The sequence below is a fragment of the Deferribacter thermophilus genome (assembly GCF_049472675.1).
In the GTDB taxonomy this organism is placed as follows: domain Bacteria; phylum Chrysiogenota; class Deferribacteres; order Deferribacterales; family Deferribacteraceae; genus Deferribacter; species Deferribacter thermophilus.
Genome location: NZ_JAPNXM010000002.1, coordinates 1 through 57,472 on the forward strand (window position 1 = coordinate 1; position 57,472 = coordinate 57,472).

Below are 57,472 nucleotides of genomic sequence, written 5' to 3' on the forward strand. Positions count from 1 at the left end.
AATCTTGTCATAATGGAGATAAATATATGCATCAAATTAATAATACAAACTGTCAACAGTGTCACTATCATGGTGGAAGAAATTTCTAAATATTCTATTATAATAAAAGAGAGTGTTTAATAGTTTATATTGCCTTGCAATGAAGCACGACTCATTTATTGCGAAAGTGAGTTTTTTTGAGGTATAAGGGTAGTTATGCTCATGATGTAATAACTAGATGTTAAATAGTATAATTAAAAGAATTAATTTAATCGCTGTAATTTAATTTTTGGGGTGCAACATTAGTGAAAATATTTTGGTATTAAAAAAAGAGTTTTTTAGAAGGACTGTTTTGTTTACCATTTTATTTATTTTACTGTTTATGAGTACACTTCCGTTTATTGTATACTTTGTTGAACTGGTTCATTTTAAAAATCTTCTAAGGGAAAAAATTGAAATAGTTGTAAAACATGAGATCGAGACTACTACTAATTATACTGATTTGATAAAAGAGTTAGAAGATAAGATTTTTTATATTAATAAATACTTGGATATTATTGAACTTAAAGTTTGGAAGGACAATAAGGTAATCTATTCGTTAGTAAACAAAAAAATTTTAGGAAAAACTTTCGAAAATGAAGAGTTAGTGGAAGTAATTAAAAGTGGTAAACCTGTCATTAAAACAAATTTTATGAGTAAAGCTGAAAACGAATATCTAAATGATTTTAAAAGGTTCCTTTTCGAAATTTATTGGCCAATTAAGATGAACAGTGGGGAGAATATTGTTTTTGAATTTTATGCAAAGCCCCCAGTTTTTTACTTTTTAGGACCACAATCGATAATTGTTATGCTAATTGGTTTAACTATACCTGTGATAATTTATATAGTGCTTTATACACAGTTTAAAAAGGCATTAAGAGAATTAATAGAGTATGATAAGAATTTGAGGGAGTCTTATGAAGGCTTGTGGAGATCACATTTTGATAGTATTAGGACTTTGGCAAAGGTGCTGGAATTAAAGGATATAGAAACAGAGGGGCACGGAGAGAGGGTTGCTGTATTATCAATGTATCTGGCTGATAAGTTTAATTTGAACAGATATCAAAAGGGGCAGTTGATAATTGGTGCGTATTTGCATGATCTGGGTAAAGTTGGAATCCCTGATAAGATTATCTTTAAAAATAGTAGTTTAACTGAAGATGAAATAGATATTATTAGAAAGCATGTTGAATATGGATATAATGTAATAAAGGAAAATGAAATATTGGGGGTAGCAAAGGATGTAATACTGTATCATCATGAAAGATGGGATGGGAAAGGGTACCCTTTTGGGATGAAAGGTGATGAGATACCAATAGTTGCGAGAATATTTAGTGTTGTTGATGTTTTTGATGCGCTAATATCGCAAAGACCTTACAAACAAGCATATAGCTTTGATAAAGCAATGAATATAATAAAGAGTTATAGCGGCAATTATTTTGATCCAGAAATCGTTAATGTATTTACCGAGCTGAGTGAAGCTGATTATAAAGAACTTTTTGATAATTTAGATGAAGATTCCTTAAATTTGCTAATATTTGATGCTGTAGAATATATTTTAAGTGGTAGATACAAGAAAAACGGTTATTTTAAAGGGAATTAATAGTCTCTGTAAGACTTTAAAAATATCTATAATTAATCCATTGTTTTAAGTTAAATTTGAAAAAGAGAAAAGCGGGTGACGGGACTCGAACCCGCGACCTCAACCTTGGCAAGGTCACGCTCTACCAGCTGAGCTACACCCGCGTTTATGCGAGTGGAGGGACTCGAACCCCCACGCCTTGCGGCACTAGATCCTAAGTCTAGCGCGTCTACCAGTTCCGCCACACTCGCAAAACAAAAAAAGGGTGAGCGACGGGACTTGAACCCGCGACCACTGGGGCCACAACCCAGGGCTCTACCAACTGAGCTACGCCCACCATAAGAAATCTGAAACGCGCCCAGGAGGACTCGAACCTCCAACCTACGGATTAGAAGTCCGTTGCTCTATCCTGTTGAGCTATGGGCGCAACCGCTTAGGAATTGTATCAATAGCAAAACAGATAACAGTTGTCAATAAAATTTTATATTAAACTACTAATATTACTTACAAGTTGGATCTACTCCGGTGACGCTAACTAAAGTATTTATTATCTCTTTTATTGCTTCATCTACTACATAATAGCAAACAGTGTTCCCTTCCCTTTTAGATTCTAAAATCCCTTTATTTTTTAATGCAATAAGATGCTGGCTTGTGGTACCTTGAGGTATTTTAAGCCCTTCACATATTTTGGTTACATTACACTCATTATTTAATAAACCTATTACTATCTGAAGTCTAATTGGATGTCCCAAAGCTTTGAATTTATCCGCATATTTTTCCAACCACTCTTTATCCATTACTTCCCCCGATAAAAATATAACTATACAATTATATGAATATATTTAAGATAATCAAGCTAAAATTTACAAAAAAGGTAGTTGTAATGCGCCTTACAACTACCTTATGCTAAATGATTAAAGATCTGCAATTTTTAGGACGATTTTTCCAAAATGTTTGTCTTCTTCCATAGTTTGATGAGCTTTTTTTACTTCATCTAAAGGAAATATTGCATGTATAATAGGTATTATTGTTCTGTCGGCAAATTTTGGCATTACCTGCTCATTAAAGGCTTTGATAATTTCTGCTTTTTCTTCTATAGGTCTTGAACGCAAAACTGAACCGATAATTTTATGCCTTTTTACCATAACAAGTCCAAGGTTAATTTCAGCTTTTATCCCGCTTGTAACACCAATAATTACAAGTCTTCCACCGTAAGCTAATGATTTTATATTTGGTTCTAAATAAGCAGCTCCTATATGATCTAAAATAACATCAGCACCTCTTTTATTTGTAAATTCTCTAACAATTTTGGAGAAATCGGGATGCTCTTTATAGTTGATTAATAAATCTACTCCTAAATCTTTAACTCTTTCCATTTTTTCAGGAGAAACTGTTACTATGATTTTAACATTATTTCTGATTGCTCTTGTTATCTGGATAGCAGCAGTATTTACTCCACCTCCACCACCATGAAAAATAGCATAGTTGTCATCTTTCAATTCACCTAACAATATTACATTTAAAAAGGCTGTAATATATGATTCACAAATACAAGCAGCTTCTTCAAAGGTCATACTCTCTGGTATTGGTATTAAATGGTCTGCATAGGCAACGGCATATTCTGCATACCCCCCACCACCAACAAGTGCCGCAACCCTATCACCTTTTTTCCACCCTTTTACATTTGATCCTACCTCTTCAATTATCCCTGCAACCTCTAATCCCAAAATCTCTGATTCTCCAGGTGGTGGTGGATACTTACCCTCTCTTTGTACTAAATCAGGTCTATTAATGGATGTCGCAGCAACTTTTATTAAAACCTGGTTTTCTTTTGGTTTTGGGATTTCAGTATCGATAATTTTCAATACATCAATACCACCAAAACCGTCACAAATTACAGCTTTCATCATAACCCCCCACAAGTTTTTTGTTATTATATAACTGCAATTGGAAAAATCAAAGGGTATTTATTTGTTGTTTTTAACGCTGTTGTTTAATTTGTAAATCTCAATCAATATATCTGCAACAGCTTGATATAAATATTCTGGGATTTCTTCGTAAAGATCTAATGTAGAAAGCACTTCTACTAAGTCTGGATCTTCTTTTATAAAAACGCCATGCTCTTGTGCTTTTTTTATTATTTTTTCTGCAATCAGCCCTTTACCTTTAGCAGATAGTTTAGGTGCTTTGTCTTTACCTTGCTCATATTTTAGTGCAGCAGCTTTTTTAAATTTTTTCATTTTCGTTTATTATGTCGTAAAATTGCTTTGCGTTTTTACAGGCTTTAGCATCTATAACATTGCAAAAACTGATAAAAACTTTTTTACTTGTAAGTGATAATACTTTGATATCATTATAAATCTGATTTAATTCCTCTAAGCTGTAGTCATAATCTAAGATTTTATCTTCCGGTGTAAGCCAGTATTTACTCTTTCCATAAAGCCTGAAATAAGTGAAATTGTTAGATGAAAATGGGTAATAAGGTGCTAAACCTTTTATTTGAGGCATATCTACAACAACTAACCCTATCCTCTTTTCCTGAAATAGCTCAAGGAATCTGCTTTTATACCATGTCCTGTTTGGAAGCTCAAAAAAAATTGGGAAACCTTTAAAATCATTGGATAATTTTTCAATAAGTTCGAAATTCTCTTTTGATGCTGAAAAAGCATAATTAAAATCAGCAAAAAAAGCAGCTAACCTATCTTTTTCAATAATAGGGGTTAAACCGTGTAAAAAATCTTTTACATCTTGTTGATTGTATCTACCTTTAAGAAATCTTTTATTTAATCTCACTGAAAATGTTAAATCTCCTGATCTATCTAAAATGCTTTTTATAGTTTTTAAGTAAGGTATATTATAAAAAGTGAAAGTCATCTCTAAAAAATTTAGATAATCTTTTTGCGCATAAAAGGGGAGCATGTGAAAATTTGATGTACCCTTAGGATAAAATTTGCCAATCCAATCTCTAAATTTATAACCACTTGTCCCTATAAAAACAGGTGTCTCATCAATACTTATCTGTTTCATTCTATTATTACCGCTAAAAAGGTTATTGGTTCGTTTGTTTTGTTTTCAATGGAGTGACTTTCCCCTTTTGGGGTTATAAGCATATCCCCTGGCGATAATAGCTCTTCAACACCGTTATCATTTACAATGGCTTTTCCATCAAGCATAAGATATATTTCCATATCATTTTCGTGTGTATGATAACCTACTTTTGAATCAGGTTTTAACTCTATTACAGAAAACATTTTTATTTTACCACCAAATTTAGTTACTACCTCATAAGCAAAATTTATAAGTGAACCGCGCCCCTCTTTTGGCTTTAAAACCTCTTTTGGCTCAATATCCTTTAATCTGACTATCATCCTTACCTCCATATTTTAAGCTTTTATGAAGTATAACAATTTGGGAAAAAAAGCAATATTTCACTTTAATTAAGTTGGGAAAGATAAGAATTTATTATATTTTTTAGACCATCTGCAGATAGTTCGCTGATGTAGATGAGGTTGTTATCCGTGTTTTCATCTAAAAACATTAAAGCCTTTTCAAAAGCTTTTTTGGCTTCATCTCTTTCATTTAACTTTAACAATGCTAAACCGTAGTAAAACCATGCTGGTGAAGAATCGGTTTTGAGGTAGATAGATTTTCTAAGTTCGTTTTTAGAGTTTTCATAATCACCTTTATAAAAATTTAGAATCCCTTTGATAAGGAATAGCTCGTAGGATAGGATATTGTTATCAATAGAGTAATTTAAAAAGTTTTCTGCATCATCAATTAGATTTTGCTTAATTAGACAAATTAGGTAGAATATTTTTGCTCGATTATTTGTAGGGTTAAGATTCTCAAAAATCTTTCTAAAAATTGCAGCAGCTTCATCGTAATTATTATTTGTAAAATGTGCCAGTGCTTTATCAAAAAGCTCTGTTTCTGACTTTTCGGTATTTTTACGAGTTCTTATTTTTATATCTGTAATAATAGGTTGCTTTTTTATAATTGTTTCTGATTTAATTTTATCATTATTAGCTTTCTCTGATGTCTCATCTGTAGATGTTTTTTTCTTAAATACAGTTACTCCATCGATTTCATATCTTTCAAAAGTGTTTATTGGGACTGATAGAATATCAGAGTTGCCAAAGATTATTGTGGCATGCTTATTTGTTATCTCATCTATTTTTTTTATAGTGTTTTCAGTATCCTCTTTGTCAAAATAGATTAGGATATTTCTACAATAAACAATATCGAAATTTTTTTCATCAAACTCAAAGAGGTTTTTATGAAGAAATGTTATATTCTTTTTGACAAAATCTTTAATTTTATAATTATTTTCATCGATTTTATCAAAATATCTATCAACTATTGATAAAGGTGTATTTCTTAGATACCATTTTTGATAGATACCTGTTTTGGCATGTTCTATCTGTTCTTTGCTGATATCTATACCGACTATTGATGTTGGATGATTTATGCCAAAGTTTTCAATTAATTCGATAGCTATTGTGTAAGGCTCACATCCATTTGAACAACCTATTGATAAGATTTTGATATTTTTGTTTTGTAAATTGTTTATTATAGTTTTTAAAATTGTAAAGTGGCTTTTATTTCTATAAAAAAAGGATTCATTGATAGTTATTTCTGATAAGAAATTAAAAAGTGCAGTGCGATCATTTCTCAGTAATTCGTAAACATTTTTTGAAGATTTGTAGTAATCAATCCATTTGGATAAGGTCTTATTAAAATTATCTTTAATGGAGCCAACAATGTTTAACCCAGAAAAAGATTTGACTAATGATATTATGTTATCAGTACAATCAATAGTCATTACGCACCTTATCCAAAATCTTTTTCCTCTCCTCCTCAGAAAAGAATAAATAATCTGGTAGATGGATATATGTGAGAGACCTTTTTATATTTAACATTTTAAAATCAATGTCAAGGTTTTTGTACATACCAAAATAAGAATTATTACAAAAAATTAAATCGGATGATTCACTATTAACAAGTGGCATATTATTTGTTGCACTAAAGAGAAGTTTATCGTTTTCGATTTTTATTACTGAAAGAGGTGTTGGGAAAAATTTTAACAAGTTTTTAAGAATAAAGATATTTAAGTGATTTAGTATTTCTGAAAAGTCAGATAAACTGCTTGTTAGATGATAAAAGTAAATTGTAATAATAGAGTGATTGTACAAAGAGGTATGAGTTGATATTATGTAATGTGAGTCATCTTTTTTGAAAGACGAAGTATGTGATCTTGTATTTATTATTTTAATACTATCAGGCAAAGGTTCGTTGAAAATCGTATTTAGAATTATCTTTATTTTGTCTAAATCAACACATTTGTTTCTAAAAGCTTCTTTATGCAAAGTTGTTGATAGGAAATAGTAGAATTTCTTTAAAATATTTAAAAGAGCTGGGGTTAGTTCGAAAAGGGTATCATCAACTTCTTGCTGTCTGTAAAAAATATGAAATTTACCTTTTTGATCACCATTTATGTTAATAGGGAAATAGTGATGGATATCTTCGTGATGTAATTCTACTGTATTTTCTGGATTAAAGATTTTGTAATTTTCTAACGATTTATAAATTAAATTTAAACTATCCTTTTGCAGTGTGGTAAAAATGTAAGTACCATAATCTGTTTTAAACTCGATTAATAATTTATCAATATCGAATATTAGATTGAATAAATATATTAATTCATTAAAGTAAGTATTTAGATCTAATAAGTTATCAAGGATGTTATTTGAATAAACTTCTAAAAATTTTTGATATAAATAGTATCTGTAAGTTTTAAAATTTAAGACATTGTATTGATTGTTTATCGCAAAATCTATAGAGCAAAACTCTAATCTTTCAAAAGAAATTTTTATATTTTCATTGGATGATACAATAATGTTTGGTAGTGTTATAGAGTATAATGTTATTAGTTTTGGATTTGAAGTTATTAAAAGTATAGATTTGTTTAAATTGTTATTTTTCTCTGATAATGCCATTAAATATCCAGGGTTTATTTCGTATAAAAAGGCGTTTTCTACAATAAAGACTGCATTTTCGATATTACCCAGTCTAAATAATTCATCGATAGATGATATTTCTATTATGTTATCATTTATGAATGTTTCTTTAATCAAAGTTTTTATCAAAAGACTATTTACAGCTACAACAATGTTTTTCTTCATAGGTAATCTATAATCTCTTCAGGTTTTATGATATGATCAGCATAAGATAAAGCACATTTTGGCATACTAGGGGCAACAGCAGTCTCAGGATCTTGAACAATGATTTTGGCACCAACATCTTTTGCATATTTAATACCATCTAAACCGTCATACCCCATACCAGTTATCTGAAAAATTATACATTTATTTTTATAAGCTGATGCAATAGATTTATAAACATTATTTATTGATGGGTAATATGCTTGCTGTTTATCAATTGGTGTTAGCTTAAACATATTTTTTTCAATAACGAAATTGTAAGCTGTGGGGGCTATATAAACTTTGTCTTCAACTGGTAGACAATCAGTTATTAAAGCAGTCTGTTTATTAGATAAACCTGATAACCAGTCTTTTAGTTGAACCTCGAATCCAAATTCATAATGATTTGCTACAATTACTGGTAAATTCTTAATATTTGATATTAATGGTATAATTGATTTTAAGACTTTTGGCCCACCTGTTGACCCCCCTATAACAAGGATTGACTCAAGTGCCTCTTTTTTAGGGTAATTGTCTAATTGTTTTTTATGTAAGCCAAGTTGAGTGTTGGTATTTTTTATTTGTATTTTAGATGAATTTTTAATCCTTATATATACTTTTTGTAAAAACTCATCATCAATTTCTAAAGGTTTTTTTATAATATCAACGAAGTAATCTATATTTAGTATGAAGCTTTTTTCTATTTCGAAATCTGATAAAGAGGTCATTAGAATGATAGGTGTAGGATTAATACTCATAATTGATTCTGCGACAGCGTCTCCATTCATTTTGGGTAGCATTAAATCTAAAAGTACAACATCAGGCCTTAATTCTGCAAACATTCTAACAGCAGAAATCCCATCTGCCGCATAACCTAATATATTGATATCTTTGTAATGGCTTAATCTTTCTATGAGAGATGTCCTAAAATATGGGGAATCTTCTACAATTAAAATATTTTTTTTCATATCAACTCTTTAATTTTTTTTAAAAGAGCCTGATTATCAAAATCCTTTTTTATAAAATAACCGTTTGCACCTAAGTTCATACCGTTTTGTATATCTTTCTGATCACCTCTTGAGGTTAACACAATTATCGGTAGATGGTCATCCTTTTCTCTAATTTTTTGGATTAAAGTAAAACCGTCCATTTCTGGCATCTCTATATCAGTTAATACTAAATTTACTTCGTTAGATTTTAGTATATTGATAGCTTCAATGCCATTTTTAGCTTTTATAATTTTGTAATTATTCTCGAGGATATTTTCCAGTGTATTCAGTATTATTTTATTATCATCAACAATTAGTACAGTTTTCTTAGCACTTGGTTTGGTAGAAAAAGAATCTTCAGTTGTTTGAGGAACAATTAAAGGTTTTCCATCAAGTTCTGATGGTGAAAGGATACCTATAGGAGCATTGTTATAAGTAGAAAAACCGATATAATGTTTATAAGCTCCATTAAAACCTTTTAATTTTATTATATCTAAAAGGATATTCTCTTTTGCCGATTCAAATATTAAAGCGGTAGCGGAATTTTTGAAAAACATTATCAATTTTTCCTTAACATTTGTGATGTTAAGAAGATTTGCTAAGCTAATAGTTGAGTATAGTTTGTTTTTATGTTGATAGTATTTTTTATTATCTTTTGAAATCAGCTTATTTTCGTCATATTTTTCAATTGAGTCTATAAAAGTTAGTGGGATAGCTAAATCAAGTCCTGCTGAATAGATAATTTTTGTCATAATACTTTGGAATGTAAAAGGGACATTTAATAGAAATCTTGTATATCTATGCTTTTCCGTTTCCACTTCAATTATTCCACCGATACTTTCTATTTTCTCTTTAACAATTTGCATACCCACGCCTCTGCCACTTACTTCATCGATAGTTTCAGAAGTGGAAATTTTATCGGAAAAAATGAGGTTTATTACACTTTCTTCATTTAAATCTTTTAACTCTTCTTTTGAAATTAGTTTTGCTTCAATTGCTTTTGCAATAACTTTTTCTATATCTATACCTTGTCCATCATCTTCAACGGTGATAAGTATACGATCATTAAGTTTGTGATATGAAATTTTTATAGTTCCAGTCTCACTTTTATTTGACTTTTTCCTTTCAGCAGGTGATTCTACCCCATGATATACTGCGTTTCTTACAATGTGGACTAAAGCTTCATTTATTACATTTATAATTGTTTCGTCAGCTTCGACATCAGAATTTTCTATAACAACTTTTATCTTTTTGTTAAATTTTGATGCTGTGGAAAAGGCAATATTTTTGATTTTTTCATCAAGTATGGAAAAAGATTTTAGATTTAATCTGTTAAGTTTGTAACCTAATGACTCTAATTTTGCATAAATTTTCTTTTTTAGATATTTTTCAATATTAATTTTTTCTAAAATGTTGTGAATTTCGTTTTGGATTTCAAAATAATCTTTTTTTATTTCTACTATTTTATTTTGGTCAACTTTATTTGAATGATGAACACTTTTATCTAATGTGGGTGAACTTGAAACAGTTTTTCCTGAAAGTATATTATTAATATTTGTGCAAATGTCTTCAGGATTGTCTAAATTGTTTGGTATTTTTTCCAATTGGTCAATAAGTTCTACTATTTTAACTTTATCACTTTCATTTAGATTCGTTTTTATCTTGTTGAAATAATTTTCAAGGTTGTGAAAGATATCCGTTAATCTTTTAAAACCTATGATTGCAGAAGAGCCTTTTAATGTGTGTAATTCTTTGATAATTTGATTAAAAACTGCTACATCATCAGTTTCAAAAAAACTATTGATATGGGTTCTAATGTTTTGTAAGTGTTCCTGTAATTCTTCAATAAAGACATCGAATAACTTTTTATCGATATTCATAGTTTTATCAATGTTATAATTTTTTTATTACTTCCATAGTTTCTTTTAATGTTTTTGTTACAGCTTTAATATCTTGGGCAGTTTGTAAAGAGTTGTTTGCAGCGTTTAGGGCATCTTTCATAGCCATAGTAATTTCATTTGAGCTGTTTGAGATATCGTTTGTTGCTTGTTTTAAATCTTTAACAGAATTTATTATTTCATATAAATTTGTATTTAAATCTTTTAAAGAATTGAAAATCTGTTCAAAGTTTTCTGATAGTGATTTTATGTCGTTGTAGCCTTCATTTATATTTTTTATTGTTTCTTCAGCAATCATTACTGCTGTTGTGCTAAAGTTATTAATTTGTTCTATATTGTTTTCAATTTCGGAGGTAAAATTATATGTTTTTTCAGCTAAATCCCTTATTTCTTCAGCGATTATTTTAAAGCTTTCATTTGTAGAAGACTCTCTAACAGCTTCTATTGAAGCATTTAGGGATAAAATATTTGTTTGCTCTGAAATTTCATAAATTGTTTTTAATATCTTTTTGATTTCATTTGTTTTGTTGTTTAGGTTATTTATTATCTCAAATACTTCCTTTACTTTGTTTGTTAACTCTTTCATCCCTTCGTTTGATTCACTAAGTGAGTTTTCGGTTTGAAGAGTGATTTCGTTTATTGTATCACTTTTTTGTGCGATATTATTAAGAGTGGTTAAAATCTGCTCCGTTGAGGTATTTAACTCCATTATTGAAGTATTCGATTCGGCTACAGTGGCATTTTGTTGTGCTAACATAGCACTTAATGAATTGGCGTTTGTCTCAAGCTCTGATGAGGAGCTTGTGAGATGTGAAACGGCTTCTTCTATATTTAATAAAATTTTTTCAAGTTTATTAGCTCTTTCTTCTTGAGCTTTTTGCTCAATTTTTTGACTTGTGATGTCATGAAATGTAATCAAGTACCCCAACAGCTTATTTTCTGTATCAAACAGTTTGGTCAGTCTTACTATAAAGTAGGCATTATTTTTTACATCAAATAACTCAAATTTTGTTTTTTGTTTAATTGAATTTACAAATTTGTCTAAGTTTTCTTCAAGAATTTTTAAGCTTTCAGGTATGATATTATAAAAATTATAATCTGTATCTTTATCAAGATTAAATAATTCATCAAAAAATCTATTTTTAAAAATAATATTTAGACTTTTATCTAACATGGCTACGGGGATAGGTAATCTTGATAAAATGGTAAGTACTTTTAGTTCATTAGATTTTAGCTCTGTCAGGGTTTCTTCGGCAGCTTTTGCGATTAGATCGTATTCAATTATATTAAAATCTTTAAATGTGACCTCTTTTTCCCCTTTTTTTATCGCTTTAAAGTTTGTGAATAGATTGAAAAGCGGTTTGGTTGAAAATCTTATGAAAAGTAGCTCAGTGATTAGCCAGATGATATAAAGAAAGATTGTTAAGATAATTATAGATACCACCTTGTTTGAAGATAAGAAATGGTTGTATTTTGGAATAAAATAGATATCAAAATTTAAGTCTGCAAAGTTTAAAAGCAGTGAATTATTTGAGTTATCAATTATTATATCTGAAATAACCTTTTTATTTTCTGAGTTAAAAACAGTGGAATTATATTTAATTATTATATTAGCTATTGAATTGTTAATATCAAGTTTTGCTTTATATATCAGTTGATGAATATTATTACCAATTAATAGGTATCTGTTGATAACCAGTTTGCTGTTATCTAAGTAAACAAATTTGATTTGTTTATTTTTCACTATTAAACTAATTAAATCTTTTGGTAGTGAGCTACTTTCTAATTTATAAGTTTTTACATCGTAGAGTTTTGATTTTAGGGTTGGTAATTTTTCTAAATTTTCTAAAGCTAAATTATCAAATGCATTTTCTTCGGTATTAATTTCAGAGTATATTAACCATTTGATATTGTGGGCGTATTGTTTTAATAATCGGTTGCCTGTTTCTTTTATTTGATTATTGATTACTGAATAAAAAATGTATGCAAAAATTGCAAACAATAAAGTAAGAGCAAAAATTCTTAAAATGAGAATATTTTTTAAGCTTATTTTTTTCATTGTGCCTCCTTTGAGAGTGTTTGGGCTATTAGTTTTTTTATATTTTCCAAGTTAAGATTATATACTAATTGTTCATCTTTTTTAAAAATATTTGTAATAAATTCATTGTTGTTTGAATTTTCAATCTTCTCACCTAAATCGCTTTCTATCTTTATCTTTCCATCACTTGTAAGTATAAAATTGTATTCATTATGCAAAAGTATCAGTTTCCTTGATATGGAAACATTTGGAAATTTAAACAAATAATTTATATTAAAAATTGGGTATAAATCACCTTTTATATTTGAAACCCCTACCAGAATATTTTCAAAAAAAGGTAGTGGGTATATTTTTTTGGTCAAAAAGATACTCTTAACATCATTTATATCTACTGCAAATAAGTTTTGGTTATTTTCAAATAATAAAAACATTTTAAATATTCTTTATAAATTTTTTCTTCTATGTTATAATTTTAGCATGGATTTTATGAAAATTGAATTAAATTTTAAAAATTTTTTGATTATTTTATTTCTTGTATGTTTTATATTTATTATTTTTAAGATAAAAAGCTTACTTACACCCTTTGCCCTTGCATTTTTTATCTCTTATCTTTTAGATCCAATTGTTGATAAATTGGAAAATTTGAAAATTAACAGAACAATTGCTGTTATAATTGTTTTTATATTTTTCAGTTTAATTTTTACTATGACATTTATTTTTGTAGTTCCAATAATGGTTAACGAAATAAATAGTTTACTTAAAAAGATCCCTGAATACTTACAAAGGCTGGATTTGAAGCTAAAGGAGTATAACTATTATTTACTTATACAACCTTATATAAATGAGATCAAAGGTGCAATAATTAAAAATCTGGGGAAGATTTCTAATGTATTATCGGATGTTGTTGGTACTTTAAGCGGTTATCTGGGCAGTTTTGTAAATTTTATTATTCTTTATTCTATTGTCCCCATTTTGGTTTTTTATTTTTTAAAAGATTTCGATGTGTTGATTGATAAAGGACGAACCATATTAAAAAATAAAGGGTTGGAAGATGTTATAATCAAAGCAGAAAAGTTCAATGATATTTTGAGAAGATACTTTAGGGGTCAGTTTATTGTTTCAATATTTTTGGGGGTTATGTATAGCATAACATTGTTAATTATTGGTGTTGATGGTGCTGTTTTTGTTGGCGTAATTTCTGGATTATTAAGTATGGTGCCATATCTGGGTTTTATAGTTGGGTTTGTTACCTCTATTTTGTTAGTAATTATTCAGTTTCAAGATTTTATACATATCTTGTATGTAATAATTGGATTTGCTGTGGTTCAGGTAATAGAGAGTAATTTTGTTACGCCTAAGGTTGTTGGTGAAAGTTTGGGGTTGCACCCTGTTGCAGTTATTTTTGCCATAATGGTTGGAGGATCGCTTTTTGGTATCGCTGGTATGATCTTTTCTCTTCCTGTTGCAGCTCTTATAAAGGTATCCTTTTTTGATAACCTTTTGAAAGAGTAATCATATTTAAGGTAGATGATATTTTATAGAGTAAATGCATTTTCAATATGTGTAATTTTTTCCTTATCGATTGATATTACATCAAAGCGGATGAGCTTATCTAAAAAATTGTTTTTTGTTATAAAAAAGTTTGCAGTTTTAATTATTTTTTCTATTTTGCGATTGTCAACTGCTTCAAAACCTGCTCCAAATTTTTTGTTATTTCTTGTTTTTACCTCAATAAAAATAATCTGGTTATCTTTTTGGGCGATTATATCTATTTCACCATATTTTGATTTAAAATTTTTTTCTAAAATTTGATACCCCTGTTTTTCTAAATATTTAGCAGCTTTGTTTTCCCCAAATTTTCCAAGATTAAACATAGTTTTTTAAAAAGCTTTTTCTATGTAATTCACAAATTCCAAACTTTCTTATAGCCTCTATATGCTCTTTTGTGCCATAACCTTTGTTTTTATACCAGTTATATTCTGGATATTTTATATGAAGTTTTTTCATAAGATTGTCTCTATAAACTTTTGCTATTATTGATGCTGCAGCAATATTTTGAAATATTGACTCCCCTTTGTTCACTGAGGTGATTTCACATCCATAATAATTTTTTAATTTCACAGCATCTATCGCTATAAAATCATATTTTGATTTTAATTTAGATAAGGCTATATGCATTGCTTGTTTTGTAGCTTGTAAAATGTTTATTTTATCAATTACTTTGTTACAAACAACTGCAAAACTATAATCTAATGCAATCTCTTTTATATATTGAGCTAACTTTTCCCTTTGCCTTTCTGAAATCTTTTTTGAGTCAATAATTCTTTCATCTTTAAAGTCAGAAGGCAAGATGACTGCAGCAACTACTAAAGGCCCTGCAAAGCAACCTCTGCCTACCTCATCAAGACCTGCATAAACCTGTTTTTTCATAGTATTTTTCTTCAATCCAGTTGATTACATTATCAATGCCACTTTTTGTTTTGCATGAAGTTTCAAATATTTCTAAACTGCTATTTATCCCTCTAGCGTAAGCTTTACATTTTTCCACATCAAAATCTAATACTGGAATTAAGTCTGTTTTGTTTATTATCAATGCAGAAGAGTTCCTAATTACAGTTGGATACTTGATTGGTTTGTCTTCTCCTTCGGTAGTACTTATAAGTGCTATTTTATAATCTTCTCCAAGATCAAACTCAGCTGGGCAGACTAAATTACCAACATTTTCTATTATTAAAATATTTAACTCTTTTAATGAAAATGATGATAATGCTTTCTCGATACCACTTGATTCTAAATGGCAAGCTCCATGAGTATTAATTTGATAGCAGGTTACTCCTATTTTTCTTATCCTTTCTGCATCATTCTCTGTGGCAAGATCCCCTTCTATTACTCCAACATTATATTTTTCTTTTAAAATGGGCAGGATAGATTCTAATAGTGATGTTTTCCCGCTGCCAGGTGATGATAAAAAGTTTAAAACAAGAATATTGTTTTCCTTAAAGAGCATTCGCAAATATTTTGCTTTTTGTTCATTTTTTGTCAAAATTTTTGTCTCTACTTTTATATTTCCCATCATTCTACCTCTATTTCTGTTATATTTAATTCTTCCCCTTCGATTATTTTCACATTTAAAGAGTTGCAATTTTTACAGCTAAAAAAATAACCATCATAGTTGTTTATAAAGCCGCACTCCTCACATTCCCCTTTTATTAAAACTTCTTCAACTTCTAATGTGCTGTTTTCTGCTATGGTTCCTTCTTTTAGTGCGTCAAAGGCAAATAACAAAGAGTTTATATCTACAGCGGCTAACTTTCCTATTTTAACAAAAACTTTTTTTATTATTTTAGCATCATTTTGTTTTGCTGTATCAATTGCAATATCCAAGATGTTTTGAGCTATACTTGCTTCATGCATGTTTTTTTGATAGCACAATGTCTTCTTATTTGCAATATGAATAAAAATTTGTTATTTTATTTTTAGTATTGAGAGGAAAAGATGCTGGAGATACTACTTTTTATAGTGGGAGTTGTTTCGGGTTTTATAAATGTTTTGGCTGGTGGCGGCTCTTTTTTGACAATCCCCCTTTTAATATTTATGGGGCTTCCGCCCACAGTTGCTAATGGCACAAACAGGCTTGGTGTTTTTTTACAGTCACTTTTTGCTGTAAGAAAATTTCATCAATATAAAGTGTTTAATGCTAAATTTGCTTTAGCTGTATCAATTCCTGCTACTATGGGTGCGATTTTTGGGGCATATCTTGCTACAATTATTAGCGATGCTGCATTTAAAAAATATCTTGCAATAATTATGATTGTAATAACATTTATTTCGATTTTAAATCCTGTAAAAAATATACAATCAAAAGATATGGAATATTCTTTTAAAAGAAAAGTAGTGTTGTTTTTAGTGTTTTTTCTTATAGGGATTTATGGTGGGTTTGTGCAGGCTGGTGTAGGTTTTTTGATCCTTGCAGGTATAACTTTGACAGGATTTAATTTAGTTGAAGGTAATGCTATTAAAACCTTTGTTATTATGGTATTTACTATCTTTGCACTGATAATTTTTATTGCAAATAATAAAGTGGATTTTGTTTTAGGGCTTATTCTTGGGGTTGGTAATATTATAGGTGCTCTACTTGGGACAAAGGTTACTGTGGAGAAAGGGCATAATTTTATACAAAAAGTTGTGATTGTTTGTATTATTATCTTTGCAATAAAACTTTTAGTAAGTTAAAAAAATAGGGCTCTTAATGAGCCCCTATTTTTTTAATCAGAAAGCTATAAGCTTTATACCAACAGCAACTAACAATAAAAGAAAGATCATACCAGCTGCTTTTGATATAATCCTCTCAAGTTTCTGTTTCATAGGTCACCTCCAATCAATCTATGGATGTTTACACACCCAAAGTTATTAATAAACCTTAAAAAAAAATATGCAATAACTATTAAAAAAGTAGGAATTTAATAATTATGTTTTTATTTAAAAATCATTTAAAAATGTAATAATATCAAGATATTGTCTGTAAAATGATGGTTATTTTATACAGAAAAAAGTTAATTAGAATATAAGCAAAACAGTGTTATTTTTCGGTTTTAGTTATAAAATTAACTTTGTCAGGGTTATCAAATATCTCTTTTAGTTTTTTCATTACAAATTCATAGCTGTTTTCGTCGTGATTTTTTGTACAATCTGAGCAATCTTTATAACCGTTTGTAAATTTGTAATCTCCGCCACAGTCAGAGATAAAATAAAGAGGACAAAAACAAAATAAACAATTTTGATTTTCCAATTTATGACAGGGATAAAATTCACAAGATTTATTACTATAATGTTTATAGCTCATTTTTCCCCTCGTCAGATAAGTTTTCCAAAATTGCATAAATATCATCTATATTTATAGGTTTTTTGAGAGCTGCTGCAAAACCATAAATTTGATAATTTGAGAGTAAATCATCATCAGAATAACCACTCATAACAACAGTTTTGACATCTATCTTATTTTTGATGAGATATTTTATTAAATCTTTTGCACCCATACCACCTTTAACTGTAACGTCAGCAAATATTATATCAAATTTTTCTGTTTGTAGCATTTCGATTGCTTCTTCACCTGTTGCAACCGATTTTACACTACACCCTATTGATTTCATTAGAAGATTCATAGAATCTCTTATATAAAAATCGTCATCAACTACTAAAATACGCTTTCTTATCCGTCCTAAATGCATGATATTTTCATTTTGAGCTTTTTCATCTTGCTTTCTTACCAATGGAAGATAAATAATAAACTCTGTTCCTTCACCTTTTATTGATTTAACACTTATATGGCCATTATGGTTTTTAATGATGTTGTATGTTATGAAAAGGCCTAGTCCGCTTCCTCTTTCTTTTGTTGAAAAATATGGGTCGAAGATTTTATCTATAATACCTTCTTCAATTCCTGGCCCATTATCTTTTACTCTTATAAGTGCATAGTCCCCTTTTGTTAATCCCATTAAGTTCTTACTTATATATTTGGTTTCTATAAAAACTGTTATCTTACCTTTATTTTTCATCGCTTCTTTAGCGTTTATGAAAAGGTTTTGAAATACCTGAAAAATTTGGGTTTCATCCCCTTTGATGTAAACATTATCTAACTGGGAATTCAAATCTAAAGTTATATTACTCCCAGCAAGTGAAAGTTCTTTTGCTGTATTAATTATCTCTTTTAGATTTATAATATCGTTTTTAACTATGTCGCCAGATGATAAGGTAAAAAGTTTGTTTGAAATATTTTTCCCCTGATCTACAATTTCGTCAATTTTATATATTACATCGATACTATCTGCACCAGATAGTTTTACCAAAGATATATAATTTTTTATAGATGCTAGTATATTGTTAAAGTCGTGAGCAATCCCTCCAGCTAACAATCCGATTGATTCTAATTTGTTTTTTCTTAATTCTTCCATTTCACGATGAACTTCATCAGTTATGTTGTAAAGAACAATTAAAAAACCTTCACCTTTTGTATTGAAAAAGAGAGGAGCTTTGAAAATATTTAAAATATAAGTTTGGTTTTTATTGTTAGTAAAGTAGTATCTGTTTGATGTATCTGGTAAATTTAGTAAATTATATTTTTCACCGTTTGATTCCAGAATTAATTCATTGATTAAATTTGTATTTTTATCAAAACATGTGATATTATAAAATGCTTGATTAGCTATATCTATTGAACCATCAAAGTTTATTAATGCAATCCCTTCTTTTACATGGTTAATGACAGTTTCCAATTTTTCTTTTTCATATTGTATTTTTTTATTTAATTGCATAGTTATTGTATAATCGTGTATTGCTATTAAGAAATTATCGGAAATTTTATAACTTTTTATAACTGCATATTTTCTTGGGTCATTATTGTTTCTAAGTTTTGCTATATTGATAAAATCACTTAAAGTAGCTTCTATTTTACTTAAATAGTTACACCCTTCACACGGGGTGTTTCTGTTTGCAAAGACTTGATAACATTTTTTATTAATTACTTCATTATTGGTATTGATAAAATGTTTTTCTGCTTCATTCATAAATTTTAGATTGTAATCTTTATCTATAATGTAGATACCCATTTCCAGTGTATTTAAAATCTTTAATAAATTTTGCTCTGATTCCTTGATAGTTGCTAATTTTTCGTAGTATTTTTTCAAAAAATCATTAAATTCTATAATTTCTGTATATGTTATCTCTTTTATCCCTTTTCCTTCTTCAATATCTTTTATTGAGTTTGAAAACTTATTGAGTGGAGCTATTAAATATTTTTTCAGTGTGTTTGTGATAAGAATAATTATAACAACTAAGGCTATAATTATAGCAATAGCAAATTTTAAGTTGTTGTAAATATAAGGTGTGAAATAAGATTTATTTTTCTTTAAAACTATGAATACATTAAAATCAGGTAAGTATTTTGTATAAAAATAAAAGTTTTTATGTGAAACTATTTTATCAACATTAGATTTATTAAATGGGATTATTTCTGGAGTATAAAATGTTAAAAGTATATTGTTTTTGGAATACAGATGAATATCTGCCTCTATTTCTTTTTTCAAGTCAAATAATAGTTGATTGATGTTAAATATTGAAATGATCTTTGAATCATCTAATTTTGTCACAAGAATATAGGAAAGAATACCTTTTTCCAATGAAATTTCATTTTTATTAAATTTTAAAATTTCTTCTGGGCTTAATATCCTTACTTTACCAAAATTAAAGATTACTTCGTCTTTTTTTATTATAAAGAAATGTTTGAGATTCTTTAGTTTGTAAAGTTGATATTTAAAAAGATTTATATCTAAACTGTTTGGTTCTTTTAAGTAAATTTCTACAATGTTTTTTAGGTTTTTATGTTCACTTACAAATTTTGTTTTTGTTATTGTTTCTATTTTACTAATACTGTCTGCGAAATAATTTTTGATGAACTTATTGTAGTCAGTTTTTAGTATGAAAAGTAAATAAGTTATAAAAAATATTATAAAAATTAAAGCTATTAGTAAAAATCTTTTAAAAAGAAATGTTGAAAAGTGCTCACTTCTCTTCATTTACAACCTTTTCTGATAGTAAATTACAAAGTGGATTTATCTGCAAATTATATTTTTTAATTCTGTAATTGTTTATGTAAAGTGATATTTCTTGGGGTTGTTGATAGGGGATAAGATTTATATCGACTCCATTTAAAATTGCACTTATAATTAATGCAGTTTGTTTACCTATGTTGTAAAAATCAGGTGAATAGCTAAGTGTGGCACCTTTGTATATAAAAGAATTGTCCATTGGGATAACAGGTATGTTATATTTATCTGCTATAACTAAAATATTTTTGAAATTTTTCGCTAATTCTGGTATAGGTGCTATAATTATTATTGATTTATTTTTAAAGTCATTTTTTTTTGAGTAACTCATCATAACTTAGAATAGTTGAGGGAGTTTTTATATTTAAGTAATTCACTTTATTGAAATATTTAATATGTGATTTAAAAATAGGGTTATCGTGAGTTATGTAATAGATATGTTTGATTTTTGGAAAGCAGTATAAAGCCATTTCAACCCTTTTTGGAGTCAATTCAAATGCTTCGTGGGAAACTCCTGTGATATTTCTTCCTAAAACATCTAATTCTTTCGGGTCTGCAACTTCATTGAAAACTATTTTGAAATTGTAATTGTTATTATATTTTTTTACTTCTTTAAGAACAGGTGTAGTTGTTGTAAAAACAATATCAACATTATTTTTTTTGAACGATTCTAATATACCTTTTATCAATGACAAGTTACCGTTTATATTTTCTATAAGAAATTTTGGGTTGTAACCCAATTCAGTCAATCCATCTTTTAATCCTAAATAGGCAGTTTCAAATTGCTTTGAAAAAAGGATGACGCCTATACGGGTATAGTTATCTTTGGCTAATGTAGATGAGCATACTATAAAAAGAATAATTATAATTTTTATAAATTGCATAATGTTTTTTATATTAACAGTGTAAAATTTGCAATAATAAAATAAAAGATATTGCATAAGAAATATTTTGATAAAATATCAAATCATTAGATTAGTTCAGCGACTTGACCTCAAAATGCTTTCATTGCGAGCGTCAGCAACTCAATCAGTGAACTTGAGCATTTATTACAGTGCAATACCTAGCTTTATATTAGATTATTTCATCGATTGCATGTCTTGCAGGGGTTATTTTTGTTATTTTATTAGTTCATTATTAAATTTTATTCTTTAAGTTGATTTAAAAATCATTTATTGTTATACAACTGTTATGAATACTGATAAAATTAATGAACTAAAAAATTTGATAAATTTATCTAACAATATAGTGTTTTTTACTGGAGCTGGGATTAGTACTGAGAGCGGTATCCCAGATTTTAGGTCTCCGGAATCTGGGTTATGGAACAAATACTCAGATTTGGATTTTATTTCGATTGATGGTTTCAAGAGAAATCCTGATAAGTTTTATAATTTTGCTATAAATACCTTTGATATTATATTTAAAGCTGAGCCTAATATCGCTCACTATTATATTGCAGAACTTGAAAAAGAAGGGAAAGTGTCAGCAGTTATTACTCAAAATATTGACGGTTTACATCAGAAAGCAGGCTCTCAGAATGTGTTGCAATTGCATGGTGATTTGACTCATTCTATATGTTTAAAATGCAATGAAAAGTTTTCGACAAGAAGGATGTTTAAGATTGCAAAGGATACTGGCAAAGCTCCAGTTTGCCCTCAATGTGGTGGTATAATAAAACCTGATGTGGTATTCTTTGGAGAATCATTACCTGCCGATACATTGGAAAAATCTGTGGAATATTCAAAAAATTGTGATTTGTTTATAGTAATGGGTTCTTCTCTTGTTGTTATGCCTGCTGCTTTATTGCCAGGATATGCAAAAGAGGCTGGTGCAAAGGTTGTAATTTTAAATAAAACTCCTACACCTTATGATTCTTTAGCCGATATAGTTATTCACGACAAATTGAGTAATGTGGTCAATAAGTTAAAAGATGGGGTGTTAGATGGATAGATTATGGGCTCCTTGGAGAATGACTTATATTTCTGGAGAGCATAAAGATGAAGGGTGTATTTTTTGTAATAAACCTAAAGAGGATAGGGATAGGGAAAATCTAATATTATATAGAGGAAATTATAACTTTATAATAATGAATTTATTCCCTTATAACAACGGGCACTTAATGATAGCACCTTATAGGCATATAGGGGATTTAGAAGATTTAAACGAAGATGAGATGTTGGAGATGATGAAGTTAATACAAAAAAGTATAAGGGCTTTTAAAAAATGTATGAGACCAGATGGTTTTAACGCAGGTTTTAATATTGGTAGAGCTGCTGGAGCTGGTATTGTGGATCATGTACATTTTCATGTGGTGCCTCGATGGGTTGGGGATACAAATTTTATGCCCACTTTAACAGGGACTAAAGTTATTTCTGAGCATATTTTAAATACCTATGATAAATTATATAAAGAATTACATTCGGAGGAATTATGAAAATAATTGGTACTTTAATCAAAACTTTAATTATTGCAATTATAGTATTGTTTGCAGCATTTAATATGCAACCAGTTGATATAAAATATTTTTTTAACAAACCACCTATTCAAGTGCCACTCTTTGTTGTTATTTTGGCATCATTTATATTGGGGATATTAATTACAGCTTTTATAGCTTTCGTTGAAAAGCTTAAAACTAATAGAGAGATTAGTAAATTAAGAAAAGAGAAGAAAGAGTTGGAAAGTGAAATTGTTAGACTTAAAAATCTTCCATTGACAAAAGAGTTGGATAAAAAGGGTTAATGTTTTTCTTGAGAAAATTATTGGATAAATTGAGGAACAAGGTGGACGATAAAAGTAAAAAATATTTTTTAAAAGGTTTTGGTTACTTAATTAATCAGGATTATGACAGGGCTCTCGATGAGCTAAAAGAAGTTGTTATGCAAAATACGCATATTATAGAGATGTATATTGCCTTGGGGACTTTATACCGTAAAAAAGGTGAATATCTCAAGGCGATACATATCCATGAAAGTGCTGTTGGTGAAAAAAATATTAGAGATGATTTGAAAAAGCAGGTTTTGCATGAACTTGTATTAGATTATAAATTATCTGGGCAGTATGATAAAGCTCTGTATAATTTGAACAATCTTTTAAAAATGGATAAATCCCCCGTACTTTATAAGTTACTTGCCACTTTATATTTTGATAAAGGGGAGTATGAATCTGCAATAAAGAATTTTACAAGATATTCTAAGATGAGTAAAAGGGATGTTACAAAAGAAATTGCTTTATGCTATTACAATTTAGCTGGTAAGAGTGAAGATTACAAAAAAAAGATAAAGCTTTTGAAGAAAAGCATTGAATATTTTAAAACATTTAGATTGGCAAATTATAGACTTCTTGATGAATATGTTAATAAGAATGAGAGAAAGTTAGTATTTAATCAATTAATTAGTATTATTGAAAATGATATTTTTTATACTGTTGATGATGTGAATATAGTTTCTAATATATTTTTTGATGATGGCAAATTAGAAGATTTTGTAAAAAAGTGTATAGAGAAAGTCTCTAAAAAGAATAAGAATCCTCTTTATCACATATATTTATCTGGATATTATCAGAAAAAAGGGGATTTGGAAAAGGCTAAGAAAATACTTGGTGAATATCTGATAGAGAATAAAAAAGTGGTTGTTGTTAATAAATATTTAGAGTTGACAAATGATCCTATCATTGTTCATTTAAAAGATGAATTGATATATAAGTGTGATAGCTGTGGTGAAAAGTTTTCGTTTTATTTTGATATTTGTCCGAAATGCAATGGAATTCAAACTTTGGCTTTTAATTGAAAAAACACTTGATTTTACTGTTTTTTAAAACTATAGATACAGTTTACTGTAAAATGGTACAATTTCCGTACCTAAAAATCCTATAAAGAAAAGGGGAGAGTATGAAAGTAGAAGTAAAAAATGCTGAAAAATCACAAAAAGAACTTTCAATTGAAATACCAGTGGAAAAATATAATGCTGCCTTTGAGGAGGAATATAAAAAAATTGCTCCAACTGTTAACATACCTGGCTTTAGAAAGGGGAAAGCTCCAAGAAGTATTGTATTAAAGCAGTTTAAACATAGAATAAGTGTAAATGCTTTAGAAAAAGTTATTAATGAATCAATTATTCAGGCACTAACAGAGAACAATATAAATCCACTTAGTTCACCAAATGTTAAGGATGTTAACTTTGAAGAGGGTGAGCCAATTACTTTTAAAGTGTATGTGGATGTTTTCCCAGAATATGATGTGGAAAAAATAGATGGTTTTGAATTTGTTAAAGAGATTGATGAAGTTACTGATGAAGATGTAGAGCAAGTTTTGGAAAAATTGAAGTTACAAAATATATCTTATGAGCCAAAAGAGGATGCCACCGTAGAAAATGGGGATATGGTTGTGATCGATTTTGAAGGTTTTGTTGATGGAGAACCTTTTGAAGGTGGCAGTGCTAAAGATTATTCTTTTGTGGTAGGCTCAAACACACTTTTGAAAGATTTTGAAAACGGGCTTTTGGGACACAAAAGTGGTGAAGAGTTTGAAATAGAAGTTAAATTTCCTGATGATTATTATGAAAAAAATTTGGCTGGTAAAACTGCTACATTCAAAATTAATCTAAAAGAGGTTAAGAAAAGAGTGGAGCCTGAATTAGATGATGATTTTGCAAAAGATGTTGATGAGGAGTGTGAAACATTAGAAGATCTCAAAAACAAGATTAGAAAAGAATTAGAAGAAGAGGTTCAGCAGATAGCGAAAGAAAATTTGTATGAGCAGATAATTGAAAAGTTATTAGAAGTAAATAAATTTGATGTGCCAGATACTTTAGTTAGAGAACAGGCTGAAAGATTAGCAACACAAACTATGCAGCAGTATCAATATATGTATGGAGTAAATGCTGAGCAGCTCGGTTTTGATAAAGAAAAACTTGTAGAACATTATTGGAATTTGGCTGAAAAGCAGGTTAAAAGTGGTCTAATATTAAACAAAATTGCAGAAAAAGAGAATATAGATGTTACTCAGGAGGAGCTGGATAAGAAAATAGAGGAATTAGCAAATAAATTGAAAAAGAATGTTGATGAATACAAAAAGGAGCTTGAAGCTTATGGTGGTATAAATAATATTAAAAATAACCTGTTAACAGATAAGATATTTGATTTTATCATTAGTAAGAATAAGCTTGAAGAAAAAATAGTAACAAAAGAGGAAAGAGCTAAAAGGAAAAAAGAAGAAGAGGAAAAAGCTAAAAAGGCTGCAGAAAAAACGATGAAGTCTATGGAAGCACAAGAAGAAGAAAAACAAGATAAAAATAAAGAAGCAGATGGAGAGTAATAATATGAGCTTTTATGTTCCTTATGTCATCGAACAAACAGGTAGAGGGGAAAGAGTTTATGATATCTACTCCAGATTGTTAAAAGATAGAATTATTTTCCTTGGTACAGCAATAGATGATACAGTGGCAAATGTTGTAATTGCTCAGATGCTCTTTTTAGAAGCAGAAGATCCAGATAAGGACATATATCTCTATATTAATAGTCCAGGTGGTGTTATTACCAGTGGTTTAGCAATATACGATACAATGAACTATATAAAACCAGATGTATCTACTATATGTATAGGTCAGGCTGCCAGTATGGCTGCTGTATTGTTATCTAGTGGAGCAAAAGGTAAAAGGTTTGCCTTACCTAATGCAAGGATAATGATTCATCAACCTCTTGGCGGATTCCAAGGGCAAGCTAAAGATATTGAAATTCATGCAAATGAGATACTTAGGATGAAAAAGATGTTAAACGAAATTTTATCTAAAAATACGGGACAGCCGATTGAAAAAATTGAGAAAGATTCTGATAGAGATTTTTTTATGAGTGCATTAGAAGCTAAAGAGTATGGCCTTATTGACGATTGTATTGAAAAAAGAGGTTGATAATAGATTTGTTTGGTCTATCTTTGTAAAAATGAAAAATATAAAATTTGAGGTGAGTTTATTATGAGTAAAAAGAACTCTCTATTCTGCTCTTTCTGTGGAAAGAGTCAGGATGAGGTAAAAAAGTTAATAGCAGGTCCTAGTGTTTATATTTGTGATGAGTGTGTAGAACTTTGTGCTGAGATAATCCAAGAAGATATGAAAGATACTGATGAAGATAAAAGTATAAAGCTTTTAAAACCAGCTGAAATTAAATCTAAATTAGATGAATATGTTATTGGGCAAGAAGATGCTAAAAGAGTTTTGAGTGTAGCTGTTTATAACCATTATAAAAGAATTCTTTATGGCAAAAAGACCGATGTTGAGCTTGAGAAATCAAATATTTTAATGATTGGGCCTACTGGTACGGGGAAAACTTTGCTTGCAAGGACACTTGCTAAGATTTTGAATGTTCCTTTTGCTATAGCTGATGCCACTACCCTTACTGAAGCAGGATATGTGGGTGAAGATGTTGAAAATGTTGTGTTAAAACTTATACAAGCTGCAGATTATGATATTGAAAGAGCGTCTAAAGGGATAATATTCATTGATGAAATAGATAAAATTTCTAGAAAAACAGATAGCCCATCTATTACGAGAGATGTAAGTGGTGAAGGTGTTCAGCAGGCATTGCTTAAAATTATAGAAGGGACTGTAGCGAATATCCCTCCTCAAGGTGGGAGGAAGCATCCTCATCAAGAATATCTACAGATAGATACAACAAATATCCTTTTTATATGTGGTGGTGCTTTTGCAGGGTTGGAAGAAGTTATAAAAAGGAGAATTGGTAAAAAAACTTTAGGGTTTAATACCGAGATAGAAAATAAAAATAATCTATCTCGTGATGAAATATTAAAAAATGTTCAGCCAGAAGATTTGATAAAATATGGACTTATCCCAGAATTTGTAGGAAGACTACCTGTTATTGCTACGCTTCACGACTTAGATGAAGAAGCTCTTATAGCAATTTTGACAGAGCCTAAAAACTCTCTTGTTAAACAGTTCCAAGAGATGTTTAAAATAGATAATGTGAAGCTTACTTTTACTCAAGGCGCTCTTAGAGCTATTGCTAAAAAAGCTATAGCAAGGAAAACGGGTGCAAGAGGGCTTAGGTCTATCGTAGAAGAAGCTATGTTGGATCTAATGTATAAAATCCCTTCTATGACAGATTTGAAGGAGTGCATTGTAAACGAAGATGTTATAAATAATAATGCTGAACCTATATTAATTTTTGAAAATAAAAAGGAGTCGGCATAACTTTTAGTTATGCTGATCCCTTTTCTCTTAAATCTTCAAAAGTAATAAGTTCATTATAAAATCTAATTGTTGAGGGTAAGATGGCTAATATCGAACAATATCCAATGATACCGCTTAGAGATTTGGTGGTTTTCCCATATATGATTGTTCCTGTTTTTGTGGGAAGACCTAAATCAGTTTCTGCAGTAAGAATTGCTCAAGATACAGATAAAAAGATTTTTCTTTCACTACAGAAGGATTCAAAGGTTGATGTGCCTTCATTAAATGATATTTATGATGTCGGAGTAGTTGCAGATGTTTTGCAGGTATTAAAACTGCCCGATAATTCCATCAAGATTTTAGTGGAAGGTTTAAAAAGAGCTAAAATTTTAAATTTAGTTGATGATGATGAAACTATTTTTGTTGAAGTTGCTGAGTTAACAGATATTATTGACAATGAGCAGCTTCATGTACCTATAAAAGAATCTCTTTTGAAAACCTTTGAAGAATATGTAAAAGTTTCTAAGAAGATACCTGCTGAAATTTTTGATTCTTTAAAGGACATTCAAAGTCTTAACAAAATAACTTACTTAATAGCATCTAATCTGCAGATAAAACTCAATGACTTACAATCAATTCTTGAAATCGATTCTGTTGTAGATAGAGCAGAAAAACTTATTGAGCTTTTACAAACAGAGATTGAGATAGCCAAAATAGATGAAAGGATAAAGCATAGAGTAAAAGCACAGATGTCAAAAGCACAACGGGAATATTATTTAAATGAGCAAATTAAGGCTATTCAAAAAGAGTTAGGAAAAGATGATGACCTAAAAGCTGATATTGAAGAAATAGAAGCTAAAATAAAAGAACTGAATATGCCTGAAGAGGTAAGGGAGAAGGCTGAAAGGGAACTTAGAAAGTTAAAAATAATGCCTCCTATGAGTGCTGAAACTACAGTTGTTAGAAATTATTTAGACTGGATTGTAAATCTTCCATGGGGGATTTTTACGGAAGATAAAATCGATATAAAAAAAGCAGAAGAGATTTTAGATAGAGATCACTATGGTTTGGAAAAGGTAAAAGAAAGAATTTTAGAATTTTTAGCTGTTAGAAAAGTTTCTCCAGATATAAAAGGACCAATAATATGTTTTGTGGGGCCTCCAGGGGTTGGTAAAACATCTTTGGCAAAATCTATTGCAGAGGCTTTAGGGAGGAATTTCGTTCGTATTAGCCTTGGAGGAGTTAGAGATGAAGCAGAAATAAGAGGGCATAGGAGAACATATATTGGAGCTTTGCCTGGGAAACTGATTCAATCCATGAGAAAAGCCAAAAGTATGAACCCTGTTTTTTTACTTGATGAAATTGATAAGTTGGGTTCTGATTTTAGAGGGGATCCTGCATCAGCGTTGTTAGAGGCTTTAGATCCTGAGCAAAATAACTCATTTATGGATCATTATTTAGAAGTGGAGTTTGATTTATCAAAGGTATTTTTTATTACCACAGCAAATACTACAGAAACAATTCCAAGTGCCTTGTTAGATAGGATGGAAGTTATTTACATTTCAGGATATACTGAAAAGGAAAAATTCAATATCGCTAAAAGCTTCTTAATCCCTAAACAATTAAAAGAGCATAAAGTTGATTCACAAAAAGTTAAAATTGCTGATTCAGCAATTATGGAGCTTATATGGTATTATACTCGCGAAGCTGGGGTTAGGAATTTAGAAAGGGAGATAGCAGCTTTAGTAAGAAAAGGGGTAAAAAAACTGGTAAGTAATGATAATGTTAAAAGAGTCCTTATAAATAGTAAAAACATTGAAAAGTATTTAGGTGTAAGAAAATTTAGAATTGAAGAAGTTGAGGAAGATTTCGAAATAGGAGTTGCTACAGGGTTAGCTTGGACACCATTTGGCGGAGAGATATTACAGACGGAAGTTGCTATTTTTGATGGGAATGGGAAGATGACTATCACAGGCCAGATTGGTGAAGTAATGCAAGAATCCGCCCAGGCAGCTTTAACAGTGGTAAAAAGTAGAGCTGGTAAATATCAAATACCAGATTACAAATTTAAAGAATATGACATGCATGTGCATGTGCCAGAAGGTGCTGTGCCAAAGGATGGCCCATCTGCAGGGATTACTATTGCCACAGCTATTTTGTCAGCTCTTACAGAAAGACCAGTAAATTGTAGAGTAGCAATGACAGGAGAGATCACTCTAAGGGGTAAAGTATTACCTGTAGGTGGTATAAAAGAAAAAGTCCTTGCTGCCCACAGGGCAAAATTAAAGGATGTAATTATACCGTATGAAAATAATAAGGACTTGACAGAAATACCAACTGATGTTAAAAGAGAAATCCGTTTTCATCTAGTGAAAACGATTGATGAAGTATTTGATATAGTACTTAAAAAAAATTAGAAAAGGGGTGATTGCGTTGGCTGTAAACGCTATTGTGAAAGTTGAAGGGGACAATATCGATTATGCCTTAAAGCTTCTTAAAAAGAAGGTTGGAAGAGAAGGGCTTGTACGTGAAATTAAAAGGCACACCTATTACGAAAAACCTACCGAAGTTAGAAGAAAGAAGCTTTTAAAGGCAAGAAGAAAGCAGCAAAAGCTTATTAGAAAGCTAAAAGAAAAATATAAGTATTATTAAAAAAAGCCCCTTTTCGGGGCTTTTTTATTTGGATGATTCTTCATTATCTAATTGTTGGTATAGATGATAAGCAGTATCAACACCTACAATTTTTTTTGCAGCCTCTAAAGATTTTAGCTTTATTTTCTTTTTTAAAATTAATTCCTTATAAAAATATTTTTTCTTTAGAATTTCTGCTTTTTCGTGCTGATCCATTTACAACCTCAATTTTTTATAAAAAATTGTTCCAGGCTGAAAAGCATCTGGCAACTTCTTTGTTTCATAAGGTATAAAACCAGCTCTATAAAAATCTTTTCTTACTCTATCTCTGCAGGAGTAGGTTACTACACAGCCATCTTCATCTAATAGATTAAAAAGTGTTTTGTAAACTGGTAATTGCCACATTTCAGGATTTTTTGAAATACTAAATGGATCAAAATATATTATATCAAAGGGTATTGAAAGAAATTTTATAGCTCTAAAAAAGTCATCTAATATAAGATATAGATTATAATTTTTAAAACTTTTGTTTTTTAATAACTTTTTTAATATTGAATAGCCAGTTTTTGGCCAGAATATATCATAATCTTTTATTAAGTCGATTAATGATTCATCTTTTTCTATTGTTACAATGTTTATTGTAGTAGTAATCTTTTTGCTTTCTAAATAATTTATAGTAGCTGCTATATTGTAACCAAGTCCTAAGAAAATATCCAGAATCCATAAAGATGATTTATCTTTGCATCTCTTCTCAATCTCAGCAGGCAAAACGAATTTGTGTAAGCTTTCAGTATATGCCCCAATAGATTTTGCATGATAACCTTCTTTATAATCTATATTATAGAAACTTATAGAACCATCAGCTGTGGCAAAAGGTTTTTTATTACCTGATAATGGGATTATATTCGCCATTTTCAAAAACTATATGCCAATTTTCCCTAATTTTTTCTGGATAATCTTTCCTGTAGTGAGCTCCTCTGCTCCCCTTTCTTATTTTAGCCGCTTTTACTAAAAGTTTTGATACCTGCAACATGTTGTAATACTCTAAACAGTTTCTGCAAACTTTATCAGTTTTTATATTATTTAGTTTATCATCAATATATTTTAAGGCTTCATTAAGTGAGTGTTCATCCCTAACAATGCTTGAATATTTCCACATAACCTCTTGAAGTTGTGATTTATCATTATCTAAATCACAATTAAAATGTGTAGGGAGATTTATTTTTATCTTTTTTATTTCTTTATTTTTTAAATCTATTAAGGCTGCTTTTGCAGCTCTACCACCAAACACAACACTTTCAAGAAGAGAATTACTTGCAAGTCTATTTGCACCATGAACACCTGTGCATGCACATTCACCACAAGCATAAAGGCCATTTATATTGGTTCTACCCCAGATATCGGTTTCGATCCCCCCCATATAATAATGTGCAGCTGGACTAACAGGGATTAAGTCTTTGGTAATATCCAATCTGTATTCTTTTAGGGTATTATAAATTTTAGGGAATCGATTTTTTACAAAATTTTTATCTAAATGAGTCATATCTAAATACACATATTCAGATTCTGTTTTTTGCATTTCAAAAAAGATTGCTCTACTGACGATATCTCTTGGTGCTAATTCACCCATTTCATGATAGTTAAAACAAAATCTTTCTTTATGGATATTTCTTAAAATACCCCCTTCACCACGCATTGATTCACTAAGTAAAAAAGCTGGAGCATCTTTTAAATGTAAGGCAGTAGGGTGAAACTGATAAAATTCTAAATCTTTTAATGTAGCTTTTGCCCTGAATGCTATAGCAATACCATCCCCAGTAGCAACTTCAGGGTTTGTTGTTCTTTTGAAAATCCTTCCTGCACCACCAGTTGCTAATATGACCCCTTTTGCAAAGATAGGGTAAATTTCTTTATTGTTTTCGTCAATGACAGTTAATCCGTAAACTTCATAATTATCTGTAATTAAATCGATGACAAAGGTATTTTGTAAAAAGGTGATATTTGATATTCTTGAAGCATGTTCTTTTAAGGTTCTAACTATTTCAAAACCTGTTGCATCACCGTGGGCATGGATTATTCTATTGACAGAGTGTGCTGCTTCTCTAGTGAATGAGAGATGATCCCCCACCATATCAAATTTAGCCCCCCAGGAGATTAACTCCCTTATATAGTGGGGGCCTTCATCAACTAATGTCATAACTGCATTTTTATCGCATAGGCCATCACCTGCTGCGATGGTATCTTCATAATGTAAAACTATGTCGTCTTCATCAGATAAAGCAACAGCTACACCACCTTGGGCGTGTTCTGAGCTCCCTTCGCCAATATTTGATTTTGTTATTACAGCTACTTTTCCGTAATTTGCTAAACCTATAGCTGCTCTTAAGCCAGCAGCTCCACTACCAACAACTAAATAATCAAATTTATTCATCAGAATCTCAATCCGATTTTTAATCCGTATTGCTTGACAGTTCCCATACTTGCTTCAGCATTAATTACAAATAATGGTAAAGGTGAAATTTGTAAACCTACAAAACCTCTATAAATTGTATTATGTTCATCATCTAGGTTTACTAAATCAGAATGCTCTTTGGTGTTTACTCTTAAAGCAGTGACACCTGCGTAAGGTGTAAACATCAAAAATCCTTTACTAATCATAAGATCTATTGACTGAGTGTTTACATCTAATTCATCAACCCCTTCAAGTTTTGAAAAAGCTCCTCTTACAGCTATAGCAGGTAATGCAACATTACCTTTTAAAATAGCATATTTTAACTCAACACCCCAAAGTCTTATATTTGTATTTGGTACATAAGTATACATACCCCCAATATCAATTCCAAATGGTAAACCTTTTTGCACATGCACTCTAGGAACTGGTAAATATGAATAAGGATCTTTGTCTGAAAAGATGGCTTTCCAATATTTTTTACCATCATCAATATCGGTTAAAACTAATTCCGCAGCAACATCAAAACCAGTAATGCCAAGGGGCTCAGCAGGTGACATAGGGTTGAATTGTAAAGCAACACCTAATTCTTTAGATAACTCTTAAATCATCTTGGGTAATGATTTCTGTGAATTTAAGATCTTTAGAATAAGAGGTTAAAGCAAATAGTGTTAAAAAAAGTAGTACAAATATCTTTTTCATCTTCTCCTCCTAACTTTTAGGTCTGGTAACCCAAAATCTTTATCAAAATCCTTTTTGGGTCTGTTAAAATACCCAAATTTTATATGCTTAAATCTCTTTTTAATTAATTTTAGCATATTTTTAAAGCCAATGATCTCTTCAGTTTTAAGTTTTAATTTTGAAAATAGATAGTCTGGGTCTATGTTTAAGTTTCTAAGTTGGATTAAGTCCACTTTATAGGCAGATAAAAAATCGATTAATGCATTAATTTCGCTTTCTCTATCGTTTATCCCTGGCATCATTAAATAATTCAATGATACATAAATATTGTATTTATTAGCTAACTCTATACTTTTTAAGACATCATCTAAACTATAACCAACAGGGTTGTAGTATGCATTATAGGTACTTTCAACAAAACTATTAATGCTTACTCTTAAACTATCAACACCAGCATCATAAATCTTTTTCATCTTTTCAGGGTTACTACAATTAGAATTGAAATTAATAGTCAATTCAGGAGCTTTTTTCTTAATTATTGATATCGCCTTAGCTATCACATCTGCAACCATTATAGGATCGCCTTCACACCCTTGACCAAAGCTGATTATTGGGTCTTGTGCTACTTCATAATGGTGTAGAGCAACTTCGACTATTTCATCAACAGTTGGGATAAAATTTATCCGTTGTTGAGGAGATGGGCAACACTCAGCAGGTTGAAGAGAAATACAACCTATACATCTACTATTACAAGTAGGAGAGGTGGGTAATGGGCATTCCCATCTGCCGTAAAAAACATTTTTTGCAGCTGTACAGTGATATTCTAAAGCACATTTTGATAATTGTCTATAAAGTCGGTTATTAGGGTATTTGTTTAATAATGAATCAACTTTAGGTTTAAGTTTGTCTGTAAAATCAAAAAGTTTTGGGTTCCATTTATTATCTAAGTCAACCTTTATAGCAGGGACAACAAATTTTCCATTTAACCATCCTACTGCAGTATATGCATAAAGTGGGTATATCTGATTAGTATATTTTTTATAAGATGGTAAAAAAAGTCTTAAATAGCCTGGAGGTAAAAAGACAGAAAGTGCATACCCCCTTTTAAATTCTTCCAATGATGCCGTTGTAGGATTGTAGGCTATTGGGTGTGAATTAGGTAAAAAATAGAAAGTGGTGCACTCAGGTATTTCTATCAATTCTAGTTCATAAGGTACAAAGTTGTAATTTTCACTTCTAACAACCATTTTAAGTTCTGGGTGATCGTAGATATTGCCATTTTTGTCTGCATAAACTAAGTTTGGGATTTCGTACAAATTTAACTCCTTATTAGCTAATAGTGATGAAATAATATTGTTTTTTTTATAAATTTTCAATATAAATAAATGTATTTAAAATTAATTATGGGGGTATAATCATGACAGATATTATCGATATTTATGCAAGAGAGATACTAGATTCTCGTGGTAATCCTACTGTAGAAGTTGAAGTTGTTACCAGTGGTGGTTTTGTTGGGATTGCTGCGGTTCCTTCTGGTGCATCTACTGGTGAGTTTGAAGCTGTTGAATTAAGGGATGGTGATAAAGACAGATATAATGGAAAAGGGGTTTTAAAAGCTGTTCAAAATGTTAATGAGATTATAGCTGAAGAATTAGAAGGGGTTGATGTTTTAGAACAGAAGCTTATAGATGAAATTCTATGTGATTTGGATGGGACAGAAAATAAGTCAAAACTTGGAGCAAATGCGATATTGGGTGTTTCTTTGGCTTGTGCAAAAGCTGCAGCTAATGCTTTAGAGTTGCCATTATATAGATACATTGGGGGAGTATTTGCTCATCAGTTACCTGTTCCTATGATGAATATTTTAAATGGTGGGAAACATGCTGATAATAATGTTGATATTCAAGAGTTTATGATAATGCCTGTGGGTGCTCACAGTTTTAAAGAAGCTTTGAGAATGGGGACAGAGACTTTTCATGCCTTAAAGAAAGTATTGAATGAAAAGGGGTACAGCACAGCAGTGGGTGATGAAGGTGGATTTGCACCAAATTTAAATTCAAATGAAGAAGCAATAGAAGTAATTTTAATGGCAATTGAAAAAGCTGGTTATAAGCCTGGAGAAGATATATACTTAGCTCTTGATGTTGCTTCCAGTGAATTGTATAAAAATGGAAAATATGTATTGGCAGCTGAGAAAAATCCTGAAAAAAGTGCTGATGATATGATAGAGTTTTATCAGTATTTGATCGCTAAATATCCGATAATCAGTATTGAAGATGGATTAGCTGAAGAGGATTGGGATGGCTGGAAAAAGTTGACAGATGCACTTGGAAATAAAATCCAGCTTGTTGGAGATGATCTCTTTGTTACTAATACTGAGAGACTTAATAAAGGAATAGAAAATGGTGTGGCTAACTCAATTTTGATAAAACTCAACCAAATAGGGACATTGACTGAAACTTTAGCAGCAATAGAAACTGCAAAGAGAGCAGGTTATACTTGTGTGATTTCTCATAGATCTGGGGAAACAGAAGATACAACAATTGCAGATTTGGCTGTGGCTGTTAATGCTGGTCAGATAAAAACAGGTTCTGCATGTAGAACGGATAGGGTATGTAAGTATAACAGGTTGCTAAGGATAGAGGATGAGTTGTTAGATCAAGCAATTTATCCTGGATTGAGTGCATTTTATAATTTATAAAAAGAAGAAGGGGTATCTACCCCTTTTTCCTCTTATTATTTTAATAATTTATTGACATACAAATGTATTTAGGATAATTTCAAAATATGAGTAAAAATGACAAAAAAATTACATTACTAATATTTGATGAAGCAGGTCAAAAAGAGGTAAAGTCTCTTTCCTTTAAAAAGAAAACATTTAAAATTACTTTAATATCCCTTTTAACAATTTTTATTATTACAATCGTGTCTATAGTATTGTTAAGTAAGCTTTATTCTGAACGGAGATTAATGTTAAGCTACAAAAGTGAGAATGAACTTTTAAAAGTAAGACTTAATGAGTATGCGAAAAGAGTTAATGAAATAGAGTCAAAACTTGTGTATCTTGATGATTTAGAGAAAGAGGTAAGAGAGTTAGCAAAATATGCTGATGAAAAGAATAAAAAGCTGGCGATAGGTGGCAAAGAGATAGATATTTTAAGAGATTATTCTGCTACTGCTGAAAGAAAGGAAGTGGAATTTTTTAATGAATTAAATAATACATTGTTGTCATTAACTACTGAGATTGAGAAAAAGCAAAATAGCTTATCAGAGCTAATAAATTTCCTAGAAGAGCAAAGATTGATGACTTTGTCTACTCCTTCAATATGGCCTGTTAGAGGCTGGATATCTAGTAAATTTGGATACAGGATATCACCTTTTACTGGTAGAAGAGTTTTTCATGAGGGGGTTGATATAGCTGCGAGATATGGTGCCCCTGTAAAGGCTACTGCAAAAGGTATTGTTATATATGCTGGTTATAAGCCAGGTTATGGAAAATTAGTTACAATTGACCATGGTTTTGGTTATGTTACAAGATATGCCCATAACAGTAAAATATTAGTAAAAGTTGGTCAGAGGGTCAATAAAGGGGATATAATAGCAAAAGTTGGAAGTTCTGGGCATAGCACTGGGCCACATGTTCATTACGAAGTTTTGGTCAATGGCGTTCCAGTAAATCCTTTAGAATTTATTAACGAAGCTGCAAACGACCAATAAATAATAAAATCTTTTAGATTGCTTAATAAGAGATTGCTCCGCAGGTTATTAAAGCAAGCAACGAAGCAATCTCAAGAAGTGAGCTTTAAAACTTTCGTTATTTTCTTGTGACTAACACGCTTATAGGTGCTCTTCTTACAATTTTCTCAGCGGTGCTTCCGTAGAAAAACTTTTTGATGCTGGTTTTACCATGCGAACCGATGACAACAAGGTCATAAATACCCTTTTCTATCTCTAAAAGCCCTTCCACATAGGGGATACCTCTTCTAATTATATAGTCTACTTCCAGTTCATTTAATAAAGGAACACTGTTGTTTAGTGATTTTAGTTGATTATTAATTTCTTCATCCAACTTTTTTCTAATATTTTCAAATTCTTCTTCATTTACATAAAGTTTTAGTTGACTCTCATCGTGAGCAACATGTAGTATTGTTAACTTGCTATTATTTGATTTTGCTAAATTAGCAGAAACTTTTACCGCATATAATGCGTCATCACTAAAATCTGTCATAACTAAGATATGTTTATAAATAGCTTCTTCCATAATTCACCTCCATATTTTATTATAATGCAGATTTATTTAGAACTCAATTCTTCTAAAACTCTTAATATTTCTGGAAGTAATTGTTTTTTTCGGGATAAAATATTTTTTAATAGAAATACAGATTCCTCAATTTGCTGATAGATTAATAAATTTTCAGCAGCTTTGAAGCTACTTGTAACTAATAAGCTATCTCCATTTATAATATCGGTAATCAAAAGCATAGTCCAATCAAGGTTTTTATTGTTTTTGATTTTCAGTAATCCTTCTTTTATTTCGTTTTTTCTCTTTTCAAAACCATCTAAGGTAACAACTTCTATTTGACCTATGCCAAAACTTACCCCAAATTCATTGTAAATTTTGAAATCTGAAAGTATTGCTTTCTCAATATCCATATTGTCAAAACTTGATGTTACACTAAATATCTCTTTCCCATATTCATCTATATTTAATTCTGCCAATTTTGCTAATTTGTGAGCTATTTCTATATCCCTTTTGGTGGTAGTTGGAGATTTTAATACTACAGTATCAGATAGAATACCACTTAAAAGTAGAGAAGCTGTTGTTTTATCAATTGGTTGTGAGTATTGTTCAAATAGCTCATAAACAAGTGAACAAGTACTTCCTAATGGTTTGGCATAAAAGAAGATGGGGGAGGTGGTTTTAATAGTACCAAGTCTATGGTGGTCAATTATTTCGATTATTTCAGCTGTTTCTGCTCCATCTATTGCTTGGTTTAATTCGTTGTGATCCATCAAAATTAATTTGTGTTTGAATTTTTTTATAATATCAGACCTTGTTAAGATACCGGCTAATTTCCCATTTTCATCAACTACAGGCAACCCTCTCCTATTTTCATTTATTAAGATACCTTTTGCTTGATCAAGATACATATCAGGGTTTAAGACTGGAAAGTTTTTACTCATGACATATTTTGCAGGTACACTAAAAATGGTTTTTCTCAATGTTTCTGCAGTATCATGATAGGATATAATTATAGAGCCTTTATAATTTGTTAAATCAATCCCTTTTAATTCATCTTTGTTTTTTAGACCAGTTATTATAATTGCTGGAATTTGTTTTTCTGCTGCGTATTCTATTATATCTACTCTTCTACCAACTATTAAAAGTGTGTTTTTTGGATTTAATCTATCGAACTGTTCTTTGAATCTATCAAAAGGCATTGCACCTACAATGATCTGGGCATAAAACTCTTTATTTTCTCCAATTTTTGTTATTTCACAGTTTAACACTTTTTTAAAATTATCTATACGAAATAGATATGTAGGTCTGACATCTATTTCCTGTTTACCAATATAAAAATCTGTTATTTCTAATATACTAACTATCCCTTTTAATTCTTCATTATCATCAAGTATAGGAGTTAGTCTGATCTTTAATTTGTTAATGTTGTTCATAACATTATAAATTGGGTCGTCTGTGTGGGAAAAAATAACATTTTTTGTCATGCAGTCAGCTACTTTTGGATAGACATCTTTAAGCAAGATTGGTGGATTTACATTGAATTTATTAAAAATATATTTAGTTTGATCGTTCAGATTACCACATCTTGCAGCAATGTAGTTATAGGATTTATCAATCATATTTTTTAACTTTGCATAGCAATAAGCAGAACAGATAGAATCGGTATCTGGATTTTTGTGCCCTATTATATAAATACTTTCCACTTTAACCACCTCGCTTGTTTTATTTTTTATGTTACATTTATAAATTATAAAAAGCAACAGTTGAATACTATTGATAACTTGCTTGAATAATCATAAAATAATGTTATACTTAAATTAAGGGGGTATATATGAATATTGACAAAAAGATTATTGATGGGGTCGTTGTCTTCAAAGTAAAATCCCTAAGAGTAGATGCTTCAGTGGTGGATAATTTAAAAACAGAAGTTTCAAAGGAAATTGTCGAAAGTGCTAAAATAATTTTAGATTTGAACGAAGTGGATTATATGGATAGCACTTCGTTGAGTGTTCTTGTTTTCTTTTATAAAGAAGCAAAACAGAAAGGAGCACAATTTAGAATTGTTACTAATAACGAGAAAATACTTTCTATTTTTATTACAACAGGTTTGATTAGAGCCCTTGAGATAAATAGAGATTTTGATGAAGCCATTAAAGAAATAAAGGATGGTAGCTAAGAAAAAGTTTAAATATCAATTTAACTCTGATATTCGAGCTTTAAATAATCATATTGATGAAATAATTAAAGTCTTAAAAAACTGGGTTTTTGATGAAAAAGAGATTTATTATCTCGAGTTAATTATCGTTGAGTTATTAAACAATGCAATAATTCATGGGAATAATAACGATCCTTTAAAAAAAGTTTTTGTTAATATGGAATTAGTTGATAATATGATAAAAATTGAGGTTATCGATGAGGGGGATATATTTGAGTTAAATATTCCAAATTATGTAAGCCCTCTATCTGATTGTGGAAGGGGGTTATATTTAGTATCTAAGTTAGTGGATAATATAAATATTTTAAAGGATAAAGCGAAAAAAGTAGTTGTTTATAAAAAGATAAAAAAAGGGAAAAGCAGATCAGAGCCTATTTCTCCGACCTGCTTCTGTCTTTAAATTTTAAATAGATCCGTACTTAGATACCTTTCACCTGTATCACAAACTACAAATACAATATTCAAATCTTTACTTTCATCTTTTTGAGCAATTTTGTAAGCTGCAGCGAAATTTGCTCCTGATGAAATTCCTGCCATGATCCCTTCTTCTTTAAATAGTCTTCTTGCAAAATCGATGGCCTCTTCATCTTCAATCTGCATTACTTCATCTATTAGGTTAAGATCAAGGTTTTTAGGGATAAAACCAGCACCTATACCTTGAATTTTGTGAGGTGCAGGAGTGAAATCTTTTTTATCTAGAAAATATGAGATTGCAGGACTTTTGGCAGGTTCTACTGCTACAGATTTTACTTTGTTAAAGGAAACCCTTTTTAAGAATCTGCTGACACCAGAAATAGTCCCTCCCGTACCAACACCTGCTACAAAATAATCAATTTTACCGTTTAAGGCATAATAGATTTCTGGGCCAGTTGTTGCTTCATGGATTTTTGGGTTAGCTGGGTTATCAAATTGTGATGGCATAAAAAATTTATCTGGGTCATTTTTCAGTAATTCATTTGCAGCATCAATTGCTCCTTTCATCCCTTTATCAGCTGGGGTCAGTAAGAGTTCAGCACCATACATCTGCATAATAGCCCTTCTTTCGATACTCATTGATTCTGGCATGGCAAGTTTTACTTTAAAATCAAGCGAAGCACCCATCATAGCAAGAGCGATCCCAGTATTACCGCTTGTTGGTTCAATTATAGTCATCCCTTCTTTGAGTTTTTTATTTCTAAGAGCATCTATAATCATTGCATAACCAATTCTATCTTTCACGGAAAAGGATGGGTTTCTACTTTCTAATTTGGCATAGAGTTTCCCTTTTAAACCTTTATTTATATTTTTTAATTCAACGGTTGGGGTATTCCCTATGGTTTGATAATTTGATTCAAAAAATTTCATAGTTGACTCCTTTAAATTTGCTGTAGAGCCTGGTCAATATCCTCGATAATATCTTTTACATTTTCAAGCCCCACAGAGAGTCTGATGAAATCATCAGTGACACCAGTTGCTAGCCTTTGTTCTGGTGTAAGTTGTTGGTGGGTTGTGCTTGCAGGATGAATAACAAGTGTTCTTGCATCCCCAATATTTGCAAGGTGAGAAATCATTTTAACAGAATCTATAAATTTTTTCCCTGCTTCATATCCACCCTTAACACCAAAACCTATTATAGCGCCAAATCCATTTTTCAAATATTTCTTAGCATTATTATAATCAGGATGACTTTCTAACCCTGGATAGTTTACCCAGCTTACTTTAGGATGTGATTTTAAAAATTTTGCGACTTCTAAAGCGTTTTCACAATGTTTTTTCATTCTCAAAGGTAAAGTTTCTAACCCTTCTATTGTCATAAAAGCATTGAATGGGCTGATACATGCTCCAATATCTCTTAGCAATTGAAGTCTTATCTTAAAGGCAAAAGCAACCCCTTTAATTACTGCATTATCGTGGTTTCCAAATGCATCCCAGTAAACGAGTCCATGGTATGAATCATCAGGATTTGTAAATTCTGGGAAATTTCCGTTTGCCCAGTTGAAATCACCTTTTTCAACAATTGCTCCACCGATACTGGTACCATTTCCCGTCATGAATTTGGTTAGTGAATAAACAACTATATCTGCACCATGTTCAAATGGATTAAAAATGTAAGGAGCTACTGTATTGTCCACTATTAGAGGGGTACCTAATTCGTGAGCGATTTTTGCTATTTCTTCGAAATCGTTTACATTATTTTTTGGGTTTCCTATAGTCTCTAAGTAAAATGCCTTTGTGTTTTTATCAGCTGCCTTTTTAAAATTTTCTGGATCTGAAGAATCCACAAATCTAACTTCTCTTCCAAGCTTTTTCAGTGTGTAATTAAATAAATTATAAGTTCCTCCATAAAGATATGAGCCAGAAACAATGTTATCGCCTAATCCTGTGATGTTTAGAATAGAGTAGGTGATAGCTGCTTGACCTGAAGATACCGCTAAAGCTGCTGTACCACCATGCAAAGCTGCCAATCTATTTTCTAATACCTCTTGAGTTGGGTTCATTAATCTTGTATATATGTATCCAAGCTCTTTTAGTTCAAATAGATTTGCTGCATGTTCCGTGTCTCTAAATACATACGATGTGGTTTGATAAATAGGTACAGCTCTAGCTCCAGTTTTGTCTGGTGTGTAGCCATAGTGTAAAAGTAGACTTTCAATATGTTTCATTCTAACCTCCTAAATTATAAATGTAGTTGAATACTTAATAGTATTTTCACTTATCATATCTTTGATGGTTTTATTTTTTAAAACCTTAATAATTTCATCACTAATCGTCTCAAAAATAGAAAAATTATTGCATGTAGATTCATCCAAAAATTTTGAGCAGTTAAATACATTTAGATCATTTTCTGTTACAGATAGAATATCATAGACAGAAATCTCTTCTGGGAGTTTTGCAAGAGCAAAACCACCTCCACCACCTTTTTTTGAAACGACTATGCCGTTTGTTTTTAATTCAGAAAGGGTTATTTCGAGAAATCTTTTTGGGATGTTATATTTTTTGGCAATAACATCACTTTTTATAAATTCATCTTTATTAAGCGCTAACTCGTAAACTGCGATAATAGCATAAATAGATTTGGATGTTACATTCATATCTCACCTCACATCATAATATATAATAAAAAAATCTCTGTTTGTCAATAAAAATCATGATATAGATGATTTTTTTGGCGGTTAGTAATTAATTTATATCTAAATAATAAATTCAAATATGATTTAACTTACTAGTAATATTAATGAGTCTTTGTGGTTATGATAATGTAATTGATGATAAAAAATACTTTTTATTTAATCACAGTAACGCTGTTGTTTCGTCTAAGTTTAAGATGAGGTTCATATTTTGTACGGCTTGGCCACTCGCCCCTTTAATAAGGTTATCTATGCAAGAAATAATAATAAGTGTGTCTTCCCTTTTAAATAGAGCAATATCTATAAAATTTGTGTGCTGAATATTTTTTATTGAAGGTATTTGTGTGTTAAAGATCCTTACGAATTTTTTGTTTTTATAATAGTCATAGAGACAGCTGTAAAGTTCGTCTAAACTTTTATCCGATTTAGTATAGATTGTTGATTCTATCCCTCTGTTTATAGGTAAAAGATGAGGGGTAAATACAATTTTTGTATTTTTATAAGCCAAGTTTAATATTGATGAAATTTCTGATTCATGTCTATGGGAAAGTATAGAATAAGGCTTAAAGTCTTCGTTAACTTCGCAAAAATGTGTTTTTTCTGTAGGTTTTTTACCTGCTCCACTAACTCCTGATTTGGAATCTGCAATTAGTTCAGGGGATATCAACCCCTCTTTTAGTAGCGGATAAGTGGGAACTATTATGCTTGTTGGATAACATCCGGGATTCCCTACGATTTTTGCATTTTTTATGTTGTTTTCAAATAATTCAGGTATTCCGTATGCAGTAAAATCTAACAGTTCTGGATACTTATGTTTTATTTTGTAAGTTTTTTCATAAAGAGAAATGTCTTGATATCTAAAATCAGCACTTAAGTCTATACAGATTTTCCCTTTATCAAAGAAAAATTTTACTGCATCCATTGATGCTGCATGGGGTAGGCATAAAAAAATAATATCGCTTTTTGATGCTATTAAGTCAAAATCGTTTGGTTCAATTATTTTATCAAATATTTGTGCAAGTTTTGGATAAATATCAGAATATTTTTTACCAGAATATGTATCACTACTTACGACACTTATTTCCACATTTGGGTGTTTACATAAGATTTTTATTAGCTCAAAACCGGTATATCCAGTTGCACCTACTATCCCTACTTTCATTTTTGCCTCCACTATGAGACTAATTTTATATTTTTTTTGTATTTATTTAAAGAGTAAATTTTAAAAACTAATTATAATTTGAAAAATTATAATTGTGTGTTAAAATATAAGCATGAAAACAAAGATAATCACTGTCACAAGTGGAAAAGGTGGTGTTGGTAAAAGTAATTTTTCATTAAATCTTGCTATTGCAATTAGTAAGTTTGGAAAAAGTGTTGCTTTATTAGATGCAGATTTAGCTTTAGGGAATGCTGATTTATTGATTGGGAAAAAGCCTGAAAAAACAATTGAGGATATTGTTTTTAAAGGGGTAAGTATTGATGATATTTTGTTAGTGGATAAACATTATCCAAATTTTGCTTTGATACCTGCTGGTAGTGGGATTTTTGAACTAACTAAATTAACAGCAAAAGATAGTAAAAGGCTTTTAAATGAAATAAAAAAGATTAAAGATAGATTTGATTATCTTATCATTGATACTGGTGCTGGGATTTCTAAAGAGATACTATCTTTTGTAAAACTGGCAGATGAAGTTGTTATAGTTATATTGCCTGAAGTAACTTCTATTAAAGATAGTTATTCGGTATTAAAGGTATTAAAAGAGAAAAATGTCGTTAGGGATTTTAAGATTTTGATTAACAGAGCAAAATCTAAGGCTCAGGTTTATGGTGTTTTTGAGAAATTTAGGGATACGATAAAGAAATTTTTACAGCTTGATGTTTCTTTGTTAGGTTTTTTGCCAGAAGATGAAAACTTTACGGAATCTGTTAATAGACAAATCCCTATAATAAATCTTTACCCAAATTCCCCTACTTCAAAATTATTTAAACAGTATGCTGAAGGTTTTGTTAATAATACAAAATTAAGTGGAATAGAGATTGATAAGCTTTTTGAGGATTTATTGATTACTAATCAACCTACAGATAAAGATATTGATGATGGGATGCATAAATATGAAGTTAATGACAATAATTCTGAAAATATAGTTAATTATCTTGATTTTTACACAGCTGAAAGTGAACATAAGATAGGGCAAATTATTAGTCAGTTAAATGAATTAAATAAAATAGTTAAAATTCTTAAAAGAAAAGTTAATGCGGAAACAGTTACAAACAGTTATTTTGATAATTTTTATATTGGAAAGGAGATTATTTTTGTTGAAAACAATATAAAACACTTTATTTCTAAAATAGTTGGCTTTGAATATGGTAAATATATTATATGCACCACAAATAAAGACATTGATAAATTATTTGAAATATATGATTTTGTTACTGCAAGGTATAGTTATGAAGATTTTATTATAGAATTTAAAGCTAAATTGTACGGTGAATTAGAGTCTACAAATTTGATACTTATTACATACCCAAAAGATTATTTAATTACTAAACTTAGAGATTCAAAACGAATTAGTGTCCATATCCCATGTAAAATTATGTATAAAAATATCAAGCCATTAAATGGTATGATTCTCGATCTTAGTTTGAATGGAGCGTTAATAAGCACAAATTACCCTTGTGATGTTGGTGATATGTTGCAGTTAAGTTTTGTACTGCCGAATGGTAAAGAGATAAAAGGTGTAAATGCTATTATTAGGAATATAAGGGAAAAAAATAGATATGGGGTATCTTTTGAAGGGCTAAAAGGCTTGAATAAAAAGAGGCTGGATCAATTTATAGAAGCTTATAAAAAGCTGTTTTCAAGTCAATTTTCTGATGGTTTTAGAGACAAAATTAGTGGGGATTTGACCGATTTTTCATTTTTTGATTTGATACAATTAGCTTCAAGTTCGGCAAAAGATTATCTTATAGAAATTTATTCTGATAATATTGAAGGGAAATTGTATATTAAAGGTGGTGAGGTTATTCACTCAGTTTGTGGGGATAAGATAGGTTTAGATGCTTTTTATGAATTATCATTAGTAAAAAGTGGTGAATTTTACATGAGTGAATTTGTTGAAGATGTTGAAAGAACTATAAATGAAAAGACTGATGTATTATTATTAAATGCAGCTTATTATAATGATTCTGGGGAAAAAAATGGGGGGTAAAGTTACATTTTATATCCAACCAGGTGCAAAAAAAACTGAAGTGGCTGGAGAGTTTAATGGTATGAGAAAGATAAAAGTTGCTTCTCCACCCGTTGATGGTTCTGCTAATAAAGAGCTGATTAACTTTTTGGCAAAAAAACTAAATATTTCAAAATCATCTATAAAAATCATTGGTGGTGAAAAAAGTAGGGTAAAAACATTAGAGTTTTTAGAAGATGTTGATATGTCCAAATTGTAGATTATAAAACTGTTTTTTATATTCTCAAAATTTCAGGTTGTTTCTGTATATTTTAATAAACATATCAAAATTGGATTTTTATTAGCTTTATTGTGGCTTTGTCTTTGACAAAAATAATTATTAATGTTAAATGATATGAAAAAAAATAAAGGGGTATTGTATGCATCACTTTCACTACAAAGATGGGGAAATGTTTTGTGAGGAAGTCCCTCTAAAAAAGATTGCAGCAGAGGTTGGGACACCTTTTTATGTTTATAGTGCTGCTACACTGAAAAGACATTTCGAGGTTTTTGACGCAAGTTTTGAAGAGGTACCGCATATTATCTGTTTTGCTGTAAAAGCAAATTCTAATCTTGCTGTATTAAATTTGCTTGGAAAACTTGGTTGTGGTGCTGATATCGTTTCAGGTGGAGAGTTATATAGGGCACTTAAAGCGGGTATTGATCCTAAAAAGATTGTTTATGCTGGGGTTGGAAAAACTGAAGAAGAAATAGAATTTGCTTTAAAATCCGATATTTTAATGTTTAATATTGAGTCTTTCCAAGAGCTTGAAAAAATAAATGAGATAGCTGGTAGATTAAATAAAAAAGCTAGGATAGCTTTAAGGGTTAATCCAAATGTTGATCCTAAAACACATCCTTATATTTCAACAGGTTTGAAAAAGAATAAGTTTGGTATCCCAATAGAAAATGCTTATCAGGAGTATGAATACGCAGCTTCCCTTGATAATATTGAAGTAGTGGGAGCTCACTGTCATATTGGTTCTCAATTGACAGATGTTTCACCTTTTGTTGATGCTACTAAAATTATGGTTGAAATGGTAAAAAATCTTAAAGCGAAAGGTATAAATATAAAATATTTAGACTTGGGAGGAGGGCTTGGCATTAAGTATAACGAAGAGATGCCACCTTCACCAAAAGAGTATGCTGATAAAATAATTGAAGTGATTAAAGGATTGGATGTTACATTGGTGTTTGAGCCTGGAAGGGTTATAGCTGGTAATGCTGGTGTCCTTGTTACAAAAGTGCTTTATACAAAAGAAACTGAGTTAAAACATTTCAAAATTGTTGATGCAGCCATGAATGATCTAATGAGGCCTACTTTGTATGGTTCTTTCCATGATGTAAAGCCAGTCAAAGAGTGCAATTATAAAACTGTTTATGGTGATATTGTAGGTCCTATTTGTGAAACTGGTGATTTCCTTGCAAAGGATAGAAATATCCCTGATTTTCAACAAGGGGACTTGATAGCAGTTATGAGTGCAGGTGCTTACGGCTTCACTATGAGTTCTAACTATAACTCTAGACCAAGAGTGCCTGAAATATTGGTAAATAAAGATAAATATTATATTGTTAGAAGAAGAGAAACCTATGATGATTTGATAGGTCCAGAATCTATATCAGAGGATTTATGAGGGGTTGTTTATGAATATACAATTTTATAAAATGACTGGTAGCGGTAATGATTTTATAATTATAGATAACCGTGATGGTAAAATGAATGGTATCAACTTAAAAGAGTTTATCCCAAAAATTTGTGCAAGATGTGTATCTGTTGGTGCTGATGGGCTTATTTTGATAGAAAATTCTGATAAAGTTGATTTTAAATGGCAATTTTTTAATGCTGATGGTTCTTCTGCTGAGATGTGTGGAAACGGTTCAAGGTGTGCTGCAAGATTTGCTTATTTAAATGGAATAGCTGGTAAAAAGATGAAGTTTGAAACAATAGCAGGTATTATAGAAGCTGAAATAATGGATGATTTTAATGTTAAAGTTCAGTTAACTGAGCCATTTGATGAGAAGATAGATTACGAAATTGATGTTTTGGGGGAGAGATTAACAGTTTCCAGTATAAATACGGGTGTACCTCATGTTGTTGTTGAGGTTAAAGATGATATTTACAGTTTTGATGTAGTAAAATACGGTAGAGAAATTCGATTTCATGAGGTTTATAAGCCAGCTGGGACAAATGTAAATTTTTTCAAAAAGATAGGCGATAATAAGCTAAAAGTTCGCACCTATGAGCGTGGTGTAGAAAATGAAACCATGGCTTGTGGGACAGGCTCTGTGGCAACTTCTATAATTGCAGTAAAGAAAGGGATTGTTAACTCCCCTGTAGAAATTGAAACAAGTAGCGGTTTGATTTTAAAAGTCTATTTAGAAGATGGAAAAGTATTTTTAGAAGGGGAAGCAAGGGTTGTATATACAGGTAATTTAAATAAAGAAGCTTTAGAGTATTAAAGAGGAGGATGTCATGTTTAAAGGGAGTATTGTAGCTATAGTTACACCTATGAAAGATGGTAAGGTGGATGAAGCTAAACTTAGAGAGTTGGTAGAGTTTCAAATTGAAAAAGGGACTGATGGGATAGTTCCTTGTGGAACGACTGGCGAATCTGCAACTCTGACTTATGAAGAGCATTGTCAGGTTATCGATATAGTAATTGACCAGGTTAAGGGTAGGGTGCCTGTTATTGCTGGCACTGGTTCAAACAGCACCCATGAAACAATATTTTTGACAAAACATGCAAAAGAAGCAGGTGCGGATGCTGCTTTAGTTATTACACCTTATTATAACAAACCTACTCAAAAAGGGCTTTATGAGCATTTTAAAGCTGTTGCTGAAGCTGTTGATATACCAATCATTTTGTATAATGTTCCAGGTAGAACTGCTGTAAATATGTTGCCTGAAACTGTAATTGAGCTTTCAAAAATTAAAAACATTGTTGGTGTAAAAGAGGCGAGCGGTTCTCTCGATCAAGCTGCTGAGATTATTGCTGGGACAGATGATAGTTTTGCATTATTAAGTGGTGAGGATTCATTGACTTACCCTCTTTTATGCCTTGGTGCTAAAGGGGTAATATCTGTTGCCACAAATATCGTTCCAGAACTTATGGCTGAGCTCGTAGATAGCTTTTTTGCTGGCGATATAAATAAAGCTAAAGAACTGCATTATAAACTTTTCCCACTTTTTAAAGCTATATTCTTTGAAACTAATCCAATACCTGTAAAAAAGGCACTATATTTGATGGGGTTGATAGAGGATGAGATAAGATTACCACTTGTTCCAATGACTGAAGCAAATACTGAAAGACTTAGAAAAGTATTACTTGATTTGGGACTTAGTTTAAAAAATTGATGAGGTAATTTTATGAGTAAAACAGCTATTTGTATGGTTGGTGCTGCAGGTAAAATGGGTAAAAGAATTATAGCTCTTGGTTTAGACAATAGTGAGATAGAGATTGGTGGTGCAGTTGAATCAAAAGAATCCCCTTTTTTAGGTAAAGATATTGGAGAGGTTATTGGTGTAGGTAATCTTGGAGTAAAGATAACTGAAAATATTGTTGAAGCTGCAAAAGATTCTGATGTTTTGATAGATTTTACATTTAAAACAGCTACATTATCAAACCTTGAGGCTTATTTAGAAGCAGGTAAACCTGTAGTAATTGGAACAACAGGTTTTGAAGATAGCGAAGTTGAAGAGATCAAAAAATTGTCAGAAAAAATACCAGTTTTGTTGGCTCCAAATATGAGTCTTGGGGTTAATCTGACTTTCAAAGTGCTTGAGATGGTAGCTAAGGCTATTGGTAATATTTATGATATAGAGATTATAGAGGCTCATCACAGGATGAAAAAGGATGCTCCAAGTGGTACTGCCATGAAGATGGCAGAAGTTGTAGCAAAGGCTACGGGTAGGAGCTTAGATAGCGATGCAGTTTACTGCAGAAGAGGGTTGATTGGGGAAAGAACAGATAAAGAGATAGGGATTCAGACTATTAGAGCAGGTGACATTGTTGGTGAGCACACTGTAATGTTTTGTGGCAATGGTGAAAGAATAGAAATTACTCATAAGGCTCATACAAGAGATACCTTTGCAAAAGGGGCACTTTCTGCAGCAAAATGGATAAAGGATAAGCCAGCTGGTTTCTATTCAATGTTTGATGTTTTAAATCTATAAAATTTTCTAAAGGCACTGCTTATATGCGGTGCCGTATCTTATTTTTATTGAAAATTATTTTTCTTTATTTATAATATTAACATATGTTACCGATAAAAGATATTATACCGCGTAGAGAAACACCTTTTGTTAATTATGCTTTGATTTTTATAAATGTTATTGTGTTTCTATATGAGGTTTCTTTGCCACCAGATTTATTAAATCGGTTCTTTTACATATTTGGTTTAGTGCCTGCAAGATACACTCATCCTGAGTGGGCTTATTTTGCTGGTTTACATGTGGATAATTATTGGCCATTTTTTACCAATATGTTTCTTCATGGCAGCTGGTTTCACCTAATTAGCAATATGTGGACGCTTTATATTTTTGGTGATAATGTTGAGGATAGATTAGGTCATTTCAGATATCTTATTTTTTATTTATTGTCAGGTATTGCTGCAAGTATTACACATTTTGTGTTTAATGCAGATTCTGTGGTTCCTGCAGTGGGTGCATCTGGAGCTATAGCTGGTGTAATGGGTGCGTATTTTGTGATGTTCCCATTTTCAAGGATAATAACACTTGTCCCATTATTTTTTATTCCACTTTTTTTTGAAATACCAGCTGTGGTGTTTTTGGGGTTTTGGTTTTTCTCGCAAGTAATTTCAGGCACATTTACTTTGGTAGCAAATCAAAATGCCACAGGTATTGCCTGGTGGGCGCATATTGGTGGCTTTGTTTTTGGAATAATTTTTCATAGATTTTTTAAAAGAAAATCAGATTATAGAGAATACTACCCAGATGAAATTTTATATCGATATTTTAGGTAGGGGTGATATATGACTTTTAATGAGCTGTTTTGGCTCTTTTTTATGATTGCTGCAATGCAGCCAGTTATAAAACAGAGAATGATAGAAGCTGCAAGGCAGAAATTGATTGCAAAAATTGAGAAAAAAAGAGGTTCAAGAGTAATTTTGCTTGTCCACAGGCAGGAGACTATGAGTTTTTTGGGTTTTCCTGTTTATAAATTTATAAATGTTGATGACTCTGAAGAAGTTTTAAGGGCGATTCAGATGACAGATAAAGATGTGCCTATTGATTTGATTTTACATACACCTGGTGGCTTGGTTTTGGCATCTTTGCAGATTGCAAGAGCTCTCAAAAAACATAAAGGGAAAGTAACAGTTTTTGTCCCACATTACGCAATGAGTGGTGGAACATTAATCTCTTTGGCTGCTGATGAGATAGTTATGAGTGAAAACGCAGTACTTGGACCAGTCGATCCACAATTAGGTGAGTATCCCGCAGCATCTATTTTAAAACTATTGGAGCAAAAGGATATTAATAAAATCGATGATAAAACCCTAATATTGGCAGATGTTGCAAAAAAGGCAGTTTCCCAGCTTGAGAATGCTGTTTATGAATTGTTAGCTGATAAATATGGTGATGAAAAGGCTAAAGAACTTGCATATTTACTTTCAACAGGCACTTGGACTCACGATTACCCTATAACATTTGAAGAGGCTAAAAAGCTTGGTTTAAATGTTTCTTCAGATATTCCAGAAGAGATAATGCAGCTTATGACTTTATATCCTCAGCCTGTGAAAAAAGCGCCAAGTGTTGAGTATCTACCCATACCAAAACATAAAAATTAGAAATAAAGTTTTTTTCAAAGCGACTTAATCATTTTTTCTAATTATATTGATTGAAATTAGGAGTAAAAGAGGTATAATATCATAAAAAATAGAGGATAATGTGTGAAAGAATCAGTTCCGTTTTAGATGTAAAAAGATAATAAAATAGGTAGATTAATAATTAATAAGCAATAAGTAATTATTTAGTGGGAGAAAAGATGTTTAAAAATGAAATTCTGATAGCTGGCAGAAAATTTAAAAGCAGGTTGTTTATAGGTACTGGTAAATTTCCAAATAGCCAGGTGATGAAAGAAGCTTTAGAGGCTTCTGGTGCAGAGATTGTAACCGTTGCTTTAAGAAGGGTGGATATAGAAAACCCTTCAGATGATATCCTTTCACATATTGATAGAGAAAAGTATTTATTACTTCCTAATACATCTGGGGCAAGAGATGCTTTAGAAGCTGTTAGGCTTGCTAAAATAGCAAGAGCAGCAGGTTGTGAGCCATGGGTAAAACTCGAGGTAACACCTGACCCTTATTATCTTTTACCAGATCCTATAGAAACATTTAAAGCTGCTGAGATTCTTGTAAAGGAAGGTTTTAATGTAATGCCTTATATTAATGCAGATCCAGTGCTTGCAAAGAGATTGGAAGAAATAGGTTGTGTTACGGTTATGCCTCTTGGTGCGCCTATTGGAACAAATAAAGGGATTAAAACTGAAGAAAATTTAAAGATAATTATAGAGCAGAGTTCTGTACCTGTGGTAGTGGATGCTGGGCTTGGAGCGCCAAGTCATGCTGCTTTGGCTATTGAACTTGGAGCTGATGCAGTTTTGGTAAATACAGCCATTGCTACAGCAAAGGATCCTGTGAAAATGGCTATTTCTTTCAAATTGGCTGTTGAAGCTGCATGTATGGCTAGAGATGCTGGTATGCCGCCTGTTAGAGAAAAAGCTGAAGCTTCTAGCCCTTTGACAGGTTTTTTAAGAGGTTAAATAAATGAGTTTTTATGATATATACAAAGAATACAGCTGGGAAGAGATAAAGGATTTTATTTATACTCGTAGAGAAAATGATGTTATTGATATATTATTTAAGGAAAATTTGTCAGTAGAGGATTTTGCTACCCTTTTATCACCTGCTGCAGAAAAGTTTTTAGAGGATATGGCTCAAAAAGCTCATAAAATTACTGTGATGCGATTTGGTAAAACGATTAAACTCTATGCTCCTCTTTATCTTTCAAATGTGTGTCAAAATGCTTGTACTTACTGTGGTTTTAATGTTTTTCACAAAATACCAAGAATCACCTTAAAGAAAGATGAAATAGAAAGGGAAGCAAAAGCAGTAGCTGATACTGGGATAAAACACATTTTATTGTTGACTGGAGAAGCTCCAAATGTAGCAACTCTTGAGTATCTAAAAGGTGCTGTTTCAATTTGTAATAAATATTTTTCATCAATAGGGATAGAGATTTATCCATTGGATATAAATGGTTATAAAGAGCTGATAGATGTAGGGGTGGATTATCTTACAATTTATCAAGAAACATATAACAGAGAAACTTATGATAAAATACATCCAAAAGGGAAAAAGAAAGATTTCTTATGGAGGCTTGAAACGCCTGAAAGAGGTGCCATAGCTGGGATGAGGACAGTTGGGATTGGAGCTTTGATGGGGTTAGAGGATTTTAGAGTGGATGAATTTTTTGTTGGTCTTCATGCTAAGTATTTGATGAAGAAATATTGGAAAACGCATATTACAGTTTCTTTTCCTAGAATGAGGAAGGCTCCAGGTGTAAAAACACCCTTTGTAGAGATTAGCGATAAAAATCTTGTGCAGTCGATGCTTGCGATGAGGTTATTCTTGCACGATGTGGGAATTGTAATTTCAACAAGAGAGCCTGCAAATTTGAGGGATAATTTAATTCCTCTTGGTGTTACCCAAATGAGTGCAGGTTCTAAAACAGAGCCTGGTGGATATACACTAAAAGAAGATGAAAATGCTGAACAGTTTCACATTGAGGATAATAGAACGGTAGATGAAATTATAAATGTCATTAGATCTAAAGGGTATGACCCAGTTTTGAAGGATTGGGATAGAGCTTTTGTGATTTCATGATTTTCGATGATTTATAAAAATGTTGAAATTACAGATACCGCTTATGGTGGCTATGGCGTTGCAAAGGTTGATGGCGGTTTTACAGTTTTTATCCCTCAAACAGTTGAGGGGGATGTAGTAGACTTTGAAATATTTGAAAAAAAGAAAACCCATTCTTTCGCTAAACTGATCAAAATTCATAAACCTTCAAAATTAAGAAGAGAGTTTCCTTGTAAATTTTTTAATGAATGTGGCGGATGTCAATTTGGTCATATCGATTATGATTACCAAATCGAAATAAAAAAGAGATTAATTAATAACTTTTTTAGGAAGGTAGAAGGGTTTAAAATTGATGGTGTAATTACTTCTCCAGAGTTTAGATACAGGTTTAGAGCTACTTTTAGACTAAAAAATGGTAAATTTGGTTTTTTAGGTTTTAAAAGTAATAAATTTACCCCTATTACCGACTGTCTTATTTGCAAAGAAACAGTTGTAGAGAAGATATCAAAAATCGCAAATAAATACCAAGAAAGTGAGATTAATAAGTGTTATATTATTGAAAATGAAGAAAGTGAGGCTTTATTAAATACTGATAGTGAATTAGAAAATCTCGAGAATTTTAAAAACATAGTAGGATTAAAAGCTAAAAATAAAATTTTAGGGGATAGTTTACTAAAAATAGATGTGGGTGATTTTTATTATTATGTAGGATTTGATTCTTTTAGTCAGTCAAATAGATTTTTGTTGAGAGAGTTTGCTGAGGTAGTTGTTAATTTTGTAGATGAAAATGATAAAGTTTTAGAGTTATATGCTGGAAGTGGCTTTTTTACTCATAAAGTTGCTAAAAAAGCAAAAGCTGTATTGGCCATTGAAGAGAATAGAGAAGCTATCGGTTTGTTGAAAAAGTTGAATATTGAAAATGTTGATATAATTGGCAGTAAAGCAGAAAATATAAAAAAGATGGATATTAATACATATAATACACTGTTGGTTGATCCACCAAGAACTGGACTTTCAAAACCTGTAATTGATGCTATTTCAAACAGATTTGAAAAAATAATATATGTATCCTGCAATCCTTCCACAATGGCTAGAGACATTTTAAGGCTTTCTGATAATTACGATCTGAAAAAGTATCTGTTTATAGATATGTTTCCAAATACTTATCATATTGAAAGTATAGCTTTATTAGAAAGAAAAGAGGGGTAAATGAGTATTATAAGAATTACAGATTTTTTTAGTGCAGAAGTTAGTTTTGATAAAATGGTAGGGAAAATAAAAAAGGTTAAAATATTATTTGGTGATTATGATAATTATGAAACAGAAAAACTGCCTGCTGATATTGTGAGATATTTTAAAAAGTACCCTTTTGAAAATATTGATGTTTTTTGTTTGGTTGTAACGGAAAAAATTAATTCAACTTTTTTAAAGATTTATAAAAATCTTTTAGATGTGAGTTATGGTAAGACGATTACTTATGGAGAACTTGCCGAAAAATCTGGGATAAAAAATGGGGCAAGAGTTGTGGGTAGTGCGATGGCAAAAAATAATTACCCTTTGATTATCCCTTGTCACAGAGTGGTGGCTAAAAATGGTTTAGGTGGTTTTTATTATGGCTTAGATAACAAACATAAACTTATTGAGTGGGAAAAATCTTTATGAAATTGTGGGATATTAAAGATTATAAAGATTTAAAAGCTGATGGTTTTGAAAAAAGCTTTAATTATTTTAAAAATCTCATTGAATCTTTGTTTAAGCTTCAGATGAATCCAGCGATGGCAAAATCGATAGCAAAAAGCTTGAAGATTTTAGCAAAGCTTTTTTGGAAAAAGCTTAGTGATGAATATAAATATTTTTTGGAAAAATATGCAGTTATAAATGGTATATCAAGAACTGAATTGTTATATACCATCATGTTTCCAGATATTTTGTCATTTTTTATGGTGAAAGCTGGGAAGATGAAATTTAGGAATATCCCTGATATATTTTTGGGGTGTACTACATCATTATTAAAAAGTGATGAAAATTCAACAATGCACTGCAGAAATTTGGATTATTTTGGAGGTTCTTTTTGGACATCACAACATACTATTATGACTTATAGATTAGCTAATGTTGTTCCAAGTGTGAATATTACGACGTGGGGGTTGCCTGTAATAGGTATTACTGCAGTGAATGAGGCAGGTATTTCTCAATCTGTTCATATGCTTTTTACTCAGGATGTGAGTCTGAAGGGAAGTTTTATTATGGATCTCTCATATCAGGTAATAACTAAGGCAGAATGTATTGAGGATGTGAAAAAGATTTTAAAAAACAAAAGGACTGTTTCTGGTTGGACAATAATTAACTACAGTCATAGAGAAAATAAAGGGGTTATTTCTGAAATTAGTGCAAAAGATATTGACTTTATTGAAATAGATAAGCCTGTGTTTCATTATAACAATTTTTACATTTCTGAAAAATTGAAAAAATCAGAATTTTACCCTTCTTACATCTGGATTCAGAATAACCATTATAGAAATAAAAGACTTTATGAATTAACAGGAAATAGAGATTTTTTTAATGAAAATGATGCGGTAAAATTGATTTCTGATAATAATGATTATTATTTGAAAGATAATGATATATTTGGGCATACTGTGGCAAACAGCTTTACAGTTTCCTCTGCAGTGATCGATTTTAATAAGGATTATATTTTGGTTGGTGATAATCCACCACCTGCTTCTATTGGTGTGTTTAAAAAATATAATTTGACCGATTTGTTTAAAGGTAAATTAGAAGAGTTAGATAATATTGAAACAAATCATGATGAAGAAACTTATAAGATTTATGAACTTGTTACAAAGGTTATGGATAATTTATATTCAGGGAAAGGGTATTATTCCAGTTTGGCACTTATCAATAAATCCGATTTAGAGATTGATAGTAGTTACTTTTTACAATTATTAAAATCGGTTTTACTGATAAAAGTTGAAGATTATATTGGAGCGAAGAAAATTTTAAAAAGAATTATAGAATCAAATAAACTTGATACTTATAGAAATGGAAATGTGAAACTTTTATTGGGTATGATTTATGATGTAATTGGGGAAAGGGAAAAGGCGATAAAAATTTATAAAGAGATTTTAGCACAAAACAGTTTTTTTGACCTATTAGATTATGCTTGGAAATTTTATAATAAGAGATGCTGTAAAAGTAAGCTGCAAAAGATTGTTCCAAACTTTTTCCTCTCTTTTTATTTGTTGGTTTAGTGAAGCTAAAATTTAAGGATATTATAAAAAAGTTATAAAATTAGGGTAAAAATTATTTTTTTAAATGTAATGAATATATAAAAGCTTTAATACCAAGAAGTTAGATTTACTACTAAACTAAATGCTTTTATTTATTAGTTATTGTTAATATTTTTATTGACAAATGAAAATTAATTATTATTGTACACCCATCAAGTATGGACATCCTCCCATAGTAATAGATAACTCCCCCACAAAAAGGGACCGAAAGGTCCCTTTTTTATTTATTAAACTTTGT

59 protein-coding genes and 4 tRNA genes are annotated in these 57,472 nt (G+C 30.6%); 29 read left to right on the forward strand and 34 right to left on the reverse strand.

Features of this window, described 5'->3' with window-relative positions; translation table 11 throughout:
• The first annotated feature begins 361 nt into the window (after positions 1-361).
• On the forward strand, positions 362-1,621 hold the full coding sequence (locus tag OWM07_RS01935) for an HD domain-containing phosphohydrolase (RefSeq protein ID WP_423301992.1): 1,260 nt from the start codon (positions 362-364) through the stop codon (positions 1,619-1,621).
• A 70-nt stretch (positions 1,622-1,691) separates the two neighbouring features.
• Here OWM07_RS01935 and OWM07_RS01940 read toward each other — a convergent pair.
• The 15 genes from OWM07_RS01940 to OWM07_RS02010 form a co-directional block, all read right to left on the reverse strand.
• Positions 1,692-1,764 (reverse strand) — tRNA-Gly (locus tag OWM07_RS01940).
• A gap of 5 nt (positions 1,765-1,769) precedes the next feature.
• Positions 1,770-1,851 (reverse strand) — tRNA-Leu (locus tag OWM07_RS01945).
• Between the two features lie 13 nt (positions 1,852-1,864).
• Positions 1,865-1,937, reverse strand: a tRNA-His gene (locus OWM07_RS01950).
• Positions 1,938-1,953: 16 nt separating this feature from the next.
• Positions 1,954-2,027 (reverse strand) — tRNA-Arg (locus tag OWM07_RS01955).
• Between the two features lie 73 nt (positions 2,028-2,100).
• Positions 2,101-2,397, reverse strand: a complete 297-nt coding sequence (locus OWM07_RS01960) for an ArsR/SmtB family transcription factor (protein WP_423301993.1) — start codon at positions 2,395-2,397, stop codon at positions 2,101-2,103.
• 117 nt (positions 2,398-2,514) lie between these two features.
• Complete coding sequence (locus OWM07_RS01965) at positions 2,515-3,507, reverse strand: NAD(P)H-quinone oxidoreductase (RefSeq protein ID WP_423301994.1); 993 nt, start codon at positions 3,505-3,507, stop codon at positions 2,515-2,517.
• Positions 3,508-3,567: 60 nt separating this feature from the next.
• A complete protein-coding gene (locus OWM07_RS01970; RefSeq protein WP_423301995.1) occupies positions 3,568-3,840 on the reverse strand; it encodes an EscU/YscU/HrcU family type III secretion system export apparatus switch protein in 273 nt (90 codons plus the stop codon).
• Entirely contained in the window at positions 3,827-4,627 is an 801-nt protein-coding gene (locus OWM07_RS01975; RefSeq protein ID WP_423301996.1) for a DUF72 domain-containing protein, read from the reverse strand. Before OWM07_RS01975 ends, OWM07_RS01970 begins: the two co-directional genes overlap by 14 nt.
• A complete protein-coding gene (locus OWM07_RS01980) occupies positions 4,624-4,968 on the reverse strand; it encodes a cupin domain-containing protein (protein WP_423301997.1) in 345 nt (114 codons plus the stop codon). Before OWM07_RS01980 ends, OWM07_RS01975 begins: the two co-directional genes overlap by 4 nt.
• 65 nt (positions 4,969-5,033) lie before the next feature.
• Positions 5,034-6,422, reverse strand: a complete 1,389-nt coding sequence (locus OWM07_RS01985; protein ID WP_423301998.1) for a CheR family methyltransferase — start codon at positions 6,420-6,422, stop codon at positions 5,034-5,036.
• Positions 6,412-7,782: a hypothetical protein gene (locus OWM07_RS01990; RefSeq protein WP_423301999.1), complete on the reverse strand. Its 1,371-nt coding sequence runs from the start codon at positions 7,780-7,782 to the stop codon at positions 6,412-6,414. The genes OWM07_RS01985 and OWM07_RS01990 overlap by 11 nt, the downstream gene beginning before the upstream one ends.
• A complete protein-coding gene (locus OWM07_RS01995) occupies positions 7,779-8,768 on the reverse strand; it encodes a chemotaxis protein CheB (RefSeq protein ID WP_423302000.1) in 990 nt (329 codons plus the stop codon). The genes OWM07_RS01990 and OWM07_RS01995 overlap by 4 nt, the downstream gene beginning before the upstream one ends.
• Positions 8,765-10,669, reverse strand: a complete 1,905-nt coding sequence (locus OWM07_RS02000) for a hybrid sensor histidine kinase/response regulator (protein WP_423302001.1) — start codon at positions 10,667-10,669, stop codon at positions 8,765-8,767. The genes OWM07_RS01995 and OWM07_RS02000 overlap by 4 nt, the downstream gene beginning before the upstream one ends.
• A gap of 13 nt (positions 10,670-10,682) precedes the next feature.
• Positions 10,683-12,746 carry a methyl-accepting chemotaxis protein gene (locus tag OWM07_RS02005; protein ID WP_423302002.1) on the reverse strand — a complete coding sequence of 688 codons (2,064 nt, stop codon included), beginning with the start codon at positions 12,744-12,746 and terminating at the stop codon, positions 10,683-10,685.
• Entirely contained in the window at positions 12,743-13,156 is a 414-nt protein-coding gene (locus OWM07_RS02010; protein WP_423302003.1) for a chemotaxis protein CheW, read from the reverse strand. The genes OWM07_RS02005 and OWM07_RS02010 overlap by 4 nt, the downstream gene beginning before the upstream one ends.
• Positions 13,157-13,202: 46 nt before the next feature.
• On the opposite strand from OWM07_RS02010, the gene OWM07_RS02015 reads away from it, so the two are divergent.
• Positions 13,203-14,237: an AI-2E family transporter gene (locus OWM07_RS02015; RefSeq protein ID WP_423302004.1), complete on the forward strand. Its 1,035-nt coding sequence runs from the start codon at positions 13,203-13,205 to the stop codon at positions 14,235-14,237.
• Between the two features lie 23 nt (positions 14,238-14,260).
• Here the strand turns inward: OWM07_RS02015 and OWM07_RS02020 are convergent, their stop codons facing one another.
• From OWM07_RS02020 to hypA, 4 genes are read right to left on the reverse strand one after another with little or no spacing between them, the layout of a single operon-like run.
• Positions 14,261-14,599 carry a YraN family protein gene (locus tag OWM07_RS02020; protein ID WP_423302005.1) on the reverse strand — a complete coding sequence of 113 codons (339 nt, stop codon included), beginning with the start codon at positions 14,597-14,599 and terminating at the stop codon, positions 14,261-14,263.
• Entirely contained in the window at positions 14,592-15,155 is a 564-nt protein-coding gene (locus OWM07_RS02025) for a ribonuclease HII (protein WP_423302006.1), read from the reverse strand. The genes OWM07_RS02020 and OWM07_RS02025 overlap by 8 nt, the downstream gene beginning before the upstream one ends.
• Positions 15,127-15,798 carry a hydrogenase nickel incorporation protein HypB gene (hypB, locus tag OWM07_RS02030; protein ID WP_423302007.1) on the reverse strand — a complete coding sequence of 224 codons (672 nt, stop codon included), beginning with the start codon at positions 15,796-15,798 and terminating at the stop codon, positions 15,127-15,129. Before hypB ends, OWM07_RS02025 begins: the two co-directional genes overlap by 29 nt.
• Positions 15,798-16,139 (reverse strand): hydrogenase maturation nickel metallochaperone HypA, encoded by a 342-nt coding sequence (gene hypA, locus OWM07_RS02035; protein ID WP_423302008.1) that lies wholly within the window; start codon positions 16,137-16,139, stop codon positions 15,798-15,800. The genes hypB and hypA overlap by 1 nt, the downstream gene beginning before the upstream one ends.
• A gap of 81 nt (positions 16,140-16,220) precedes the next feature.
• Between hypA and OWM07_RS02040 the strand changes: the two genes are divergently transcribed.
• A complete protein-coding gene (locus OWM07_RS02040; RefSeq protein WP_423302009.1) occupies positions 16,221-16,958 on the forward strand; it encodes a sulfite exporter TauE/SafE family protein in 738 nt (245 codons plus the stop codon).
• Positions 16,959-17,304: 346 nt separating this feature from the next.
• Here the strand turns inward: OWM07_RS02040 and OWM07_RS02045 are convergent, their stop codons facing one another.
• From OWM07_RS02045 to OWM07_RS02060, 4 genes are read right to left on the reverse strand one after another with little or no spacing between them, the layout of a single operon-like run.
• Positions 17,305-17,568 (reverse strand): cysteine-rich small domain-containing protein, encoded by a 264-nt coding sequence (locus OWM07_RS02045; RefSeq protein ID WP_423302010.1) that lies wholly within the window; start codon positions 17,566-17,568, stop codon positions 17,305-17,307.
• Positions 17,558-20,296, reverse strand: coding sequence for a hybrid sensor histidine kinase/response regulator (locus OWM07_RS02050; protein WP_423302011.1), 2,739 nt, complete (start codon positions 20,294-20,296; stop codon positions 17,558-17,560). The genes OWM07_RS02045 and OWM07_RS02050 overlap by 11 nt, the downstream gene beginning before the upstream one ends.
• On the reverse strand, positions 20,283-20,657 hold the full coding sequence (locus OWM07_RS02055; protein ID WP_423302012.1) for an ABC transporter substrate binding protein: 375 nt from the start codon (positions 20,655-20,657) through the stop codon (positions 20,283-20,285). The genes OWM07_RS02050 and OWM07_RS02055 overlap by 14 nt, the downstream gene beginning before the upstream one ends.
• Positions 20,635-21,210 carry an ABC transporter substrate binding protein gene (locus tag OWM07_RS02060; RefSeq protein ID WP_423302013.1) on the reverse strand — a complete coding sequence of 192 codons (576 nt, stop codon included), beginning with the start codon at positions 21,208-21,210 and terminating at the stop codon, positions 20,635-20,637. Before OWM07_RS02060 ends, OWM07_RS02055 begins: the two co-directional genes overlap by 23 nt.
• 307 nt (positions 21,211-21,517) lie before the next feature.
• Here OWM07_RS02060 and OWM07_RS02065 point away from each other — a divergent pair, with 307 nt between their 5' ends.
• The 9 genes from OWM07_RS02065 (at position 21,518) to rpsU (ending at position 30,156) form a co-directional block, all read left to right on the forward strand.
• A complete protein-coding gene (locus tag OWM07_RS02065; protein WP_423302014.1) occupies positions 21,518-22,276 on the forward strand; it encodes an NAD-dependent protein deacylase in 759 nt (252 codons plus the stop codon).
• Positions 22,269-22,760 (forward strand): HIT family protein, encoded by a 492-nt coding sequence (locus tag OWM07_RS02070; RefSeq protein ID WP_423302015.1) that lies wholly within the window; start codon positions 22,269-22,271, stop codon positions 22,758-22,760. The genes OWM07_RS02065 and OWM07_RS02070 overlap by 8 nt, the downstream gene beginning before the upstream one ends.
• On the forward strand, positions 22,757-23,065 hold the full coding sequence (locus OWM07_RS02075) for a LapA family protein (protein ID WP_423302016.1): 309 nt from the start codon (positions 22,757-22,759) through the stop codon (positions 23,063-23,065). The genes OWM07_RS02070 and OWM07_RS02075 overlap by 4 nt, the downstream gene beginning before the upstream one ends.
• 41 nt (positions 23,066-23,106) lie before the next feature.
• Positions 23,107-24,111 carry a tetratricopeptide repeat protein gene (locus tag OWM07_RS02080; protein ID WP_423302017.1) on the forward strand — a complete coding sequence of 335 codons (1,005 nt, stop codon included), beginning with the start codon at positions 23,107-23,109 and terminating at the stop codon, positions 24,109-24,111.
• Positions 24,112-24,212: 101 nt separating this feature from the next.
• On the forward strand, positions 24,213-25,637 hold the full coding sequence (gene tig, locus OWM07_RS02085; protein WP_423302018.1) for a trigger factor: 1,425 nt from the start codon (positions 24,213-24,215) through the stop codon (positions 25,635-25,637).
• 4 nt (positions 25,638-25,641) lie between these two features.
• A complete protein-coding gene (gene clpP / locus OWM07_RS02090) occupies positions 25,642-26,229 on the forward strand; it encodes an ATP-dependent Clp endopeptidase proteolytic subunit ClpP (RefSeq protein WP_423302019.1) in 588 nt (195 codons plus the stop codon).
• A gap of 63 nt (positions 26,230-26,292) precedes the next feature.
• Positions 26,293-27,525: an ATP-dependent Clp protease ATP-binding subunit ClpX gene (gene clpX, locus OWM07_RS02095; protein WP_423302020.1), complete on the forward strand. Its 1,233-nt coding sequence runs from the start codon at positions 26,293-26,295 to the stop codon at positions 27,523-27,525.
• Positions 27,526-27,605: 80 nt separating this feature from the next.
• On the forward strand, positions 27,606-29,921 hold the full coding sequence (lon, locus tag OWM07_RS02100; protein ID WP_423302021.1) for an endopeptidase La: 2,316 nt from the start codon (positions 27,606-27,608) through the stop codon (positions 29,919-29,921).
• A 7-nt stretch (positions 29,922-29,928) separates the two neighbouring features.
• Entirely contained in the window at positions 29,929-30,156 is a 228-nt protein-coding gene (gene rpsU, locus OWM07_RS02105; protein ID WP_423302022.1) for a 30S ribosomal protein S21, read from the forward strand.
• 24 nt (positions 30,157-30,180) lie between these two features.
• Here rpsU and OWM07_RS02110 read toward each other — a convergent pair whose 3' ends face one another.
• The 5 genes from OWM07_RS02110 to OWM07_RS02130 all read right to left on the reverse strand — a co-directional run bounded on the left by OWM07_RS02110 (position 30,181) and on the right by OWM07_RS02130 (position 34,581).
• The gene (locus tag OWM07_RS02110) at positions 30,181-30,351 is read right to left on the reverse strand and encodes a hypothetical protein (protein ID WP_423302023.1); all 171 of its coding nucleotides are present in this window, start codon (positions 30,349-30,351) and stop codon (positions 30,181-30,183) included.
• Positions 30,352-31,047 carry an MnmC family methyltransferase gene (locus tag OWM07_RS02115; protein ID WP_423302024.1) on the reverse strand — a complete coding sequence of 232 codons (696 nt, stop codon included), beginning with the start codon at positions 31,045-31,047 and terminating at the stop codon, positions 30,352-30,354. It lies immediately after the preceding gene.
• Positions 31,019-32,566: an L-aspartate oxidase gene (gene nadB, locus OWM07_RS02120; RefSeq protein ID WP_423302025.1), complete on the reverse strand. Its 1,548-nt coding sequence runs from the start codon at positions 32,564-32,566 to the stop codon at positions 31,019-31,021. The genes OWM07_RS02115 and nadB overlap by 29 nt, the downstream gene beginning before the upstream one ends.
• Positions 32,566-33,144: a hypothetical protein gene (locus OWM07_RS02125; protein ID WP_423302026.1), complete on the reverse strand. Its 579-nt coding sequence runs from the start codon at positions 33,142-33,144 to the stop codon at positions 32,566-32,568. The genes nadB and OWM07_RS02125 overlap by 1 nt, the downstream gene beginning before the upstream one ends.
• Before the next feature lie 138 nt (positions 33,145-33,282).
• Positions 33,283-34,581: a radical SAM family protein gene (locus OWM07_RS02130; protein ID WP_423302027.1), complete on the reverse strand. Its 1,299-nt coding sequence runs from the start codon at positions 34,579-34,581 to the stop codon at positions 33,283-33,285.
• A 101-nt stretch (positions 34,582-34,682) separates the two neighbouring features.
• Here OWM07_RS02130 and eno point away from each other — a divergent pair, with 101 nt between their 5' ends.
• Complete coding sequence (eno, locus tag OWM07_RS02135; protein WP_423302028.1) at positions 34,683-35,966, forward strand: phosphopyruvate hydratase; 1,284 nt, start codon at positions 34,683-34,685, stop codon at positions 35,964-35,966.
• Positions 35,967-36,052: 86 nt separating this feature from the next.
• Positions 36,053-36,982 (forward strand): peptidoglycan DD-metalloendopeptidase family protein, encoded by a 930-nt coding sequence (locus tag OWM07_RS02140; RefSeq protein WP_423302029.1) that lies wholly within the window; start codon positions 36,053-36,055, stop codon positions 36,980-36,982.
• A 97-nt stretch (positions 36,983-37,079) separates the two neighbouring features.
• Here OWM07_RS02140 and OWM07_RS02145 read toward each other — a convergent pair whose 3' ends face one another.
• Entirely contained in the window at positions 37,080-37,526 is a 447-nt protein-coding gene (locus OWM07_RS02145) for a universal stress protein (protein WP_423302030.1), read from the reverse strand.
• A gap of 32 nt (positions 37,527-37,558) precedes the next feature.
• Positions 37,559-39,211 (reverse strand): putative manganese-dependent inorganic diphosphatase, encoded by a 1,653-nt coding sequence (locus tag OWM07_RS02150; RefSeq protein WP_423302031.1) that lies wholly within the window; start codon positions 39,209-39,211, stop codon positions 37,559-37,561.
• A 128-nt stretch (positions 39,212-39,339) separates the two neighbouring features.
• On the opposite strand from OWM07_RS02150, the gene OWM07_RS02155 reads away from it, so the two are divergent.
• Both OWM07_RS02155 and OWM07_RS02160 read left to right on the forward strand, forming a co-directional pair.
• Positions 39,340-39,684, forward strand: coding sequence for an anti-sigma factor antagonist (locus OWM07_RS02155; protein ID WP_423302032.1), 345 nt, complete (start codon positions 39,340-39,342; stop codon positions 39,682-39,684).
• Positions 39,674-40,123, forward strand: coding sequence for an ATP-binding protein (locus OWM07_RS02160; protein ID WP_423302033.1), 450 nt, complete (start codon positions 39,674-39,676; stop codon positions 40,121-40,123). Before OWM07_RS02155 ends, OWM07_RS02160 begins: the two co-directional genes overlap by 11 nt.
• On the opposite strand, the gene cysK is transcribed toward OWM07_RS02160, so the two are convergent.
• The 4 genes from cysK to argC all read right to left on the reverse strand — a co-directional run bounded on the left by cysK (position 40,120) and on the right by argC (position 43,992).
• Positions 40,120-41,067 (reverse strand): cysteine synthase A, encoded by a 948-nt coding sequence (gene cysK, locus OWM07_RS02165; protein WP_423302034.1) that lies wholly within the window; start codon positions 41,065-41,067, stop codon positions 40,120-40,122. The two genes, OWM07_RS02160 and cysK, sit on opposite strands and share 4 nt — an antisense overlap.
• Before the next feature lie 11 nt (positions 41,068-41,078).
• Positions 41,079-42,365: an O-acetylhomoserine aminocarboxypropyltransferase/cysteine synthase family protein gene (locus OWM07_RS02170; RefSeq protein WP_423302035.1), complete on the reverse strand. Its 1,287-nt coding sequence runs from the start codon at positions 42,363-42,365 to the stop codon at positions 41,079-41,081.
• 9 nt (positions 42,366-42,374) lie between these two features.
• Entirely contained in the window at positions 42,375-42,794 is a 420-nt protein-coding gene (locus tag OWM07_RS02175) for an RrF2 family transcriptional regulator (RefSeq protein ID WP_423302036.1), read from the reverse strand.
• 199 nt (positions 42,795-42,993) lie between these two features.
• A complete protein-coding gene (gene argC, locus OWM07_RS02180) occupies positions 42,994-43,992 on the reverse strand; it encodes an N-acetyl-gamma-glutamyl-phosphate reductase (protein ID WP_423302037.1) in 999 nt (332 codons plus the stop codon).
• 112 nt (positions 43,993-44,104) lie between these two features.
• On the opposite strand from argC, the gene OWM07_RS02185 reads away from it, so the two are divergent.
• The 13 genes from OWM07_RS02185 to OWM07_RS02245 all read left to right on the forward strand — a co-directional run bounded on the left by OWM07_RS02185 (position 44,105) and on the right by OWM07_RS02245 (position 57,195).
• Positions 44,105-46,042, forward strand: a complete 1,938-nt coding sequence (locus tag OWM07_RS02185) for a P-loop NTPase (RefSeq protein WP_423302038.1) — start codon at positions 44,105-44,107, stop codon at positions 46,040-46,042.
• A complete protein-coding gene (locus tag OWM07_RS02190) occupies positions 46,032-46,280 on the forward strand; it encodes a DUF167 domain-containing protein (RefSeq protein ID WP_423302039.1) in 249 nt (82 codons plus the stop codon). The genes OWM07_RS02185 and OWM07_RS02190 overlap by 11 nt, the downstream gene beginning before the upstream one ends.
• A 160-nt stretch (positions 46,281-46,440) precedes the next feature.
• Positions 46,441-47,694, forward strand: coding sequence for a diaminopimelate decarboxylase (gene lysA, locus OWM07_RS02195; protein WP_423302040.1), 1,254 nt, complete (start codon positions 46,441-46,443; stop codon positions 47,692-47,694).
• Positions 47,695-47,704: 10 nt separating this feature from the next.
• Positions 47,705-48,520, forward strand: coding sequence for a diaminopimelate epimerase (gene dapF, locus OWM07_RS02200; protein ID WP_423302041.1), 816 nt, complete (start codon positions 47,705-47,707; stop codon positions 48,518-48,520).
• Positions 48,521-48,533: 13 nt separating this feature from the next.
• Positions 48,534-49,415 (forward strand): 4-hydroxy-tetrahydrodipicolinate synthase, encoded by an 882-nt coding sequence (gene dapA, locus OWM07_RS02205; RefSeq protein ID WP_423302042.1) that lies wholly within the window; start codon positions 48,534-48,536, stop codon positions 49,413-49,415.
• Positions 49,416-49,427: 12 nt separating this feature from the next.
• The gene (gene dapB, locus OWM07_RS02210; protein WP_423302043.1) at positions 49,428-50,234 is read left to right on the forward strand and encodes a 4-hydroxy-tetrahydrodipicolinate reductase; all 807 of its coding nucleotides are present in this window, start codon (positions 49,428-49,430) and stop codon (positions 50,232-50,234) included.
• Positions 50,235-50,317: 83 nt separating this feature from the next.
• Positions 50,318-51,043 (forward strand): rhomboid family intramembrane serine protease, encoded by a 726-nt coding sequence (locus OWM07_RS02215; protein WP_423302044.1) that lies wholly within the window; start codon positions 50,318-50,320, stop codon positions 51,041-51,043.
• Between the two features lie 9 nt (positions 51,044-51,052).
• Positions 51,053-51,868 carry an SDH family Clp fold serine proteinase gene (locus tag OWM07_RS02220; RefSeq protein ID WP_423302045.1) on the forward strand — a complete coding sequence of 272 codons (816 nt, stop codon included), beginning with the start codon at positions 51,053-51,055 and terminating at the stop codon, positions 51,866-51,868.
• Between the two features lie 197 nt (positions 51,869-52,065).
• Complete coding sequence (locus tag OWM07_RS02225; RefSeq protein ID WP_423302046.1) at positions 52,066-52,842, forward strand: thiazole synthase; 777 nt, start codon at positions 52,066-52,068, stop codon at positions 52,840-52,842.
• A gap of 4 nt (positions 52,843-52,846) precedes the next feature.
• Entirely contained in the window at positions 52,847-53,965 is a 1,119-nt protein-coding gene (thiH, locus tag OWM07_RS02230; RefSeq protein WP_423302047.1) for a 2-iminoacetate synthase ThiH, read from the forward strand.
• A 6-nt stretch (positions 53,966-53,971) separates the two neighbouring features.
• Entirely contained in the window at positions 53,972-55,153 is a 1,182-nt protein-coding gene (locus tag OWM07_RS02235; RefSeq protein WP_423302048.1) for a class I SAM-dependent RNA methyltransferase, read from the forward strand.
• Entirely contained in the window at positions 55,154-55,606 is a 453-nt protein-coding gene (locus tag OWM07_RS02240; RefSeq protein WP_423302049.1) for a methylated-DNA--[protein]-cysteine S-methyltransferase, read from the forward strand. It begins immediately after the preceding gene.
• Positions 55,603-57,195, forward strand: coding sequence for a hypothetical protein (locus OWM07_RS02245; RefSeq protein ID WP_423302050.1), 1,593 nt, complete (start codon positions 55,603-55,605; stop codon positions 57,193-57,195). Before OWM07_RS02240 ends, OWM07_RS02245 begins: the two co-directional genes overlap by 4 nt.
• The last annotated feature ends 277 nt before the right edge of the window (positions 57,196-57,472 follow it).

What these genes read in the sequence shown, in the direction of transcription:
- OWM07_RS02040 (WP_423302009.1), top strand. Translation starts at nt 16,221, where the DNA reads ATGCTGGAGATACTACTTTTTATAGTGGGAGTTGTTTCGGGTTTTATA.
- OWM07_RS02060 (WP_423302013.1), bottom strand. Translation starts at nt 21,210, where the DNA reads ATGCAATTTATAAAAATTATAATTATTCTTTTTATAGTATGCTCATCT.
- OWM07_RS02235 (WP_423302048.1), top strand. Translation starts at nt 53,972, where the DNA reads ATGATTTATAAAAATGTTGAAATTACAGATACCGCTTATGGTGGCTAT.
- dapA (WP_423302042.1), top strand. Translation starts at nt 48,534, where the DNA reads ATGTTTAAAGGGAGTATTGTAGCTATAGTTACACCTATGAAAGATGGT.
- lysA (WP_423302040.1), top strand. Translation starts at nt 46,441, where the DNA reads ATGCATCACTTTCACTACAAAGATGGGGAAATGTTTTGTGAGGAAGTC.
- OWM07_RS02110 (WP_423302023.1), bottom strand. Translation starts at nt 30,351, where the DNA reads ATGGATCAGCACGAAAAAGCAGAAATTCTAAAGAAAAAATATTTTTAT.
- OWM07_RS02005 (WP_423302002.1), bottom strand. Translation starts at nt 12,746, where the DNA reads ATGAAAAAAATAAGCTTAAAAAATATTCTCATTTTAAGAATTTTTGCT.
- OWM07_RS01935 (WP_423301992.1), top strand. Translation starts at nt 362, where the DNA reads ATGAGTACACTTCCGTTTATTGTATACTTTGTTGAACTGGTTCATTTT.
- hypB (WP_423302007.1), bottom strand. Translation starts at nt 15,798, where the DNA reads ATGGGAAATATAAAAGTAGAGACAAAAATTTTGACAAAAAATGAACAA.
- OWM07_RS02175 (WP_423302036.1), bottom strand. Translation starts at nt 42,794, where the DNA reads ATGAATGTAACATCCAAATCTATTTATGCTATTATCGCAGTTTACGAG.
- OWM07_RS02190 (WP_423302039.1), top strand. Translation starts at nt 46,032, where the DNA reads ATGGGGGGTAAAGTTACATTTTATATCCAACCAGGTGCAAAAAAAACT.
- nadB (WP_423302025.1), bottom strand. Translation starts at nt 32,566, where the DNA reads ATGAATAAATTTGATTATTTAGTTGTTGGTAGTGGAGCTGCTGGCTTA.
- OWM07_RS02225 (WP_423302046.1), top strand. Translation starts at nt 52,066, where the DNA reads ATGTTTAAAAATGAAATTCTGATAGCTGGCAGAAAATTTAAAAGCAGG.
- OWM07_RS02140 (WP_423302029.1), top strand. Translation starts at nt 36,053, where the DNA reads ATGAGTAAAAATGACAAAAAAATTACATTACTAATATTTGATGAAGCA.
- OWM07_RS02020 (WP_423302005.1), bottom strand. Translation starts at nt 14,599, where the DNA reads ATGTTTAATCTTGGAAAATTTGGGGAAAACAAAGCTGCTAAATATTTA.
- OWM07_RS02045 (WP_423302010.1), bottom strand. Translation starts at nt 17,568, where the DNA reads ATGAGCTATAAACATTATAGTAATAAATCTTGTGAATTTTATCCCTGT.
- OWM07_RS02115 (WP_423302024.1), bottom strand. Translation starts at nt 31,047, where the DNA reads ATGGCGAATATAATCCCATTATCAGGTAATAAAAAACCTTTTGCCACA.
- OWM07_RS02220 (WP_423302045.1), top strand. Translation starts at nt 51,053, where the DNA reads ATGACTTTTAATGAGCTGTTTTGGCTCTTTTTTATGATTGCTGCAATG.
- OWM07_RS02025 (WP_423302006.1), bottom strand. Translation starts at nt 15,155, where the DNA reads ATGAAAAAACAGGTTTATGCAGGTCTTGATGAGGTAGGCAGAGGTTGC.
- OWM07_RS01970 (WP_423301995.1), bottom strand. Translation starts at nt 3,840, where the DNA reads ATGAAAAAATTTAAAAAAGCTGCTGCACTAAAATATGAGCAAGGTAAA.
- hypA (WP_423302008.1), bottom strand. Translation starts at nt 16,139, where the DNA reads ATGCATGAAGCAAGTATAGCTCAAAACATCTTGGATATTGCAATTGAT.
- lon (WP_423302021.1), top strand. Translation starts at nt 27,606, where the DNA reads ATGGCTAATATCGAACAATATCCAATGATACCGCTTAGAGATTTGGTG.
- tig (WP_423302018.1), top strand. Translation starts at nt 24,213, where the DNA reads ATGAAAGTAGAAGTAAAAAATGCTGAAAAATCACAAAAAGAACTTTCA.
- OWM07_RS02075 (WP_423302016.1), top strand. Translation starts at nt 22,757, where the DNA reads ATGAAAATAATTGGTACTTTAATCAAAACTTTAATTATTGCAATTATA.
- OWM07_RS02170 (WP_423302035.1), bottom strand. Translation starts at nt 42,365, where the DNA reads ATGAAACATATTGAAAGTCTACTTTTACACTATGGCTACACACCAGAC.
- OWM07_RS02125 (WP_423302026.1), bottom strand. Translation starts at nt 33,144, where the DNA reads ATGTCACCTGCTGAGCCCCTTGGCATTACTGGTTTTGATGTTGCTGCG.
- OWM07_RS02185 (WP_423302038.1), top strand. Translation starts at nt 44,105, where the DNA reads ATGAAAACAAAGATAATCACTGTCACAAGTGGAAAAGGTGGTGTTGGT.
- OWM07_RS02010 (WP_423302003.1), bottom strand. Translation starts at nt 13,156, where the DNA reads ATGTTTTTATTATTTGAAAATAACCAAAACTTATTTGCAGTAGATATA.
- OWM07_RS02215 (WP_423302044.1), top strand. Translation starts at nt 50,318, where the DNA reads ATGTTACCGATAAAAGATATTATACCGCGTAGAGAAACACCTTTTGTT.
- OWM07_RS02000 (WP_423302001.1), bottom strand. Translation starts at nt 10,669, where the DNA reads ATGAATATCGATAAAAAGTTATTCGATGTCTTTATTGAAGAATTACAG.
- OWM07_RS01995 (WP_423302000.1), bottom strand. Translation starts at nt 8,768, where the DNA reads ATGAAAAAAAATATTTTAATTGTAGAAGATTCCCCATATTTTAGGACA.
- clpX (WP_423302020.1), top strand. Translation starts at nt 26,293, where the DNA reads ATGAGTAAAAAGAACTCTCTATTCTGCTCTTTCTGTGGAAAGAGTCAG.
- OWM07_RS02145 (WP_423302030.1), bottom strand. Translation starts at nt 37,526, where the DNA reads ATGGAAGAAGCTATTTATAAACATATCTTAGTTATGACAGATTTTAGT.
- OWM07_RS02015 (WP_423302004.1), top strand. Translation starts at nt 13,203, where the DNA reads ATGGATTTTATGAAAATTGAATTAAATTTTAAAAATTTTTTGATTATT.
- dapF (WP_423302041.1), top strand. Translation starts at nt 47,705, where the DNA reads ATGAATATACAATTTTATAAAATGACTGGTAGCGGTAATGATTTTATA.
- eno (WP_423302028.1), top strand. Translation starts at nt 34,683, where the DNA reads ATGACAGATATTATCGATATTTATGCAAGAGAGATACTAGATTCTCGT.
- clpP (WP_423302019.1), top strand. Translation starts at nt 25,642, where the DNA reads ATGAGCTTTTATGTTCCTTATGTCATCGAACAAACAGGTAGAGGGGAA.
- OWM07_RS01980 (WP_423301997.1), bottom strand. Translation starts at nt 4,968, where the DNA reads ATGATAGTCAGATTAAAGGATATTGAGCCAAAAGAGGTTTTAAAGCCA.
- OWM07_RS02050 (WP_423302011.1), bottom strand. Translation starts at nt 20,296, where the DNA reads ATGAAGAGAAGTGAGCACTTTTCAACATTTCTTTTTAAAAGATTTTTA.
- OWM07_RS02155 (WP_423302032.1), top strand. Translation starts at nt 39,340, where the DNA reads ATGAATATTGACAAAAAGATTATTGATGGGGTCGTTGTCTTCAAAGTA.
- argC (WP_423302037.1), bottom strand. Translation starts at nt 43,992, where the DNA reads ATGAAAGTAGGGATAGTAGGTGCAACTGGATATACCGGTTTTGAGCTA.
- OWM07_RS02065 (WP_423302014.1), top strand. Translation starts at nt 21,518, where the DNA reads ATGAATACTGATAAAATTAATGAACTAAAAAATTTGATAAATTTATCT.
- OWM07_RS02070 (WP_423302015.1), top strand. Translation starts at nt 22,269, where the DNA reads ATGGATAGATTATGGGCTCCTTGGAGAATGACTTATATTTCTGGAGAG.
- OWM07_RS01990 (WP_423301999.1), bottom strand. Translation starts at nt 7,782, where the DNA reads ATGAAGAAAAACATTGTTGTAGCTGTAAATAGTCTTTTGATAAAAACT.
- thiH (WP_423302047.1), top strand. Translation starts at nt 52,847, where the DNA reads ATGAGTTTTTATGATATATACAAAGAATACAGCTGGGAAGAGATAAAG.
- OWM07_RS01965 (WP_423301994.1), bottom strand. Translation starts at nt 3,507, where the DNA reads ATGAAAGCTGTAATTTGTGACGGTTTTGGTGGTATTGATGTATTGAAA.
- OWM07_RS01975 (WP_423301996.1), bottom strand. Translation starts at nt 4,627, where the DNA reads ATGAAACAGATAAGTATTGATGAGACACCTGTTTTTATAGGGACAAGT.
- OWM07_RS02245 (WP_423302050.1), top strand. Translation starts at nt 55,603, where the DNA reads ATGAAATTGTGGGATATTAAAGATTATAAAGATTTAAAAGCTGATGGT.
- OWM07_RS02055 (WP_423302012.1), bottom strand. Translation starts at nt 20,657, where the DNA reads ATGAGTTACTCAAAAAAAAATGACTTTAAAAATAAATCAATAATAATT.
- cysK (WP_423302034.1), bottom strand. Translation starts at nt 41,067, where the DNA reads ATGAAATTTTTTGAATCAAATTATCAAACCATAGGGAATACCCCAACC.
- OWM07_RS02160 (WP_423302033.1), top strand. Translation starts at nt 39,674, where the DNA reads ATGGTAGCTAAGAAAAAGTTTAAATATCAATTTAACTCTGATATTCGA.
- OWM07_RS01985 (WP_423301998.1), bottom strand. Translation starts at nt 6,422, where the DNA reads ATGACTATTGATTGTACTGATAACATAATATCATTAGTCAAATCTTTT.
- OWM07_RS02240 (WP_423302049.1), top strand. Translation starts at nt 55,154, where the DNA reads ATGAGTATTATAAGAATTACAGATTTTTTTAGTGCAGAAGTTAGTTTT.
- OWM07_RS01960 (WP_423301993.1), bottom strand. Translation starts at nt 2,397, where the DNA reads ATGGATAAAGAGTGGTTGGAAAAATATGCGGATAAATTCAAAGCTTTG.
- dapB (WP_423302043.1), top strand. Translation starts at nt 49,428, where the DNA reads ATGAGTAAAACAGCTATTTGTATGGTTGGTGCTGCAGGTAAAATGGGT.